This is a genomic window from Stenotrophomonas sp. (assembly GCF_031995405.1).
GTDB lineage: Bacteria > Pseudomonadota > Gammaproteobacteria > Xanthomonadales > Xanthomonadaceae > Stenotrophomonas.
The window spans coordinates 1-42,555 of sequence record NZ_DAMAGC010000027.1 but is presented as its reverse complement, the minus strand read 5'-3'; the positions used below and the strand labels follow the sequence as shown (position 1 = coordinate 42,555).

At 68.0% G+C, this 42,555-nt stretch carries 33 protein-coding genes, 4 tRNA genes and 2 pseudogenes; 21 read left to right on the top strand and 18 right to left on the bottom strand.

Annotated features, from left to right (window positions below; all coding sequences use genetic code 11):
* Positions 1–404: pseudogene (locus tag RTO53_RS07155) on the top strand (NAD(P)(+) transhydrogenase (Re/Si-specific) subunit alpha); the annotation flags it as partial.
* A 134-nt stretch (positions 405–538) separates the two neighbouring features.
* Here RTO53_RS07155 and RTO53_RS07150 read toward each other — a convergent pair.
* The 3 genes from RTO53_RS07150 to RTO53_RS07140 are packed head-to-tail and all read right to left on the bottom strand — an operon-like array spanning position 539 to position 1,844.
* A complete protein-coding gene (locus tag RTO53_RS07150) occupies positions 539–964 on the bottom strand; it encodes a DUF3106 domain-containing protein (protein ID WP_312237132.1) in 426 nt (141 codons plus the stop codon).
* Between the two features lie 2 nt (positions 965–966).
* Positions 967–1,302: a hypothetical protein gene (locus RTO53_RS07145; RefSeq protein ID WP_312237131.1), complete on the bottom strand. Its 336-nt coding sequence runs from the start codon at positions 1,300–1,302 to the stop codon at positions 967–969.
* The gene (locus RTO53_RS07140) at positions 1,299–1,844 is read right to left on the bottom strand and encodes an RNA polymerase sigma factor (protein WP_312237130.1); all 546 of its coding nucleotides are present in this window, start codon (positions 1,842–1,844) and stop codon (positions 1,299–1,301) included. Before RTO53_RS07140 ends, RTO53_RS07145 begins: the two co-directional genes overlap by 4 nt.
* A 146-nt stretch (positions 1,845–1,990) precedes the next feature.
* On the opposite strand from RTO53_RS07140, the gene RTO53_RS07135 reads away from it, so the two are divergent.
* Together RTO53_RS07135 and RTO53_RS07130 are read left to right on the top strand one after the other, a co-directional pair.
* Positions 1,991–2,299, top strand: a complete 309-nt coding sequence (locus RTO53_RS07135) for an NAD(P) transhydrogenase subunit alpha (protein WP_019182396.1) — start codon at positions 1,991–1,993, stop codon at positions 2,297–2,299.
* Positions 2,296–3,750: an NAD(P)(+) transhydrogenase (Re/Si-specific) subunit beta gene (locus RTO53_RS07130; RefSeq protein ID WP_312237129.1), complete on the top strand. Its 1,455-nt coding sequence runs from the start codon at positions 2,296–2,298 to the stop codon at positions 3,748–3,750. The genes RTO53_RS07135 and RTO53_RS07130 overlap by 4 nt, the downstream gene beginning before the upstream one ends.
* Positions 3,751–4,017: 267 nt before the next feature.
* Here RTO53_RS07130 and RTO53_RS07125 read toward each other — a convergent pair whose 3' ends face one another.
* Positions 4,018–4,437, bottom strand: coding sequence for a hypothetical protein (locus tag RTO53_RS07125; protein ID WP_312237128.1), 420 nt, complete (start codon positions 4,435–4,437; stop codon positions 4,018–4,020).
* Between the two features lie 118 nt (positions 4,438–4,555).
* On the opposite strand from RTO53_RS07125, the gene sufT reads away from it, so the two are divergent.
* From sufT to RTO53_RS07110, 3 genes are all read left to right on the top strand, one after another.
* Positions 4,556–5,107 carry a putative Fe-S cluster assembly protein SufT gene (sufT, locus tag RTO53_RS07120; RefSeq protein WP_019182393.1) on the top strand — a complete coding sequence of 184 codons (552 nt, stop codon included), beginning with the start codon at positions 4,556–4,558 and terminating at the stop codon, positions 5,105–5,107.
* Between the two features lie 60 nt (positions 5,108–5,167).
* Positions 5,168–6,265: a branched-chain amino acid aminotransferase gene (locus RTO53_RS07115; protein ID WP_312237127.1), complete on the top strand. Its 1,098-nt coding sequence runs from the start codon at positions 5,168–5,170 to the stop codon at positions 6,263–6,265.
* A gap of 536 nt (positions 6,266–6,801) precedes the next feature.
* A complete protein-coding gene (locus tag RTO53_RS07110; RefSeq protein WP_312237126.1) occupies positions 6,802–8,547 on the top strand; it encodes a S8 family peptidase in 1,746 nt (581 codons plus the stop codon).
* A 522-nt stretch (positions 8,548–9,069) separates the two neighbouring features.
* Here the strand turns inward: RTO53_RS07110 and RTO53_RS07105 are convergent.
* The 3 genes from RTO53_RS07105 to wrbA form a co-directional block, all read right to left on the bottom strand.
* Entirely contained in the window at positions 9,070–9,555 is a 486-nt protein-coding gene (locus RTO53_RS07105; RefSeq protein WP_256774991.1) for an asparaginase domain-containing protein, read from the bottom strand.
* Between the two features lie 103 nt (positions 9,556–9,658).
* Entirely contained in the window at positions 9,659–9,994 is a 336-nt protein-coding gene (locus RTO53_RS07100; protein ID WP_312237125.1) for a DUF2069 domain-containing protein, read from the bottom strand.
* Complete coding sequence (wrbA, locus tag RTO53_RS07095) at positions 9,991–10,581, bottom strand: NAD(P)H:quinone oxidoreductase (RefSeq protein ID WP_312237124.1); 591 nt, start codon at positions 10,579–10,581, stop codon at positions 9,991–9,993. Before wrbA ends, RTO53_RS07100 begins: the two co-directional genes overlap by 4 nt.
* 82 nt (positions 10,582–10,663) lie before the next feature.
* On the opposite strand from wrbA, the gene RTO53_RS07090 reads away from it, so the two are divergent.
* Positions 10,664–11,941 carry a YihY family inner membrane protein gene (locus RTO53_RS07090; protein ID WP_312237123.1) on the top strand — a complete coding sequence of 426 codons (1,278 nt, stop codon included), beginning with the start codon at positions 10,664–10,666 and terminating at the stop codon, positions 11,939–11,941.
* Complete coding sequence (locus tag RTO53_RS07085) at positions 11,938–12,513, top strand: TlpA disulfide reductase family protein (RefSeq protein ID WP_312237122.1); 576 nt, start codon at positions 11,938–11,940, stop codon at positions 12,511–12,513. The genes RTO53_RS07090 and RTO53_RS07085 overlap by 4 nt, the downstream gene beginning before the upstream one ends.
* A gap of 13 nt (positions 12,514–12,526) precedes the next feature.
* Here RTO53_RS07085 and ppk2 read toward each other — a convergent pair whose 3' ends face one another.
* From ppk2 to hemA, 4 genes are read right to left on the bottom strand one after another with little or no spacing between them, the layout of a single operon-like run.
* Positions 12,527–13,309 carry a polyphosphate kinase 2 gene (ppk2, locus tag RTO53_RS07080; RefSeq protein ID WP_312237121.1) on the bottom strand — a complete coding sequence of 261 codons (783 nt, stop codon included), beginning with the start codon at positions 13,307–13,309 and terminating at the stop codon, positions 12,527–12,529.
* Between the two features lie 50 nt (positions 13,310–13,359).
* Entirely contained in the window at positions 13,360–15,063 is a 1,704-nt protein-coding gene (locus RTO53_RS07075; RefSeq protein WP_312237120.1) for a tetratricopeptide repeat protein, read from the bottom strand.
* A gap of 2 nt (positions 15,064–15,065) precedes the next feature.
* Positions 15,066–16,151, bottom strand: coding sequence for a peptide chain release factor 1 (prfA, locus tag RTO53_RS07070; protein WP_312237119.1), 1,086 nt, complete (start codon positions 16,149–16,151; stop codon positions 15,066–15,068).
* Positions 16,129–17,412, bottom strand: a complete 1,284-nt coding sequence (hemA, locus tag RTO53_RS07065) for a glutamyl-tRNA reductase (protein WP_312237118.1) — start codon at positions 17,410–17,412, stop codon at positions 16,129–16,131. Before hemA ends, prfA begins: the two co-directional genes overlap by 23 nt.
* A gap of 64 nt (positions 17,413–17,476) precedes the next feature.
* Between hemA and RTO53_RS07060 the strand changes: the two genes are divergently transcribed.
* The 8 genes from RTO53_RS07060 (at position 17,477) to ychF (ending at position 24,406) form a co-directional block, all read left to right on the top strand.
* Complete coding sequence (locus tag RTO53_RS07060) at positions 17,477–19,174, top strand: tetratricopeptide repeat protein (RefSeq protein WP_312237117.1); 1,698 nt, start codon at positions 17,477–17,479, stop codon at positions 19,172–19,174.
* Positions 19,171–19,833 (top strand): lipoprotein insertase outer membrane protein LolB, encoded by a 663-nt coding sequence (lolB, locus tag RTO53_RS07055; RefSeq protein ID WP_312237116.1) that lies wholly within the window; start codon positions 19,171–19,173, stop codon positions 19,831–19,833. Before RTO53_RS07060 ends, lolB begins: the two co-directional genes overlap by 4 nt.
* Complete coding sequence (ispE, locus tag RTO53_RS07050; protein WP_312237115.1) at positions 19,830–20,699, top strand: 4-(cytidine 5'-diphospho)-2-C-methyl-D-erythritol kinase; 870 nt, start codon at positions 19,830–19,832, stop codon at positions 20,697–20,699. The genes lolB and ispE overlap by 4 nt, the downstream gene beginning before the upstream one ends.
* Positions 20,700–20,708: 9 nt before the next feature.
* Positions 20,709–20,785, top strand: a tRNA-Gln gene (locus RTO53_RS07045).
* A gap of 133 nt (positions 20,786–20,918) precedes the next feature.
* Positions 20,919–21,878: a ribose-phosphate diphosphokinase gene (locus RTO53_RS07040; protein ID WP_312237133.1), complete on the top strand. Its 960-nt coding sequence runs from the start codon at positions 20,919–20,921 to the stop codon at positions 21,876–21,878.
* Between the two features lie 109 nt (positions 21,879–21,987).
* Entirely contained in the window at positions 21,988–22,602 is a 615-nt protein-coding gene (locus RTO53_RS07035) for a 50S ribosomal protein L25/general stress protein Ctc (RefSeq protein WP_312237114.1), read from the top strand.
* 80 nt (positions 22,603–22,682) lie between these two features.
* Positions 22,683–23,261: an aminoacyl-tRNA hydrolase gene (pth, locus tag RTO53_RS07030; RefSeq protein WP_312237113.1), complete on the top strand. Its 579-nt coding sequence runs from the start codon at positions 22,683–22,685 to the stop codon at positions 23,259–23,261.
* A 53-nt stretch (positions 23,262–23,314) separates the two neighbouring features.
* Complete coding sequence (ychF, locus tag RTO53_RS07025) at positions 23,315–24,406, top strand: redox-regulated ATPase YchF (RefSeq protein WP_088434937.1); 1,092 nt, start codon at positions 23,315–23,317, stop codon at positions 24,404–24,406.
* A gap of 555 nt (positions 24,407–24,961) precedes the next feature.
* Here the strand turns inward: ychF and RTO53_RS07020 are convergent.
* The 7 genes and pseudogenes from RTO53_RS07020 to RTO53_RS06995 all read right to left on the bottom strand — a co-directional run bounded on the left by RTO53_RS07020 (position 24,962) and on the right by RTO53_RS06995 (position 39,693).
* On the bottom strand, positions 24,962–28,147 hold the full coding sequence (locus RTO53_RS07020; RefSeq protein ID WP_312237112.1) for an autotransporter outer membrane beta-barrel domain-containing protein: 3,186 nt from the start codon (positions 28,145–28,147) through the stop codon (positions 24,962–24,964).
* Between the two features lie 27 nt (positions 28,148–28,174).
* A pseudogene (locus RTO53_RS19975) lies at positions 28,175–28,294 on the bottom strand (ESPR-type extended signal peptide-containing protein); the annotation flags it as partial.
* Between the two features lie 379 nt (positions 28,295–28,673).
* On the bottom strand, positions 28,674–29,315 hold the full coding sequence (locus tag RTO53_RS07015; RefSeq protein ID WP_312237111.1) for a response regulator transcription factor: 642 nt from the start codon (positions 29,313–29,315) through the stop codon (positions 28,674–28,676).
* Positions 29,316–29,345: 30 nt separating this feature from the next.
* Entirely contained in the window at positions 29,346–32,567 is a 3,222-nt protein-coding gene (locus RTO53_RS07010) for an ATP-binding protein (protein WP_312237110.1), read from the bottom strand.
* A 137-nt stretch (positions 32,568–32,704) separates the two neighbouring features.
* Positions 32,705–33,943 (bottom strand): EAL domain-containing response regulator, encoded by a 1,239-nt coding sequence (locus RTO53_RS07005; protein WP_312237109.1) that lies wholly within the window; start codon positions 33,941–33,943, stop codon positions 32,705–32,707.
* Positions 33,940–36,792 carry an ATP-binding protein gene (locus tag RTO53_RS07000; RefSeq protein WP_312237108.1) on the bottom strand — a complete coding sequence of 951 codons (2,853 nt, stop codon included), beginning with the start codon at positions 36,790–36,792 and terminating at the stop codon, positions 33,940–33,942. The genes RTO53_RS07005 and RTO53_RS07000 overlap by 4 nt, the downstream gene beginning before the upstream one ends.
* Before the next feature lie 153 nt (positions 36,793–36,945).
* The gene (locus RTO53_RS06995) at positions 36,946–39,693 is read right to left on the bottom strand and encodes a TonB-dependent receptor (protein WP_312237107.1); all 2,748 of its coding nucleotides are present in this window, start codon (positions 39,691–39,693) and stop codon (positions 36,946–36,948) included.
* A gap of 168 nt (positions 39,694–39,861) precedes the next feature.
* Here RTO53_RS06995 and RTO53_RS06990 point away from each other — a divergent pair, with 168 nt between their 5' ends.
* The 5 genes from RTO53_RS06990 to RTO53_RS06970 all read left to right on the top strand — a co-directional run bounded on the left by RTO53_RS06990 (position 39,862) and on the right by RTO53_RS06970 (position 42,453).
* Positions 39,862–40,866 carry a cyanophycinase gene (locus RTO53_RS06990; protein ID WP_312237106.1) on the top strand — a complete coding sequence of 335 codons (1,005 nt, stop codon included), beginning with the start codon at positions 39,862–39,864 and terminating at the stop codon, positions 40,864–40,866.
* A gap of 124 nt (positions 40,867–40,990) precedes the next feature.
* Positions 40,991–42,004 carry an isoaspartyl peptidase/L-asparaginase gene (locus tag RTO53_RS06985; protein ID WP_312237105.1) on the top strand — a complete coding sequence of 338 codons (1,014 nt, stop codon included), beginning with the start codon at positions 40,991–40,993 and terminating at the stop codon, positions 42,002–42,004.
* A gap of 138 nt (positions 42,005–42,142) precedes the next feature.
* A tRNA-Tyr gene (locus tag RTO53_RS06980) sits at positions 42,143–42,228 on the top strand.
* 28 nt (positions 42,229–42,256) lie between these two features.
* A tRNA-Gly gene (locus RTO53_RS06975) sits at positions 42,257–42,330 on the top strand.
* Positions 42,331–42,377: 47 nt separating this feature from the next.
* Positions 42,378–42,453: transfer RNA gene (locus RTO53_RS06970), tRNA-Thr, on the top strand.
* Positions 42,454–42,555 lie beyond the last annotated feature (102 nt).

Sequence of the window (42,555 nt, the reverse complement as noted above, 5' to 3'; positions counted from 1 at the left end):
GGCCGCTGACCGAGCAGGAACGCGCCGAGCAGCAGCGTCGTCTCGGCGAGCATCTGCGGCTGGTGGATGTGGTGATCTGCACTGCGGCGGTGCCCGGGCGCCCGGCGCCGAAGATCGTCACCACCGCGATGGTGCAGGGCATGAAGCCGGGCAGCGTGATCGTCGATCTGGCCGCCGAGACCGGTGGCAACTGCGAGGCAACCCGTCCCGGTGAGGTGGTGGAATTGAACGGAGTCACCATCGACGGCCCGCTCGACCTTGCCAGCCTCGGCGCGGTGCACGCCAGCGAGATGTATGCGCGCAACCTCTACAACTTCGTCGCGCTGTTCCTCAAGGACGGGGCGATCGGCTTCGACTGGGACGACGAACTGCTGGCCAAGACCCGCTGGGTAGCCGGCGGCTGAGGGAAGAGCAGCCACGCATGGCGTGGCTCTACCCGGCCATCCGCAACCCGGTAGAGCCACCCCACGGGTGGCTGCCCGCGATGCCGGAACAAAAAAGCAGCCACGCATGGCGTGGCTCTACGGGAGGTGCGCGCTCAGCGCTTCGGCGGCGGCGTGTCCTTGACCGGGTTGGCCTTGAGCCACTCCTGGCGCTGCTCCGGGGTCATTTTCGACCAGCGCTCGCGCAGGGCATCGCGCTGGGCCGGGCTCAGCTCGCGCATCTGCGCGAACAGCGCACGCGCCTGCTCTCGCTGCTCCGGGCTCATGTTCTCGAAGCGATGACGGCCACGCCGGGCCAGCTCGCGCTGTTCCGGGGTCATGCTCTGCCAGCGCTGGCCGTGCTGCAGCATGCGCTCGCGCTGCGGCGGCGGGGCGTCGTTCCAGCGATCGCGGACCGGTGCGATCAGCGCTTCGCGCTGCTGCGGGGTCAGCCGCTCCCAGTCGGGCAGGGTCGGGCTCTGCGCCCCGGCCGCCGCGCTCGCGCACAGCAGCACCAACGCCAGGATCAGTCGCGGTTTCATGTTCACTCCATTGCCAGGTCGGTCGTGCCCAGCCACACGTACAGATCGGGATTCTCGTCGAGCACATCGCTGCTGTCATCCACCGCGGTCGCCACCTGTGGTGCGGCCGGGGTGCGCGGCGCGTTGACGGTGAAACTGTAGCCCAGCGCCAGCGCAGCCACGGCCGAGCAGGCGGTCGCCATCCACCAGCCATGCACGCGCCCACGCCGTGGCGCAGCGGCCTGGCGGTCGCGGCGCAGCCGCGCCAGCGTGGCCGGCGACAGCTGCTGCAGGGCCTGCGCATGCAGCGCGCGCAGGGCGGTGTCATCGGTTACGGGCGGGGCGACGGGGCGGCTCACAGTTCGATCTCCAGGTGCTGCTGCAGCGCCTGCCGGGCGCGCGAAAGATGGGTTTTGACCGCGCCTTCGCTGCAGCCCATGGCCTTGGCGGTGGTGGCGCCGTCAAGCTGCTGCAGGACGCGCAGGGTGAAGGCCTCGCGCTGTCGCGCCGGCAGTTCGCGCAGTGCGGCCACCAGTTGCGCATACTGCTGGCGCTGCTCGTGGGCCTGCGCCGGGCCGGGCGCGGCATCGGCCCAGTCGATGTCATGGTCGCCGCCCTCCTCGTCGCTGCTGCGCCAGAAACGCAGGCGGAAGCCACGTCGGCGCTGCAGGTCGACCACGCGACGGCGCAGGATGCTCCAGAACAGCGGCGCCCACTCGGCGGCCGGCTTGTCCTGGTAGGACAGCATGCGCAGCATCGCGTCCTGCACCGCGTCCAGCGCATCGTCGCGCTGGCGCAGGCCGGCCTCGGCAAAGCGGAACGCGCGCGGGCCGATTCCGGCCAGGAACGCATCCAGCGACACCGGCAGCGCGGCGTCGGCCTGGTCGGGCAGTGTCTGCAAGGTAGGGCTCACCAGCACAGGGTAGCGCTCGCGCAGGGGGATACGGTGAGAACGCCCCAGCGCCGGATCGGTTGACCGGCCTGCAGATCGGTTCAGCGCATGGTTATGATGGGGGGACGGGAAGACCGCCTGGGAGACAGACTGCAATGAGCGACGGGTTCGTGGCGTTGTACATCTTCATGCTGGCCGCGATTGCCGGCCACGTGATCATTTCGCGGGTGCCGGTGATCCTGCATACCCCTTTGATGTCCGGGTCCAACTTCATCCACGGCATCGTGCTGATCGGGGCGATGGTGGTGCTGGGCCATGCGCAGACGCCGCTGGAGAAGATCATCGGTTTCATCGCGGTGGTACTGGGCGCCGGCAACGCCGCCGGTGGCTATGTGGTGACCGAACGCATGCTGGACATGTTCAAGCCCAGCGCCAAGCGCGACGCCGGGGAGAAGGCGCCTTGAACGTGACCACCGCGCAACTGCTGCAGTGGCTGGTGCAGGTGAGTTACCTGGTGGCGGCCACCCTGTTCCTGCTCGGCCTGCAGCGCATGGCCTCGCCGATGACCGCGCGCAGCGGCATCCGCTGGGCCGGGCTGGGCATGCTGATCGCCACGGTGGCCACGTTCTTCCTGCCGGAACTGCACAACATCCCGCTGATCCTGGCGGCGGTGGCCATCGGCACGGGCGTGGCCTGGTGGTCGGCCAGGCGCGTGGCGATCACCGACATGCCGCAGATGGTGGCGCTGTACAACGGCATGGGCGGTGGCTCGGCCGCGGCGATCGGTGCGGTGGAATTGCTGCGCTTCTCGTTCCTGGCCAACCGCGATACCACCCATTGGAGCGAGCAGGCGCTGGCCGACCTGGCCGCGCGCCAGCCATCGGCGACGGTGCTGGCGCTGGCGGTGATCGGCTCGGCGATCGGTGCGGTGTCGCTGTCCGGCTCGATCATCGCCTGGGCCAAGCTCGACGGCCGGCTGGACCGGCGGGTGACCTTCCCGGGCCAGCAGGCGTTCAACCTGCTGGTCGCGCTGGCGATGGTGGTGCTCGGCATCTGGGCTGCGGTCACCCTCAGCCCGGTGGCGATCGTCAGCTTCTTCGTGGTCGCCCTCGCACTGGGGGTGTTGATGACACTGCCGATCGGCGGGGCCGACATGCCGGTGGTGATCTCGCTATACAACGCCTTCACCGGCCTGGCGGTGGCCTTTGAAGGCTACGTGCTCGGCAACGAGGCCCTGATCATCGCGGGCATGATGGTCGGCGCGGCCGGCATCCTGCTTACCCGCTTGATGGCCAAGGCGATGAACCGGCCGATCAGCGGGGTGCTGTTCTCCAATTTCGGCGGCGGGGGCGTGGCGCAGGAAATCAGCGGCGCACAGAAGCCGATCGAGGCCAGTGACGTGGCCGCGATGTTGGCCTTCGCCGAGCGCGTGGTGATCGTGCCGGGCTACGGCATGGCCGTGGCCCAGGCCCAGCACAAGGTGTGGGAACTGGCCCAGCGCCTGATCGATCGCGGCATCAAGGTGAAGTTCGCGATCCATCCGGTGGCCGGGCGCATGCCCGGGCACATGAACGTGCTGCTGGCCGAAGCCGGCGTGCCCTACGATCTGATCGCCGACATGGACGACATCAACCCCGAGTTCCCCAACACCGACGTGGTGCTGGTGATCGGCGCCAACGATGTGGTCAACCCGGTCGCACGCACCGATCCGGCCAGCCCGATCTACGGCATGCCGATCCTGGACGTGGTCAACGCGCGCAACGTGGTGGTGATCAAGCGCGGCAAGGGCACCGGTTTTGCCGGTATCGAAAATGCGCTGTTCTACGCCGACAACGCCCGCATGCTGTACGGCGATGGCGCCGGCGCCGCCAGCGCGCTGGTCAGTGAATTGAAAGCGCTCGACGGCGGGCACTGAGGCCGCACCAGGAACGGCCGGCCGCTGGCCGGCTCCACGCGATGCCGGCACCGCCGACCGCCGGCCGGCCCCGCGCGACCCGGTAGTGCCGGCCGCTGGCCGGCTCCACGCGATGCATCAGCGACCGGGCACCGCCGGCCGCTGGCCGGCTCCACGCGACCCACGAAGTGAGCGCGTTTCTGTCCTGAGGTCATGAAGAGCCGGCCAGCGGCCGGCACTACCGGGGTCTATCCCATCGCCTGGCGCTGTAGCACGACCGCGATGCCGCTACCGCGCCACCCACCACCCGACCACCAGCCCAACCCCCAGCCACAGCCATTCGGCCGCGCCGTTGGCCAGACCGAGCAGGGTCCAGGCCATGAACGGGCCCATCCGCAACGCTGAATCCCACGGATTGAGCCCCATCGAGCCGCCCAGGTAGGCTGAGGCGATGCCCCAGTTGGCCGCCAGCGCCACCAGCACGGTGGCCAGCACGGTCACCGCCACGCGTGCCGGGCCGGCGCCGAACGTGCCCAGGCGCAGCATGAAGGCGATATCCAACGCCGCCAGCACTGCCATCCAGCCGGACTGGCGGCCGCTGAGCAGGGCGATGAACAACCAGGCCAACGTGGCCGTGACGACACCAAGCAGCAACATCGGGGGCCAGAGCCAGTGGCGGCTCCGGACAGGCACGGACGTGGGCGACATGCAATCTTCCTGTAAGTGCCCACAGGATACCGGCTTGCGGGGTGACCGGCGCGTGGGCGGCCACTGGGCTAAAATGGTCGCCTTGCGGGAATTGGCCGCGACCCCCATATCGATCCACATGTATTCCCGTAGCAGTGAACCTGTCCACTTCGAACGCGACTGCGAGGCCGTCATGGTCCCGCAGGGCGAAACGGTCACGCTGCCTGCCGGCAGCTATGGCTACATCACCCAGGCCCTGGGTGGCAGCTATACCGTGTTTGTCGAAGGCAATCTGTTCCGCATCGCCGGCAAGGATGGCGATGCCATCGGCAAGGAGGCGCCCCCGGCGCTGGAACTGCCCGCCGATGCCTCCGACGAGGAGGTCGAAAAACTGGTGTGGCAGCAGCTGCGCACCTGTTTCGACCCGGAAATTCCGTTCAACATCGTCGACCTGGGCCTGGTCTATGAAGTGGACCTCAAGCATCTGGATGATGGCCAGCGCGAGGTCGACATCAAGATGACCCTGACCGCGCCGGGCTGCGGCATGGGCGAGATCCTGGTGGACGATGTGCGCAGCAAGCTGGAAATGATTCCGACGGTGGCCGAGGCCGACGTCGAGCTGGTGTTCGACCCGCCGTGGGGCCGTCACATGATGTCCGAGGCCGCCCGGCTCGAAACCGGCATGCTGTAACCGCCTGCCGCCGCGCCTGCGGTGGAAGGCGTTCCCCGTAACCAGAACAGGAAATATCCGGTGTCCCAGTCTTCCGTGAGCTTCAACACCACCCGTTCCGCCACCCCGCGCAGCAGCGAGGAGCGTGATCGCATCCTGGCCGCACCCGGGTTTGGTCTGCACTTCACCGACCACATGGTGGAAGTGCGCTGGGACAAGGACACCGGTTGGCACGATGCCAGCGTGCGCCCGTACGGCCCGCTGCAGCTGGACCCGGCCGCTGCGGTACTGCATTACGGCCAGGAAATCTTCGAAGGCATCAAGGCCTACCGCCATGCCGACGGCTCGATCTGGACCTTCCGCCCCGATGCCAACGGCCGTCGCCTGCAGCGCTCGGCCCAGCGCCTGGCGCTGCCGGAACTGCCGGTGGAGATCTTCGTCGAATCGCTCAAGCAGATGATCGCCGTGGACGCCAGCTGGGTGCCGTCGGCCGACGAATCCAGCCTGTACTTCCGCCCCTTCATGATCGGCGATGAAGCCTTCCTCGGCGTGCGTGGCGCGCACAAGGCCGGTTACTACGTGATCGCCAGCCCGGCTGGCCCGTACTTCGCCAAGGGCGTGGCCCCGGTGTCGATCTGGCTGTCCACCGAGTACGCGCGTGCGGCCAAGGGCGGCACCGGCGCGGCCAAGTGCGGTGGCAACTATGCCGCCTCGCTGCTGCCGCAGCAGAAGGCGCAGGCGCAGGGCTGCTCGCAGGTGCTGTTCCTGGACCCGGTGGAAGGCAAGTACCTGGAAGAACTGGGCGGCATGAACGTGTTCCTGGTCTACAAGGACGGCACCCTGGTGACCCCGGCGCTGTCGGGCAGCATCCTGGAAGGCATCACCCGCGAGAGCATCCTGCAGCTCGCCCGCGACCGCGGCATGAAGGTTGAAGAGCGCAAGGTCACCATCGACGAGTGGAAGCAGGGCGTGGCCTCCGGCGACATCGCCGAAGTGTTCGCCTGCGGTACCGCCGCCGTGGTCACCCCGATCGGCCAGCTCAAGGGCGAAGGCTTCTCGGTGGGCGACATCACCGCGCCGGCCGGCGAAGTGACGATGTCGCTGCGCAAGGAACTGACCGACATCCAGTACGGCCGCCTGCCGGACCGTCATGGCTGGCTGGTGCGCCTGGACGCGTAAGCGTCACAGCGCCGATGCGACCCCGAAAACCCGCCTGGCCACAGGCGGGTTTTTTCATGCCCGCAGCAAGACGATCCCGCGCTCCGGGTAGTGCCGGCCGCTGGCCGGCTCCTCAAGACCCGACACCGCGCGCAGCTGGCCAACGGCCGGCGCTACCCCGGGGCGGATCGGCGCGTTGTCCAGCGGTGGCATCACCGCGCAGGCCCCGCCGCGCAAGGCTTGTCCGGGAATTGACGGCAAAGACAGCTGAAATGGACAGCGATTGACGCCTTCTGACCACTTCTACACGCCGGCGTTCCTTCACTTTCACAAACCCTCGACCCGGAAAGTCTCAGATCCGACATTTCATCTTCCTGAAGTGCGGCTGAAACATTGTTGAATGCGGATCGAGCCACTAGCGTCGCGATGGGCGGTTTGATTCAGGGGAACCGATCCAACAACCGGTTTCGATCCGCGCCATCGATTTCAGCAGCCCCCGGATCGGGACTGGATCTTCAGCCGCGCTCGCGGCATCCACAGTCTGAAAGGGAAATCCGATGTCTCATGATTCGCAACCCCGTTTGCGTCAACGTGCATTGGTTGTACTGGGCGCGTCCGTCCTCTCCACCCTGCTGCTGGCGGCCCCGGCGTTCGCCGGCGATGTGCAGCTCAGCGGCCTGTCATCGGCACCGAAGCACGATCAGTTCATCGTGAAGTTCAAGGACGGTGCCAGTCTGGTCGCCACGCCGACCGCGCTGGCCAGCTCGCTGAAAGCCGCTGCCGCCGCCGTGCCGGCTGCGCAGGGCCGCGCGCTGGGCGTGCAGAAATTGCGCCAGCTGGCCATCGGCCCGACGGTGGTCAAGGCCGACCGTCCGCTGGATGCGGCCGAAGCCGAGCTGCTGATGCGCCGCCTGGCCGCCGACCCGAACGTGGAATATGTCGAAGTGGATCAGTTGATGCACGCCACGCTGGTGCCCAACGACACCCGCCTGTCCGAGCAGTGGGGTTTTGGCACCAGCAACGCGTCGATCAACGTGCGCCCGGCCTGGGACAAGGCGACCGGCACCGGCGTGGTCGTGGCGGTGATCGATACCGGCATCACCAACCACCCCGATCTCAACGCCAACATCCTGCCCGGCTACGATTTCATCAGCGACGCGGCGATGGCGCGCGATGGCGGTGGCCGCGACAACAATCCCAACGATGAGGGCGACTGGTATGCCGCCAACGAGTGCGGTTCGGGCATCCCGGCCTCCAACTCGAGCTGGCACGGTACCCACGTGGCCGGCACCATCGCGGCGGTGACCAACAACAGCACCGGCGTGGCCGGTACCGCGTTCAATGCGAAGGTGGTGCCGGTGCGCGTGCTCGGCAAATGCGGTGGCTACACCTCCGACATCGCCGATGCGATCGTGTGGGCCTCCGGCGGCACCGTCAGCGGTGTGCCGGCCAATGCCAACCCGGCCGAAGTGATCAACATGTCGCTCGGCGGCAGCGGTACCTGCTCGACGACCTACCAGAACGCGATCAACGGTGCGGTTTCGCGCGGCACCACGGTGGTGGTGGCGGCCGGCAACAGCAACGCCAACGTGTCCACGTCGGTGCCGGCCAACTGCGCCAACGTGGTCGCGGTGGCCGCGACGACCTCGGCCGGCGCCCGCGCCAGCTTCTCCAACTACGGCACCGGCATCGATATTTCGGCCCCGGGCCAGGCGATCCTGTCCACGCTCAACAGCGGCACCACGGTGCCGGGCACGGCGTCCTACGCGTCCTACAACGGTACGTCGATGGCGGCGCCGCACGTGGCCGGCGTGGTCGCGCTGGTGCAGTCGGTGGCCCCGACCGCGCTCACGCCGGCGGCGATCGAGACGTTGCTGAAGAACACCGCACGGGCGTTGCCGGGCGCATGCAGCGGCGGTTGCGGTGCAGGCATCGTGGACGCGGACGCGGCGGTCACGGCGGCGCTGGGCGGAACCAATCCGAACCCGGGCACCGGGACAGTGCTCCAGAACAATGTGCCGGTCACCGGCCTGGGTGCTGCCAGTGGTGCGTCGCTGGCCTATACGGTGACGGTGCCGTCGGGCAGTTCGCAGCTGAAGGTGAGCATCGCCGGCGGTAGTGGTGATGCGGACCTGTACGTGCGTTCGGGCAGCGCGCCGACCGATACGGTCTACAACTGCCGCCCGTACCTGAGCGGCAACAACGAAACCTGCACGATCACTTCACCGGCGGCCGGTACCTGGCACGTGCGGGTGAAGGGCTATTCGACCTTCTCCGGGGTCACCCTGACCGCGCAGTACTGAGCCCAGATCCCTCTCCAATGGGCACGCCCCGGTTTCGGCCGGGGCGTTTTTTTTGGGATTGGTTTTTTTTTAGAAGCTAAAAGCCGAAGCTGAAGCAGGATCAAGATCAACGGCCGCGAGTTCGTGCCTGGTCTGGCTTGGGCGGGTACGGGTGGGTTGGCGGGACACGCCGCAAGTACGTCCGTGTAGGCTCGCATGCGCCATCCATGGCGCATGACGGTCCCGCCAACCCACCCGTACCCACCCTTTGACAGGGTGCTGGTGCGCAATGAAAGAGCGGAAGCGGGAAGCGGAAGCGGGAAGACGAAAGCGGCGGCGCCGGCGTTGTTTTGCCCGCATTGCTTTTCCACGGCTACCAGCCAAATGTCGAGGGTGGGGGTGTGTGAGGTTGCGGGACCGTCGTGCGCCATGGATGGCGCACGCGAGCCTCCACGGATGGATTTACGGCGTGTCCCGCAATCTCACACATCCCCGCCCAGCCCAGTACGCTCGAGGAGTGCGGCTTTTAGAAACCCCAGCCGATCAAGCTTCCTCGAACCGATTGGCGGCCACGTTCTTTCGCACGTGTTCGGGATTCCAGATGCGGCCGTTCATGGCGATGTACACGCCGCTTGCCAGCGACTGCACCGCGCCGATGGCGCAACCGATGTTGAACTCCGCGTCCGAACCCCGGAAGCGCGCCGGGCTCAATGCGCCGGTCATCACGATGGTCTTGTCGGCGATGGTCTTGAGCACCTGGCCGGTCTGCACCATCGAATCGGTCCCGTGCGTCACCAGCACGTGGCGGGTCGGCTGCGCGGCGATGGTGGCGCGGATCAGTTCGCGGTCGTCATCGGTGATGTGCAGCGAATCCTTGCGCAGGATCGGAATCACGTTGAAACGGAAGGTCACGCCCAGCTCGCGCAGGATCATCCCGATCTGCGGATCGCCGATCTGGTAGTCCGACTTGTCGTCGAAGTAGATCTTGTCGATCGTGCCACCGGTGGTGATGATCAGTAGTTCTTCCATTGCGGGCATCCTGGATAGCGGTCAGAACCGCGCGGGCACCCCGCGCCGGGATGCAGATGATACGACCGCCAGCGCCGCCTCGCAGCCGGGGCGACGCGCGCGTTCAGCGCTTGCCGAAGCGGCGGCGCAGGCCCGGCGTGCTCGCCACGCCGATCACCGCCAGCGCCAGCAGCAGTTCGGCCCAGGCCCAGCCGGCGGTTTCCCGGTGGCTCCAGGCGCTCATCACCCCGTGGCTGAACCAGAACAGCGCCAGCACGCCCGCCCAGAAGGCCGCCTTGCCGCGGCGCAGCCACACGCCCAGGGCCAGCAGCAGCGGCGGCAGGGTGAACACCAGCTGCGTGGCCAGCCAGTGCTTGTCGTGGGCGAACCACAGCGCATACACCGCCGCCAGCGCCACCAGCAGCAGCGCCAGCGTCGCGTCCTGCGTGCGGCCCTTCATGCCAGCCGCCGCGCGATGTCGGCCACGCGTCGGCCCAGCGCCCGGGCCAGGATCGCCTCATCCTCGCTTGGCACCGGATTGTCGTCGGCGCCGGCCACATGGCTGGCGCCGTAGGGCGTGCCGCCGGTGGTGGTGTGGCTCAACGCGGGCTCGGTGAACGGAATGCCGACGATCAGGCAGCCGTGGTGCAGCAGCGGCACCTGCATCGACAGCAGCGTCGATTCCTGGCCGCCATGCAGCGAGGCAGTGGAGGTGAACACCGCCGCTGGCTTGCCGGCCAGGGTGCCATTGACCCATTCGGCGCCCAGCCCATCCAGGAAATGCTTGACCGGCGCCGCCATGTTGCCGAAGCGGGTGGGGCTGCCCAGGATCAGGCCGTCGCATTCGGCAAGATCGCTGATCTCCACGTATGGCGCGCCGTCGTCGGGCACCGGCGGGCGGGCGGTCTGCGTCACCGCGGCCACCTGCGGCACCGTGCGCAGCCGCGCGCTCATGCCGGGCACCTCGCCGATGCCACGCGCGATCTGGCGGGCCAGCCGGGCCACCGAACCGCCGCGGCTGTAATACAGCACCAGGATTTCCGCCATCGCGCTTCACTCATCGGGACCAGCGGCCAGTATGGCGATGCGATGCAGTCCCGCACACCCCTCTTCGGGTACCCTTGCGCCGATGGAACCCCTCGATACCGTCAATCTCTGGATGGAGCGCCTGCGCGATCGCGCGCGTGCCGCCAGCTTCGGTCGCTTCCTGTGGCGACGCTTCCTGGATGACCGCCTGTTCCAGGCGGCCGCCTCGCTGGCCTACACCACGGTGTTCGCGCTGGTGCCGCTGGCCATCGTGGTGTTCGGCGTGCTCTCCGCCTTCCCGGTGTTCGACCGCTGGAGCGACCAGCTCAGCGACTACGTGTTCTCCAACTTCGTGCCCAACGCCGCCCGCGCCGCCGAAGGCTACCTGCGCCAGTTCTCGGCGAGTGCCGGGCAGCTCACCGCCGCCGGTTTCATCGCCCTGGTGGTGTCGCTGCTGATCACCCTCAACAGCGTCGAGCAGACCTTCAACCAGATCTGGCGGGTCAATTCCGGGCGTCCCAAGCTGACCCGCTTCCTGGTCTACTGGACCGTGCTGACCCTGGGCGCGATGCTCGCCGCCGCCTCGCTGGCGGTCTCGGCGCGGGTGTTCGCGCTGCCGTTGTTCGGCACCAGCGAAGGCCGCTGGCTGGCCAATTTCTCGCTGACCGTGGCGCCGTTCCTGATCGAGTTCGTGTGCATCATGCTGGTCTACCGGGTGGTGCCGCACCATGTGGTGAAGTGGCGCCATGCCATCCCCGGCGCGATCCTGGCCGCGGTCATGCTCGAGCTGGTGAAGTGGGGCATGGGCGCCTACCTGGGCAGCTTCCAGTCCTACCAGAAGCTCTATGGCACGGTCGCGTTCGTGCCGATCCTGCTGCTGTGGATCTACCTGTGCTGGGTCTCGGTGCTGCTGGGTGCGTCGCTGGCCTCCTCGATCGCCGCGTTCCGCTACCAGCCGGCCGACCTGCGCCTGCCCACCGGCTATGAGATCTACGGCCTGCTGCGGTTGATCGGGCGCTTCCAGCAGGCGCGTCGCGACGGCCGCAGCCTGGATGATGACGAGATCCTGCGGATGGAGCCGATGCTCACCGATTCGCTGCTGCAGACCATGCTCTGCGACCTGGAGGCAATCCGGGTGGTGCGCCGCGACGAACGCGGCGAATGGCTGCTGGCGCGCGACCTGGACAAGCTGACCCTGGCCGACCTGTACGAAACCACGCAGATGCGCATCCCGATCCGCGAGGCCTACCTGCCGTATCGCGACGACAGCCTGGGCCAGGCCTCGGTGCTGGCGCTGGACGCGCTGCGGCTGCCGCTGCGCGAACTGCTCAAGCGTCGCGTCAGCGACATCTATTCCATTCCCGGAGACACGTCCCCATGACCGTCAAGCCCCTGCTGCTGGCCATGAGCCTGCTGGCGCTGGCCGCCTGCAACAAGCCCACCGCGCAGCCCGATGCCGCCGCGCCCGCGCCCGCAACGCCGCCGGCGCCCGTCACCGCGCCAGCCGCACCGGCGACTGCCGAAACCGCCCCGACCGACCGCAAGACCGTCGAGCGTCCCACCCTGAAACTGCCGGCGCTCGATGGCAGCACCTACGACCTGGCCGCGCACCGCGGCAAGTGGGTGGTGGTGAACTTCTGGGCGACCTGGTGCGCGCCGTGCCGCAAGGAGATGCCGGAGTTGTCGGCCCTGCATGCGATGCGCAGCGAGATCGAAGTGGTCGGCCTGGCCTTCGAGGACATCGAGCCGGCGGAAATGAAGGCGTTTCTGGACAAGCGTCCGGTGACCTATCCCATCGTGATCGTGGATACGTACAACCCGCCGGAAGATTTCGCCATCCCGCGCGGGTTGCCGCTGACCTACCTGATCGCACCGGACGGCAAGGTCGCCAAGGAATTCCTCGGCCCGGTCACCGCGCACGACATCGAAACCCGGATCGCGCAGGGCAGCTGACGCCGCCCCGGCATCAATCGGCCAGCGGATACGGCTCGATCGGCTTCAACGCGTCGAAGTGTTCCTTGTGCAGCTTGCCCTTCAACGGCGGCAGGGCGAGCTCGGGTTCGTCCACGCGGGTGTCGGGCAGGCGGTCGAGCAGGTTGCGGATCAGCCCCAACCGGCCACGTTTCTGGTCATTGAAATCCACCAGCGTCCACGGCGCTTCCTCGCGATGGGTGGCGCGCAGCATCGCCTCGCGCGCTTCGGTGTACGCGCTGTACTTGCTGCGCGATTTCAGGTCCACCGGTGACAGCTTCCAGCCTTTGAGCGGGTCGACGTGGCGCTCGGCGAAGCGCTTTTCCTGCTGTGCCTGGTCCACGCTGAGCCAGTATTTGAACAGCAGGATGCCGTCGTCGATCAGCAGTTTCTCGAACACCGGCGTCTGCGCCAGGAAGGCGTGGTATTCGGGCTCGCTGCAGTAGCCCATCACGTGCTCGACGCCGGCGCGGTTGTACCAGCTGCGGTCCATGAGCACGATCTCGCCGCCGGCCGGCAGGTGCGACACATAGCGCTGGAAGTACCACTGCGTGCTCTCGCGGTCGGTGGGTTTGGGCAATGCCACCACCCGGCACTGGCGGGGATTGAGATGTTCGGCGATGGTCTGGATGGCGCCACCCTTGCCGGCGGTATCGCGGCCTTCGAACAGCACCAGCACGCGTTGGCCGGTGTGCTGGACCCAGCGCGCCATGGCGATGAGTTCCAGCTGCATCGGTTCCAGCAGGGCCTGGTAGTCCTTGCGTTTGAGCTTGCCCATCGCGTGCCTCGGTCGTTCACAGGAAAGCCCGAGCCTAGCGCAGCGGTGGGTCAGGGCGTGTGTGCGCCCTGCCAGCCACGTTCGCGCGCCATCGTCTCGACCGCGGCGCTGAAGTCGCTGGCGAAGCCGGCCATGTCGAACAGGCTGCCGTCGACGCGGCGCTGCGCCAGTTCCGTGCGCAGTGCCCGCAAGGCCGCCGGGTCGTTGCCGAGTGCGATGGCGGCGGCGACGAAGGCGCGGTCGTCGGCGACGTTCATGCGCTCCAGCCCCAGGTGGTGGTTGAGGCTGCCGGCCACGCGTGCGGCGAAGGTGGCACCGGGGCAGGTCAGCACCGGGCAGCCGGCCCACAGCGCGTCGGAGGCGGTGGTGTGGGCGTTGTAGGGGTGGGTGTCCAGGAACAGGTCGGCCAGCGCATAGCGGGCCAGGTACTCCGGATGCGGCAGCTTGGGCATGAACACCAGTCGCGCCGGATCCAGCTGCGCCTGGCGCGCGGCGCTGCGCAGGCGCGCATCGGCATTGCCGGGACCGGACAGCAGCCACAGCACGCTGCCGGGTACGCCGTGCAGCACCGCGAACAAACGCTGCACGCTGCGCGGATTGAGTTTGTAGCTGTTGTTGAAGCAGCACAGCACCACGCCGTGGGCCGGCAGCCCGCAGGCCTCGCGCGAGGGCGCCGGCTGCAGCACGCGGGTGTTGTCCGAGGGCTGGAACGCGCGCGGCAGGCGTCGCACGTTCTCGCTGAAGCCGGCATCCAGTGCGGGCGGCAGCACGAACGCATCGGCCAGCACGTGGTCCATCCAGGCTGCGCCGGAGGTACCGGGGTAGGCCAGCCAGTTCACCTGCACCGGTGCCGGACGCATCGCCAGCACCTGCGGGGTGCCGCCGCCGCCCCAGCCGCGCAGGTCGAACAGCACGTCGATGCCGGCTGCGCGGATGCGCTCGGCGATGCGCTGGTGCGGCAGTGCGCCGACCGCATGCAGCTGCGTGGCCGCAGCCTGCAGGCGCGCGCGGATGCGGCTGCCATCGTCGCCATTGAGCGCGAACAGGTGCAGCTCCAGCGTGCCCAGCGCGCGCAGCTGCTCGAACAGGGCGACGGTCAACAACCCGGTCGGATGCGCGCCGAAGCCGTTGGACAGGAAGCCCACGCGCAGGCGGCCGTGCGGGCGCACCGTGGCGGCGGGCAGCGGACGCACGCCGACGGCGAGGGCCGCGGCACGGTGCCGCGCGCAGGCCAGTTGTTCGGCCGCGCTGCCGTCTTCGCTGAGGAAGGCGAACGGCTCCACCGCCGCCTGGCCCTGCGCGACCGCGTGGCGGACCTGCGCCGACAGCCGCTCGATATCGCGCCAGTCGCACAGGCGGCGCTGCCAGTTGAGCAGTTGGGCGGTGATATAGGGTTCGCCGGGCAGCAGCGTGTGCGCATGGCGATACGCATCGGCGGCCGCTTCGGGCTGGCCGGCGTCTTCCAGCGCGTGGCCCAGCCACAACGCGATGCCCGGGTGCTGGGGCGCCAGGTCCGAGGCCTGGCGCAGCAGCGCGGCGGCTTCGGGGTGGCGGCCCTGCATCCAGCGCGCGCGGCCCAGCCGGGCCAGGGCTTCGGGATGCTCGCCGCGCAACTGCAGCGCACGCGTGGCGGCGTGTTCGCCGGCGGCGATATCGCCAGCCTCCAGTTCGGCATCGGCCAGCATCACCCAGGCGATGAAGTCGGTCGGCTGGCGTTGCACCGCCAGGCGCAGCTGCTGCCGATCCGGCGCCATGCTCAGGTGCCTGCCGCCAGCTGCGCCAGTTCGTCGGCCTGGTGTTCGTGGATCAGGCGCTCGACCAGCGTGTCCATTTCACCGGCGATGATGTTGGGCAGGTCGTACAGGGTCAGGCCTTCCACGCGGTGGTCGGTGATCCGGCCCTGCGGGAAACTGTAGGTGCGGATGCGCTGGCTGCGGTCGCCGCTGCCCACCTGCAGCCGACGGCTCTCGGCGGTGGCCGCGGCCTGCTTGCTGCGCTCGGCATCCAGCAGCTGCGCCTTGAGCCGCTTCATCGCCTTGTCGCGGTTGGCGTGCTGGCTGCGCTCGGTCTGGCATTCCACCACCACGCCAGATGGCACGTGGGTGATGCGGATCGCCGACTCGGTCTTGTTGACGTGCTGGCCACCGGCACCGGACGAGCGGAACGTATCCACTTTCAGGTCGGCCGGGTTGATCACGATCTCGTCGACCTCGTCGGCCTCGGGGATGATCGCCACGGTCGCGGCCGACGTATGGATGCGGCCCTGCGATTCGGTGGCCGGCACGCGCTGCACGCGGTGCGTGCCCGACTCGAACTTCAGCTTGGAATACGCGCCACGTCCGACCACGCGGGCCACCACTTCCTTGTAGCCGCCGTGTTCGCCGGGGCTGTCCGATTCGATCTCGACCTTCCAGCCCTGGCGTTCGGCATAGCGGGCATACATGCGGAACAGGTCACCGGCGAAGATCGCCGCTTCGTCGCCACCGGTACCGGCGCGCACTTCCAGGAACAGGTTGCCGTCGTCGCGCGGATCGCGCGGCACCAGCAGCAGCGCCAGGTCCCGGTCCAGCTGTTCCAGCTGTTGCTGGGCGGCGCTGATTTCTTCTTCGGCCAGTTCGCGCAGGTCCGGGTCGTTGCGCATCGCTTCGGCGGCGGCCAGGTCGGACAGGGCACGGGCCTCGTCGGCCAGCGCGGTGGCGATCGGCTGCAGCTGCGCGAATTCGCGCGAGAACGCGCGGAAGCGGTCGTTGTCGCTGACCACGGTCGGGTCGGCAAGCAGGCGTTCGAGTTCTTCGCGGCGTTCGGCCAGCGCTTCCAGCTTACGGCGCAGGGTCGGCGTCATCGGTCTTCACAGGAGGGTGTTGATAACCCGGCTTGGCCGGGAACAGGCGCTCGGCGGCGCGGGTCAACTCAGTATCGCCGGTCAGCGCGGCCGCGCGCAGCGCCGCCGTGGGCGGATGCAGCAGGCGGTTGGTCAGGCCGTGGGCCAGCAGTTCCAGCACTTCTTCCGGCGATTTGCCGTGGGCGAGCTGCTGGCGCGCCTTGTCCAGCATTTCCACGCGGGTCGCTTCGCCATAGGCGCGCAATTGCCGCAGGGGAGCTTGGTGGGCGTTGGCCTGCTGGGTCTCCACGAAGCGGGCGACCTGCAGTTCGATGATCGCCTCGGCTTCGGCGGCCGCTTCGCGGCGGCTGCGCCGGTTGTCCTCGACCGCGCGCTCCAGGTCGTCCACGGTGTACAGGAACGCATCCTGCAGGTCGCCCACGCCGGCCTCGATGTCACGCGGCACGGCCAGGTCGAACAGCAGCATCGGTTTGTGCTTGCGGGTCTTGAGCGCAGCGGCGACGTGCGCGCGTGCGATCACCGGCTCGCGCGCGGCGGTGGCCGAGAACACCACGTCGGCCTCGCCGAGGTGGCGCTCCAGTTCGCTCAGCGGCAGCGCCACGCCGCCGTGCCGGCTGGCCAGGTCCTGCGCATGGGCCAGCGTGCGGTTGGCCACCAGCAGGCGCCGCACCTTGCCTTCGCTGAGGTGGCGCGCGGCCAGTTCGATGGTTTCCCCGGCACCGACCAGCAGCACGGTGGAATCCTCCAGCCGCGCGAACGAGTTCTGCGCCAGGCGCACGGCGGTGGAGGCCACCGAGACCGGATTGGCGCCAACGCGTGTATCGGTGCGGGCACGCTTGGCCACCGAGAAGGTCTGCTGGAACAGCCGGTCCAGGCGCTGGCCGAGCAGGCCGTGGTCGCGCGCGGTCGCCCACGCGTCCTTGACCTGGCCCAGGATCTGCGGCTCGCCCAGCACCATCGAATCCAGCCCGGTGGCCACCCGGAACAGGTGGCGCACCGCATCGGCATCGGCGTGCTGGTAGAGGTAGCCGTGCAGCGCGCCGGCGTGGGATTCCAGCCAGTGCGCCAGCGCCTCGCCCGATTCGGCCACTGCGTACAACTCGGTGCGGTTGCAGGTGGACAGCAGCACGGCCTCGGCCACCTGCGGGGTATCGCGCAGCGACGCCAATGCCTGGGGCAGGGCGTCGCCGCCAAAGGACGCGCGTTCGCGCAGTTCCACCGGCGCGGTCTGGTGATTCAGTCCGAGCACCCACAGGGTCATTGTTCAGTTGCTTGCGATAAGCTGCTGGCCATTCAAGTCGTCATTTTAAGGCCAGAAGCCCCCGATGCCCGCATTGATTCGCATCTCCAGCGTTCTGCTGCTGTCCTTGTCCGCTGCCAGCGCCCTGGCGGCCCCGGCGGCGGCCCCCGCCACACCCCCGTCCGCCAAGGCCAGGGTGGCCGAAACCGCGCCGCTCACCCCGGTGATGGCCGGTGAGTTCGCGCTGCAGGCCGGCAAGCTCGCCGACGCCGCGCGCTGGTACCTGGAGGCGGCCGAGGCCGGCAGCGACGATGCCGGGCTGGCCGAGCGTGCCACCCGCATCGCCATGCTTGCCGACGACGACAAGCGCGCCGCCCGCGCGCTGACGTTGTGGGAAGCCCGTGCGCCGCGCTCGTTGTCCATGCGCAGCGCCGCCGCCGCGCTGGACATGCGCCAGAACGACGTGAAGGCCGCGCGCACCGAGCTCGGTGCGCTGCTCAAGGACCCGGACCCGCGTGGCTGGAAGTTCGCCATCGCCGCCCTGATCGGCGGCGGTCGCGATCCGGCCGTGCCGGCGCAGGTGCTGGGCGGCCTGGTCGATGACAACGCGATTCCCGACCAGCTCGAGGTCTGGCAGGAGCTGGGGCGGCTGGCGATGCGCATGGAGCGCCCGGACCTGGCCAAGCGCATGGTCGATGAGGTGGTCAAGCGCTTCCCCAATGAACCGCGCGTGGCGCTGTTGAACGCCAGCCAGCTGGCCCAGGCCGGCAAGCAGGACGAAGCGCTGGCGCTGCTGCACGGGGTGGAACCCCGGAGCCGCCAGGACCCGGAGCTGCGCAACGCGCTGGCCATCGCCTACGACAGCATGGGCGACGCCCGTTCGGCCGCGCGCGTGCTGGCCGTGGGCCCGCAGGATGTGCAGACCTGGGGCATGCGTGCCTCGCTGCTGGCCAAGCAGAAGGACGATGCCGCCCTGCTGGCCCTGTATACCGATCTGTCCAGGCAGGCGGCCAAGCCCGATCCGGCGCAGCGCCTGCTGCTGGGCAAGATCGCCGAGTATCTGAAGCGTCCGGCCGAGGCGGTGGACTGGTACCACAGCGTGCCCGGCGGCGATGCGCTGGACGAGGCGCGTCTGCGCGCGGCCAACGCCCAGTATGAAGCCGGTCGCCCGGAGAAGGCGTTCGCCGAGGTCCACGCGATCCAGTCCGATGCCAGCGTCGATGACGAAGCACGCCGTGATGCCTACCTGCTGGAGGCCGAGCTGCGCCAGCGTGGCGACGACCTGCCCGGCGAACTGGACGCGTTGGCCCGTGGGTTGGCTGCCTATCCGGACGAGGGCGCGCTGCTGTACGCGCGCGCCCTGGCCTGGGAGCGCCGCGACGACGTGCCACGCGCCGAAGCCGACCTGCGCAAGGTGCTGGTGACCGACCCGGAAAACGTGGCCGCGCTCAATGCACTCGGTTACACCCTTGCCGACCGCACCCCGCGCTACCAGGAGGCGCTGGAGCTGATCGACCGCGCCCGCGTGGCCGAGCCGGACAATGCGGCCATCGTCGACAGCTACGGCTGGGTGCTGTATCGCCTGGGCCGCAACGAAGAAGCCTTGGTGCAGCTGCGCCGGGCCTGGACCCTGGCCAAGGACCCGGAGATCGCCGCGCATGTGGGCGAAGTGCTGTGGGTGCTGGGGCGCAAGGATGAAGCGCGGCGTTTCTTCGATGAGGCGCGCAAGCTGGACCCTGACAACCGCGCCCTGCAGCGCGTGATCGAGAAGTACGGCGTATGAACCTGCAGTTGCTCAAGGCTGGCGCCGCGCTGGCACTGGTGGTGGCATTGTCCGGCTGCGTGTCGCTGGACGAGCGCAAGGCGCCGTCCGCGCCAGCGGTGGTGACCACCGTATCGGCGCAGGCACAGCAGGCCGAAGCCACCCGCGTGGCGGCGCTGCGGGCAAAGCCGCAGTGGTCGTTCCAGGGCCGGGTGGCGATCAACAAGGGGCGCAATGGCGGCAACGGCCGCATCGACTGGCAGCAGCAGGATCGCCGGTACGTGGTCGAGCTGAGTGCGCCGGTGACCCGCCAGAGCTGGAAGCTGACCGGTGACAGCCACCACGAAGGTGGCCGCCTGGAAGGTCTGGACGGCGGCCCGCGTGAAGGCGAGGACGCCCAGCAGGTGCTGCTGGAGGCGACCGGCTGGGACATCCCGGTCAATCAACTGCCGGACTGGGTGCGTGGCCTGGTGGCCGATGACACCGGCCCGGCCGAGCAGGTCGAGCGCGACGGCGATGGCCGTCCACGCCGCGTCGTGCAGATGGGCTGGCAGATCCAGTACCTGGACTGGTACCCGGCCGAAGGCGATCGCCCGGTGCTGCCGCGTCGGATCGAAGCGGTCAACGGCGACGCCAAAGTGCGCCTGGTGGTCGACGGCTGGGTGCTCGGCAGCCCATGAGCGGCCCGGACCTGAACGCGGGCTGGTCGCAGTGGCCAGCCCCAGCCAAGCTCAATCTGTTCCTGCACATCACCGGCCGCCGCGCCGACGGCTACCACCAGCTGCAGACGGTGTTCCGGCTGCTTGATTGGGGCGACCGGATCCGGCTGCGGGTACGGGAGGACGGCCGGGTCCGGCGGGATGGCGCGTCGGTGGCGGGGGTGGCCGAGGCCGATGACCTGGCCGTCCGCGCCGCGCTTCTTCTCAAGAATGCTGCCAATGTCGGCCAAGGTGCCGATATCGGTGTCGAAAAGCACATACCGGCCGGTGGCGGTTTCGGTGGCGGGTCGTCCGATGCCGCGACCGTGCTGGTGGCGTTGAACCGGCTCTGGAACGCCGGGCTGGAGGTGGATGCGCTGGCCGCGCTGGGTCTGCAGCTGGGGGCGGATGTGCCGGTCTTCGTGCGCGGGCACAACGCCTGGGCCGAGGGGGTGGGCGAGCAGCTCACGGCCATCACGCTGCCCCCGGCCTGGTTCGTGCTCGCCGATCCGGGGGTGCACGTGCCCACGCCCCGACTTTTCGCGGATCCGGATTTGACGCGGGACGCCCCAGTGGCGAAAATAGCGGACTTCGCTTCCGGGTCTTTGCTCGGGAATGCGTTCGAGCCGGTACTGCGCCGCCGCGAGCCCGCCGTAGAGGCAGTGCTGGCGACGTTGAGCAGGATCGGCCGGGCACGACTCACCGGGTCGGGAAGCGGTTGTTTCGTCGAGTTCGCCACGCGCGCTGCTGCAGAGCAGGGCCTGGCGCGGTTGCCGAAGGAACTGCGGGCATGGGTGGCTGCGGGCGTGGAGCGTTCGCCGTTGCTTGATGTACTCGAGCGTTATTGATTTTGATGCAGGGGCGTCGCCAAGAGGCCCAAGGCACCAGGTTTTGATCCTGGCATTCGGAGGTTCGAATCCTCCCGCCCCTGCCACTAGCGGATGTCAGCCGCGTTCCCATGCGCATGCCTGCGCGGGCACGGCCGATGTCTCGCGGTGTTGTCACCGCAGACACTCCAGGGTGCCGGCGGCCGAGTTCTCCAATCGCTCCCGCCCGAGACCGTCATGATGCAAGATCACCCCAACCTGCTGGTATTTTCCGGCAACGCCAACAAGCGCCTTGCGCAGAGCATCTGCAAGGAACTGGGGGTGCGACCGGGCAAGGCGTTGGTGTCGCGCTTCTCCGATGGTGAAGTGCAGGTCGAGATCGAAGAGAACGTCCGCAAGCAGGACGTGTTCGTGATCCAGCCGACCTGCGCGCCCAGCGCGGAAAACCTGATGGAGCTGCTGGTGCTGATCGATGCGCTCAAGCGCGCCTCGGTCAACAGCGTCACCGCGGTGGTGCCGTACTTCGGCTACTCGCGCCAGGATCGCCGCATGCGTTCCTCGCGCGTGCCGATCACCGCCAAGGTCGCCGCCAAGATGTTCAGCGCCGTCGGCGCCGACCGGGTACTGACGGTGGATCTGCATGCCGACCAGATCCAGGGCTTCTTCGACATGCCGGTGGACAACGTATATGCCTCGCCGCTGCTGCTCGCCGATATCTGGCGCGCCTACGGCACCGAAAACCTGATCGTGGTGTCCCCGGACGTGGGTGGCGTGGTGCGTGCCCGCGCCGTCGCCAAGCGCCTGGACGATGCCGACCTGGCGATCATCGACAAGCGCCGGCCGCGCGCCAACGTCTCCACCGTGATGAACATCATCGGTGACGTCGAAGGCAAGACCTGCGTGATGGTCGATGACATCGTCGACACCGCCGGCACCCTGTGTGCGGCTGCCGCAGCGCTGAAGGCGCGCGGCGCCCTCAAGGTGGCCGCGTACTGCACCCATGCCGTGCTCTCGGGCGCGGCGGTGGACAACATCAACAACTCCCAGCTCGATGAGCTGGTGGTGACCGACACCATCCCGCTGCGTGAAGAGGCGCGGGTGTGCAGCAAGATCCGCCAGCTCAGCGTGGCGGAAATGCTGGCCGAGACGATGCGCCGCATCGCCTTCGGCGAATCGGTCAGCTCGCTGTACGTGGATTGATTTTTTTTCCGGCCACCGGCAACGGTGGTCGGGTCCCGGGTACGTCTGGTCGCGGACGTGCCCTCAATCGCCAAGCCCTCGGGCAAGGCACCAACTGGTAGTCAATACAATGTCCAAGACCCATGAAATCAAGGTCACCGCTCGTGACGTGCAGGGCAAGGGTGCGAGCCGCCGCCTGCGTCACGCCGGCGTGATCCCGGCCGTCGTGTACGGCGGCGAAGCCTCGCCGATCAACATCAACCTGGACCACAACCAGATCTGGCTGGCCCAGCAGAACGAGTGGTTCTACTCGTCCATCCTGGACCTGAACCTGGACGGCCAGGTCACCAAGGTGCTGCTGCGTGACATGCAGCGCCACCCGTTCAAGCAGCTGATCATCCACCTGGATTTCCTGCGCGTGAACGAGAACGAGACCCTGACCGCCAACGTGCCGCTGCACTTCGTCAACGAAGACACCTCGCCGGCTGGCAAGGCTGCCGACGTCGTGGTCACCCACGAACTGAAGGAAGTGACCGTCACCTGCCTGCCGAAGGACCTGCCGGAGTCGATCGACGTCGACCTGGGCGAGCTGAAGGCTGGCGACGTGATCTACCTGTCGGACATCAAGCTGCCGAAGGGCGTTGAGATCCCGGCCCTGGCCCAGGGCAAGGACCATGACGATGCGATCGTCACCGCCAAGCACGGCAAGGAAGACGCTGCCGACGAAGCGCCGGCCGCCGAGTAAGTTGTTGCGGCGCCTGTCCTGCGGGGCAGGCGCCGTTTCTGTATGTGCCGACACAGGGCCGGTACCGACGAAGAAGAGTGATGACAGGATTGCGATTGATCGTTGGTCTGGGCAATCCCGGACCCGAGCACGCCCAGACCCGGCACAATGCCGGGTTTCGTTTCATTGATGCCCTGGTCGCACAGGCCGGCGCGCGCTGGAGCGTGGACAGCAAGCTGTTCGGCGAGACCGCCAAGGTCGACATCGCCGGGCAGGCGGTGTGGCTGCTCAAGCCTGCCACCTTCATGAATCTCAGTGGCAAGTCGGTCACGGCCGCGCAGCGTTTCTGGAAGATCGAGCCGGAAGAAACATTGCTGGCGCACGACGAACTGGACCTGCCGCCCGGCGTGGCACGGCTCAAGTTCGACGGCGGCCATGGCGGCCAGAACGGCCTGCGCGACACCATCCGCCTGCTGGGTCATGGCAGGTTTCACCGCCTGCGCATCGGCATCGGCCATCCCGGTCACAAGGACCGCGTGGTGCCGTGGGTGCTGGGACGCGCAAGCAAAGATGACGATGTGCTGATCGGCCACGCCATCGACGACGCGATCGACGTGTTGCCATTGGCAGTGCAGGGCGATTTCAGCGAAGCGATGAAGCGCCTGCACACCCCGAAATAACCACGGTGTACCGACCCACGGTCGGTACCTACCACCCCCAGAGGCTGTCAAAGATGGGTATCAAATGCGGCATCGTCGGTCTGCCCAACGTCGGCAAATCGACCCTGTTCAACGCGCTGACCAAGGCGGGCATCGCCGCGGCCAACTTCCCGTTCTGCACGATCGAACCGAACGTCGGCATCGTGCCGGTGCCGGATCCGCGCCTGAACGAGCTGGCCGCGATCATCAACCCGCAGAAGGTCATCCCGACCGCGGTGGAATTCGTGGACATCGCCGGCCTGGTTGCTGGTGCCGCCAGCGGTGAAGGCCTGGGCAACAAGTTCCTGGCCCACATCCGTGAAGTGGATGCGATCACCCACGTGGTGCGCTGCTTCGAGAACGCCGACGTCATCCACGTCAACAACAAGGTCGACCCGCTGTCGGACATCGATACCATCGATACCGAGCTGGCCCTGGCCGACCTGGACAGCGTCGAAAAGGCGCTGAACCGCGCCGAGCGCGCCGCCAAGGGCGGCGACAAGGAAGCGGCCGCGCGCAAGCCGGTGCTGGCCAAGCTGCAGGCTGCGCTGGCCGATGGCAAGGCCGGGCGTACCGCCGGCCTGGACGAGGAAGAAAAGGCCCTGGTCCGCGACCTGTTCCTGCTGACCCTCAAGCCGGTGATGTACATCGCCAACGTGCTTGAAGACGGCTTCGAGAACAACCCGCACCTGGACGCCGTGCGCGCCCGTGCCGCCGAGGAAGGCGCGCAGGTGGTGCCGGTTTCGGCCGCGATCGAAGAAGAGCTGTCGCAGCTGGACGACGAAGACCGCGACACCTTCCTGGCCGACCTGGGCCTGTCCGAGCCGGGCTTGAACCGCGTGATCTACGCCGCCTACCAGCTGCTGGGCCTGCAGACCTACTTCACCGCTGGCGTGAAGGAAGTCCGTGCGTGGACCGTGCGCAAGGGCGCCACCGCGCCGCAGGCCGCCGCGGTGATCCACACCGACTTCGAGAAGGGCTTCATCCGCGCTGAAACCATCGCTTACGACGACTTCATCAAGTACAAGGGCGAAGCCGGCGCCAAGGAAGCCGGTCGCCTGCGCCTGGAAGGCAAGGAATACCGCGTCCAGGAAGGCGACATCCTGCACTTCCGCTTCAACGTCTGATCGCATCGACGTGTGATGTCCGCAACGCCCCGCCTTGAGCGGGGCGTTTGCGTTGGTGCCGCGCGATCGCCCGCGCTGGATAAAAAATCACCACTGCGAAAAAAGCCCGGAATATGGGGCTCTGCAGCACTTGTCCACAACAAACACCCATCGCTCTCCACGGCCCATGTGGAAAACCCGGCCCGGCAGTGCCGCCCGTTGGCCGGCAACCACGCAATCCTCCACCGCAGGCGTAGTGGACAATTTTTGACCACGCGTGGAAAGCCTTGCCACGTACCGCTCACGCAGGGTTGTCCACAGCAAACCCCCATCGCTTTGCACGCGCGCTGTGGAAAACCGCGCCGAGCCCTGGACAAAAAAACGCCACGCCCCGAAAACGTTGGCGTGGCTGGCTTGCACCGACTTGTCCACATCAAACCCCCACGCCTTTCCCCGTCGGATGTGGAAAACCGGTGCGTGCGTCCGCTGTTGCGTGGCGCAGGCCAGCGGCCGCCATGGGCGTTGCCGTGTTGTGGCGCCCGCTTCCGGCCATACGACCGGAAGCAGGCGCGCCTTTTACCAGCTGTAGGAAACACCCAGCTGCGCGCTGGTATCGCGATAGCCCTGGCTGCCGGTCTGGTGGCCGAGCTGGCCCCAGCCGCGCCAGCCACCGGGCAGGTTCACCTGCACGCCAGCCTTGGCCTCGTAGATGTCATCGGGCAGGTCGCGGCGGAGCGACACGCCGTCAACCGCGATCGCCGACGCGTTGCCACCGGACCACCAGTTCACCGCGACGAAGGGATGTACATCGCCCTGCTTCGGGGTCAGTGCGCGGGTGTACAGGCGAGCACCCAGGCGCGTGCTGGTGCCACCGGCGCGCCGGCTCTCCACCGCGGTGCCATTGGCTTCGACCACGTCGTCGGCGTCGTAGCGGTTGTGGACCACCTGCAGCTGCGGTTCCAGGTACAGGCCGCGGTCGGCGGTGCGCTGCAGCGGCAGCACATAGCCCGCTTCCACCGAGCCACTCCAGTTGCGCGAACGGTAGCGTTCCTCGGCCAGCCCCTCGCCCTGCACGCGGTTGCGGAAGCGGCTGTACTGCACCCAGCTGTCCACATATGCGCCGCGTTGCATGTCCGCATCCTGCAACCAGGTGCCGTACACGCCCAGGCTGGTGCCGGTGACCACGCCGCGCGCGGCGTAGCTGGTCACCCGGGACATGGCATCACTGCTTGCCCGGCCATGACCACCCATCAGTCCGAGCTGCAGCTGGCCGCCCGCGTTGGCGGCCAGCTCATGTCCAATACCGACCATGACGCTGTCCACGCGGCTATCCACGCGGACCTGCTCGCCGGCGGCGTGCCGGTCCACGTTGCTGCTGCGCACGTTCGCCCAGGCCAGCGCGCCGGTGGCATCCGCGGCGTGGACACGGGTGCCCGGATCGCCGGCACGGTCGTGCAGGGTGTGCTGGAACATGCGCAGGGCGGCCGACTGGTTGGCCAGGTAGATGGCCGGCTCGGGGCGTTCGACCTGCGGACCGGGCTCCACCGGGTCGACCGGAAGGCCAGGATCCGGCGTGGCAGGGTCGACCGGATCGACCGGATCGACCGGATCGACCGGATCGACCGGATCCACAGGATCCACCGGGTCGACAGGATCAATCGGGTCGACAGGATCAACCGGCGCCACATATTCCGAGCGCAGGTACCAGTTGCCGTCATCCGGCGTACTCACCCCGCCCTTGTACAGGAAGTAGTCGTACGCACCGGCCACGGCACGCCCCTGCAGCGCGAACTGCGCATCGGACTGACCGGCAACGCTGATCAGGCGAATGCCCTCATCGGTCAGCGCCCCGGCGCCACCGGCATTGTCCACCCGCACGCTCGCGGTGCCGCTGCTGTTGCCCTGGATCACCAGCGCATCGCCCGCCGAGCCGTCATCGCCAAGCTGGCGATGCATCACCCACGTGCCGCCATTGCCGACGTAGTCGCCGGTGATGGTCAGGGTCTTGAAGTCACCCTGCGTGGGTGCAACGAACGCAATGGTGCCCGCGTGCTGCAGCGTACCCACGGTGGAGTCGCCGCGCAGGTTCCAGCGGCTGCTGTCATCCAGCGACAGCGACGCCACGTGGAAACCGCTGTCGCCGCGCAACGCGCCGGTCAGCACGCTGGCGTTGGCCAGCGTCATCTGCACGTTGGCCGTGGCGCTGTCCACCACCACATCGCCGGTCAGCTGGCTGTAGTCGGCATTGAACCGGACGTCCGAGGTGGCCACCGAGCTGCCATCGGTGAACACGGTATCGCTGACCCGCAGCAGGTGGCCCCCGTCCACGCTGCCGGCCTGGCGCGCGACCACTACGGCATTGCTGAAGCTGACATCGTGATTGCTGCCCTGCAGCCACACCGCCGGGCCGTCTTCGGTCTGCAGGCGGCTGCTGTTGAACCACAGCCGGTTCCAGTACGGACCGAACACGGTGAGATAAGCGCGGTATGCGCCGCTGTTGGCCCCCTCGGCGTGGATGTCCATGCTCTCGAAGGAGAGCTGGGCGGTGTTCATCTGCACGATGCCGAAGGACGCATCGCCAAGCACGCGTATGTTGCCGCCTTCGAGCTGCGCGCTCACCGTGCTGCCGCCCAGGAACACGCCGCCACCGCCGTTGCCGTAGGTGGTGATGTCCAGGTCGTTGGCGCGGATGCGCGAATAGGCCGTGGCCGGATTGCTGCCGGTGGCGCGCAGGCCGTACACGTTGTCGCCATGGGTATCGATGCTGCCACCGCGCAGGGTGGCGGTGCCGCCCTGGACTTCGATGCCATGCCCGTAGCCATTGGTGCCATAGGTGCTGATCGAGGTGTCGGTCAGGTCCACCTGCGACTCGACGCTGGTCAGCCACATGCCCGAATACCCATCGCGCACGGTGAAGTGCGCGCCGTTGGCGGTCAGTCTGCCCCAGTCGTTGACGTTGACGCCGTAGCCGCCGGTGGTGTCGAAGGTGCCACCGGTCACTTCAGCCGACGCATGGATGCCGGTGGTCCGGTTGCCGAGCAGGCGGATGCTGCCGCCGTTGGTGATGGCGCTGCCGCCAGTGATGCGCAGCAGACCGCCGTCGCTGATGTCGAAATAGCCGTTGACCACGTCCACATCGGTCAGCGACAGCACGCTGCCGGTACCGCTGGACGAGAGCCGCCCGCTGATGCCGCCGGTGCCCGGTCCGAAAGTGAGCTGCAGCGCTTCCATCGCCAGCAGCGCGCCGCCTGCCGCATACGCGGTGCTGTTGCCGCCGCTGTTGATCTCCGTACCGACCAGGTGCAGTTCGCTGCCGGCGCCGGTGGCGTACACCGCGTTGCCGCCGCTGTTGACGCGCCCACCGGTCATCCACACCTTGCCGCCGTCGCCGGCGGTAACCGTGCCGTAGCCGGAGCCGTTGCGATACGCGTCGATCACCAGATTGTTGGCGCGGATCACACTGCCCGCGCCACTGGCGTTCAGCGCATGGCCGACGCTGGCGGTGCCATCGCCGAGCTGGATGTGGCCGCCCTCGATCTGCACGCTGCCGCCGGCCAGGGCACCGATGCCGCTGCCATTGCCGGTGACCTGCAGGTCCAGGTCGGCGGCGTTCAACGTGGTGTCCGTGCCTCGCACGGTGACCGCGTAACCACTGCCGGTGTGCAGCACGCTGTCGCCGCTGGCCAGCTCGAAGGTTTCGCCGGCGTCGAGGACGATCGGACCCGTGTAGACCGCAGCACCCGCCGGCAGGGCTGCCAGCAATGCCGCGCCAAGGGCAATCCGCGTTGGCAGACCGGCGCGTGCTGCGCCGTGCGCGCCGGATGCAGTTCCCCGTCGCCGGGCAAGCTCGGACGCCACCCTGCAGCGTCCATTCACGGGATCCCGCACCAACCGGTAGATTCTGTTCATCCTGGTTCTTCTCGTCGCAAGGCAGCCGTCCGGCGTACGCCAGACGGATCTGCAGACCATGTCGATCGCCATCCGGCGACCACCGTTGCGGCGTCACCGGCACGGGCCGGCAACGCCGCATGGCGACAAGGCGCGGGGGAGGGGGGGCGATGACAGCGCCATCGCCACGACACGCCGAAGGCGTGCATGAGGAGCGTCCTTGAAGCCGTACCGGCGCGACCACTGCGCCGCCGGTACGCACAGACTAGGCAGTGGTCGCTGCCGGTGACATCAGGCGATCCTTAAACTGCGCCGGGCGCAGCAGCGCGGTTGAGCCGGCGGTCAGCCATGGCGCGGTGCCGGCGCGGGGCCTCCCGTGCCGGAGCGCCCGCGCGCGTGCTCAGTTGAACAGGTCCGAGGTCAGGCAGAAGGTGATCAGTTCCTGGTCGGTCTTGGCGCCCAGCTTGCGCATCGCGCTGACCTTCTGGGTGCTGACCGTCTTGCTGCTGCGGTTCAGGCGTCTGGCGATGTCGCCCACGCTCTGGCCGTTGGCGAACAACCGGATCACCTCGAACTCGCGCGGCGACAGCAGCGATGCCGACGACGCGTCACCGGCTTCGGGCAGGGCTTCCTCGCGCGGCAGGTCCGGGGAGCGGTACACGCGCTGGGCCAGCAACGCCGACAGGGCGACGTTGAGTTCCTTCAGGTCCCCGCTCTTGCGCACCACGCCGTTGGCACCGGCCCGGTACATCTCGGCGATGATCGACGGGTTGGAGACCATGGTCAGGATCAGCACCTGGGTATCGGGGAAGTTGCGCAGCAGGTAGGAGATCAACTTGATGCCATCGCCGAGGGTGTCGTCGCCGGGCATGTTGTAGTCGGAGATCACGATGTCCGGGGCCAGCGTCTGCATCAGCTCGACCAGCGCAGCAGGGCTTTGTGCCTGGCCGACCAGCTCCAGGCGCGGATCGCGGTCGATGACATCGCGGATGCCGGCCAGCACGATCGGGTGGTCATCGGCAATGACGATCTTGGTCTTCATGCGTGTTCTCGGCACCGGCAGGAGCAAAACTCAGGGGACATCGGTGGACTCCGGCGGCGAGCGCTCCAGCCGCACCAGCGCGCGTTCCAGCTCGATCAGGAAAGCCTCCGCTGCCGTGCTCCACGCCGCCACCGTCGCGCCGGCGGCGATTCTATCTTCGATCACCTGGGCGACGTCGACCAGGCGCTGCGCCGACACCATCACCAGGGCCCCGCGGAGGCGATGCAGCATCTGCCGCACCTCGTTGGCGTGGCCGCTTTCCATCGCCGCCGACAGGCCCTGCAGGTCGCTGCGCATGGTGGTCAGAAAAAGTTCACGCAGGTGGCCGGAGACGACAATCGTATCGACCGGCACATCGCCGACCGGTGAAAGGTCCGCTGGGGTCGCGGCCACCGGTTCGGTCACTCCGCTGAGCTGGCGGTATAGCGCCTGCAGCGAAATCGGCTTGACCAGGCAGCTGTCCATGCCGGCGATGCGGCAGCGCTCGCGCTCTTCCGGCGCGGCGTTGGCGGTGGCGCCGATGATCGGTACGCGTACACCGTCCGCGCGCAGCCGACGGGTGAGGGCATAGCCATCGATATGCGGCATGTTGACGTCGGTCAGCACCGCATCGAAGCGACGTTGTGCCCAGTAGCCCAGCGCTTCGTCGCCATCGCCGGCCACCACGGCATGGCAGCCGAGCTGTTCCAGCTGTTCGCGCAGGATCATCTGGTTGATCGGGTTGTCCTCGGCGACCAGCACGTGCAGACCGAGGCGACGGAACTGCGGCGCTGCCGCCGGCACCTGCCGGGGTGCATCCCCACCGGTGGCCATCAGCAGCGCATCCACCATCGCATCCAGGTTGTGCATGGACACCACCCAGCGCCCGTCGATCCGCTCCGGATGGTCGCCACCATCGGTCCTGGCCACCACGTGCGGCCCGGCCCAGCCGGGGTCCGGCTCGTCCAGCAGCACGTCCAGCAAGGGCGTGTGCGCGCTGAAGTTCTGCGCCGATTCGTTGTGGTAGACCTGTGCGGCCGCGCCGCGCTGGCGCAGGCGCTCGCACAGGTTGTCGGCCAGTTCGCGCGATGGCGAGCGCACGTAGACCGCCTCGTGCGCGCCGAAGCCCGGACGCTGTTCGGCAAGGTCGGGACTTTCGTCCAGCGGCAGGTCGAAGCTGAAACTGCTGCCCAGCCCGCTGTCGCTGACCACCCGCAGTTCGCCGCCCATCAACTGCACCAGGTGGGCGCTGATCGCCAGGCCCAGGCCGGTACCGCGCATCGCATCGGTACCGGGGTTGGCCTGGTAGAACGGCTCGAACAGCCGCGCCTGGTGCTCCTGCTGGATGCCGATGCCGGTGTCGGCCACCTGCCAGCTCAGCCGCGGCACTGCGCCTGCCGCGTCCACCGTACGCAGGCGCACGACGATACGGCCGGCGTCGGTGAACTTGATCGCGTTGCTGATCAGGTTGTTGAGCACCTGGCGGATGCGCGCGGCATCGCCGATCACCAGCGCCGGGACGTTGGCGTCGATGCATGCATACAGCTGCAGCCGCCTGCGCGTGGCCGAACCCGCATACGAGCGCAGCACCTCCTCGGTCAAGCCGGCCGGGCAGAACGCCACCGGCTCCAGTACCAACTGCCCGGCCTCGGCCTTGGACACGTCCAGGATGTCGCTGATCAACTGCATCAGCGTGGAGGAAGAGCGCTGGATGGTGCCCACGTATTCCTGCTGCCGGCTGTCCAGCGGGGTCAGTCCGAGCAGCTCCAGCGTACCCAGCACGCCGTACAGCGGCGTGCGGATCTCATGGCTCATCGTGGCCAGGAACAGGCTCTTGGCCCGGTTGGCCTGGTCGGCGGCCACGCGTGCCTGCTGCAGCACCAGTTCGGCTTCATGCTGGGCGGTGAGGTCGATGAACAGGCACAGCATCACCGGCTCGCCGCGGTAGCGCGCGGCGGTGACGGTTACCAGCAGATGGCGTCCGTCGGGCGTGGTGTAGGGCCGCGTGGCGGGGCGCTGGGTCTCCGCGTCGGTCCACGCATCGTCGCGCCACCCGCCATGCCAGCCGGGTGCGTCGGGATGCTCTCCCAGCCAGTTGCGTGCCAGGGCGTTCTCCAGGATCACCTGGCCGTCGCGCTGGCGCAGCAGACACAGACCGATGGGGGCCGCGTCCAGCACGGTGCGGCTGAACGCCTCGCTTTCCAGCAGGCGCTCATGGTTGGCGCGCAGCGGCACCAGCACCGCGCGCCGGTAGCCGCGCAGCACCAGTACGCCACCCAGCGCCAGCAGCAGCGCGGCGATCACGCTGCCGATCAGCGGCCCGCGGGGATGGCTGAGCACGCGCGCCCAGCGCACCTGGTAGATCGCCTGCCAGCCGTCACCGGTACGCATGCGGTAGACCAGGCCGTCGCCGGTGAAGCGTCGCTGCGCGCCCCGTTCGCCGTCCACCCGAGGTCCGTGGACCCGCCGTCCGTTCGGATCGATGAGCGTGAGCTGGTCGTAGATGGCCTCGCCGAGGATCTGGCGATGGTCGTCCAGCCGCGACACGTCCAGCAGGCATGCGATCGCCGGCATGGCACCGCCGTCCGCTTCGCCCCACGCGTTGATGTCCTGCGGAGCCTGCGCAATCGACAACACACGGGTGTTGCCATCGTCCATGCGGCGCTCGAACCAGCGCACGTCGCCGCGCTGCAGCGACACACTGGCCGCCACCTGGTGGATGTACTGCAGCACCGCCTGCAGCGACGCCGTCGATGGCCGCACCGGATCGATGTCGTCCACCGTGAGCGGCACCAGCAGGCCGGCCGTGCCGTCGCCGCTCACCAGCAGGCAGCGCGGCGAGGGATAGCGGGATTCGGCCCAGAATGCGCCATAGAAACCGGAGAAGCGCATGCCCAGCGTCGAGGCAGAGGCCGGCGGCGCAGCGCCATCGTGCAGCACCGAGAAGGGGATGTAAGCCTGCTCGGGAACAGCCGCGTCGGTGGCAGAGGCCGGCAGCGGGCGGCGCACCGTTCCCGGCGGACCGCCCGGCAGCGCCACCCGCTCGTGATCCTGGGCGCGCCAGCGGCGCATGAAACGCTCCTGTTCCTGCAACGCGCCGCTCAGGCGGCGGAAGTGGAACTCGATCTTGTCCTGTTCCTCGCGCAGCAGCTGCAGCGTGGTCGACAGCACCAGCCCCGCCTGGATCGTGGCCAGGATGATCACGCCGATCAACAGCGCATGCACGCGCAGCGAACGGCGGGCGAGCTGGCGGATGGGTGCAGCGTCGGGCATGGCCTTCCCTTGTGATGGTGGCGGCGAAGCGCTGGGTGCCGCGATGCCGCGTGCCTGCGATCGTCAACCGTTGTGACCCGATGCACAAGGGTGCGGGGCCGCACGGGATGGCGTAGTGAATGCAGGCGTGCAACGGCTCAGCGCGCGGCGAGGGTGCCTGGGTGGCCCAGTTCTGTGTGACGGTGCGCGGCCTTTTCCTGGTCCAGCAGTGCACCGAAGGTTTCGGCGGGAATCGCGCGCGAGATCAGGAAGCCCTGTACCTGGTTGCAGCCCAGCTTGCGCAGGGTGGCCAGCTCGGCGTCGGTCTCCACGCCTTCGGCGACGATGTTCAGGCCGAGCTTGCTGCCCAGCGCGATCACCGTGGCCAGTGCGCTGTGCAGCGCAGGATCGCGCGCGCAGCCGCGCACCAGTGCCCGGTCGATCTTGACCTCGGTGAAGGGCGTGCTGACCAGGTTGTGCACCGAACTGAGGCCCTGGCCGAAATCGTCCTGGGCCAGCCCGAAGCCCTTCATCCGCAATCGGCAGGCCCCGGCGTAGTAGTCGCTGACATGGTGGGTGGTGCTGCTCTCCATCAGCTCGAAGCACAGGTCTGCCGGGATCCCGCCATGCCTGAGGGTGAGGTCCAGCAGTTCGTCGGGCAGGCTGCTGCGCTCCAGCAGGTGCGGCGGCAGGTTGATCGAGACCGGGATGCGGAAGCCCTGTTCGCGCCAGCGCGCCTGCGCCTGCACGCTGGCCTTGAGGACATGCCGCAGCAGCGCCGGCTCCATCCCGTGCTGTTCGATCAGCGGCAGGAAACGACCGGCCTGCAGCGTGCCATGTTCGGGATGACGCCAGCGCACCAGTGCCTCGGCGGCAACCACCAGCCCCGAATCCAGCGATTTCTTCGGCTGGAACCAGGCGGTGATCTGGCCGTTGCCGATCGCCTCGCACAGGCGTTCGCGGCTGGCCACGATCGGCGCCTCGGTCGGCGCGCTTGCCGGGGCGGCCTCGGCACTGGCGTGTTCAAGCTGCGCCAGCAGTTCGCCGACATCGGCCGCGGACACCGGCTTGGGCAGGATGCCGAGTACGGTGATGCCCAGCGATTCGGCCATCAAGCGTGCCGAGGCCATCATCCGTTGCGAGGCCGAACTGACCAGCGCCAGCATTGGGCGGTGCTCCTGCGCGGCCAGGGCCTGGATGAACTGGATGCCGTCCACGCCCGGCATCATCAGGTCGGTCACGACCAGGTCGTAGCGGCGCCAGTTGCACATCTCCACCGCGTGGGCCGCATCGCCGCAGGTGTCGGTGGCGATGCCGGGCGCGGCATTGAACATGTTGGCCAGGAAGCCGCGCTGGAACGGCTGGTCTTCCAGGATCAGTACACGGTGGTCGCTCATGTCGGGGCTCCTGCGGTCAGTCCGCCCAGCGCGTGGCGGAGGGTGCCGATGTCGATCGGTTTCACCAGGTAGTCGGTCATGCCGCCGGCCAGGCAGCGACCGCGTTCTTCCGGCGTGGCATTGGCGGTGGCGCCGATCACCGGCATCGCGTGGCCCTGCTGGCGCAGGCGGCGTGCCAGCGCGTGGCCGCCAAGGCCGGGCATGTTGATGTCGGTGAGTACCACGTCGAACACCTCGGCCGTGCAGCAGGCCAGGGCCTCGTGTCCGTCGCAGGCGGTGACCACGCTGCAGCCCAGGGTTTCCAGCTGCTCCTTGAGGATCAGCCGATTGATCGGGTTGTCCTCGGCCACCAACACGTGCAGGCCGAGTGCGGCGCGCTGGACACGCGTTGTCGAAGCCACCGGTGCAGGGTTGCCGTGCTGGAGGCGGAACACCGCATCGGCGATCGCCCGGATGCTGAGCATGGTGACCGTCAGGTGCTCCGGTCGCGTCGGATCCTCGCAGACCGGATCGCCGGCATCGGCCAGGGCGACCACGCGCGGACCAGGCCATTCGATCGGCGTTGCATCGCGCGGATCGCTGTCCACCAGGATCGCACCCGGTTCCCGCGGCAGCGGCAGGTCCGCGCTGTAGCGGCGCGCGCTGGCCCCCCAGCGCTGCAGCCACTGGCACGCACTGTCGGCAAGTTCGGCCAGCGCGGCGCGCACATACACCGGCGGATGCGGCAGCAGCCGTGGACCCTCTCCAACCGTCCCTGCCTCGGTGCAGGCATCGGCGTCCACGCCCAGCGGCAGGATCACGGTGAAGCTGCTGCCCAGGCCGGGCTCGCTGACCAGGCGCATTTCACCGTTCATGAGCCGCACCAGGTGGTCGCTGATCGACAGCCCCAGCCCGGTGCCGTCGGCACGCCCGTGGCCGCTGGCCTGGCGGAACGGCTCGAACAGCCGTGCATGTTCGGCCGCGGCGATGCCGATGCCGGTGTCGGTGACCTGCCAGCTGACGGTCGCGGTGCCACCCTCGCACGCGAGCAGCTTGACGCGCAGCACGATGCGGCCACTGTCGGTGAACTTGATCGCGTTGCTGAGCAGATTGCCCAGCACCTGGCGGATGCGGTCGGCATCGCCGGTCACCTGCGCGGGCAGGCGTGGATCGGTGCAGACCACGATCTGCAGCTGCTTGCGCGCGGCGGCGGCCGCGTAGGCGCCCAGCGTGGTCTCGGCCAGTTCCAGCGGTGAGAACGTGGAACTGGCCAGGGTGAGCTGGCCCGACTCGATCTTGGAGACGTCCAGGATGTCGCTGATCAGCTGCAGCAGGACCGACGAGGAGTGCTGGATGGTTTTCAGGTACTGGGCCTGGCGCGGATCCAGCGTGGTGTTGCCGAGCAGTTCGAGCGTGCCCAGCACGCCATACAGCGGCGTGCGGATCTCGTGACTCATGGTCGCCACGAAGGCGCTCTTGGCCTGGCTGGCCTCGTCGGCCGCCTGCTTGGCCGCCGACAGCGCCGCCTGGATCTGACGGTGCCGGCTGATGTCGTTGAACACGCACAGCAGCACGTCGTCGCCGTGGTAACGCGTGGATGCGTACAGCACCTGCAGCTGACGTCCGTCGACCGTGGTGAAGTCGACCGCGCGCCGGCTGCGTCCGGGTTGCGGGTCAAGGTTGCCCGCGCGGCGCCACGCCCCGGTCCAGTCGCCTGCACCGGTGTCGCTGCCCAGCCAGTCGCGCGCCAGCTGGTTTTCCAGCATCACCCGCGCGTCCTGGCAGCGCAGCACGCACATGCCGACCGGCGCCATTTCGATCACGGTACTGCCGAAATCAACGCTCTCCAGCAACTGCAGGTGCTGGCGGTGGGCCGGCTGGATGAGCTGGCGGTCGATGCGCCGGATGAGCAGCCGCAGTGCCGCGATCGCGGCAAGGCATACCAGCAGCGACACCGCGATGTGCACGGCAAGGTCGCGCAGCAACAACGTCGTGGGCAGGTGATAGACCAGCCGCCAGCCGTCCTGGCCGATGCTCTTGACCAGGGCCAGCCCCCGCGGCAGCCCGCGCGCCCACACCGGGGCGAAGGCATCGACGCGCTGGTCGCGCAGCCATGCCGCGGGCGGATCGGTGGCCGACGGACTCGACACGATGGGCTCGCCACGCTGGTCGAGCAGCAGGAATTCGCCGATGCCACGGCCGTTGACCTTGCCCGCCACTGCCGTCGCATCCAGTGCCAACACCAGCCAATGAGCTGGATCGGGTCCGTCCTCGGCGGCGCGATACAAATAGATGGCGGTCCCCGGCCGATTCGAGGCCAGCCAGTACACCTCGGTCCCGGGCGTGGCGCGGGCCGCATGCGCGCGCAGCACCGTCGCGGTCAGCTCGGCCGGCGGCGGGGCCGCCGGCGTGCGCACGCCCTGCAGCCACTGGCGCGGTACCTGCGGATCGCTGCTTACGTGGATCAGGCGGGCGCCGAAGTCGGCCAGCGTGTGCTCGGCACGCGCCGACAGCAGCAGGCTGAGCGGGCGGCCATCGCGGCCTGGTCCCAGCGGCAGCCGCTGCACCTCGCTTTCCTCGGCCTCGTCCGGCCGCGCCGGGGTGGAGGCGGGCAGCGGCGATTCCACCACCGAGTCCACCAGGTAGTTCAACAGGGCTTCGCGATGGTCGAAATACACCTGCGCACGGTAAGCGGCAGCGTTCATGTCACGGCGATGCACCGACACGTCCTCGCCGAGCTGCGCCAGCAGGTAGAACCCGGCCGTGCCCAGCAGGCAGAACAGCACGCACAGTGACAACCAGCGCAGCAGCACGTTGGCCGCCACGACCGGGGCGTCGAGGGTGGAGCGTCGGGGCAGGAGACGATGCATGCGCGCATGCTAGGAAGCGCCGACGCCCGGGCACATCAGTCGATCCCTAAAACCGGGCGTGCGCGTCCCGCGTCATGGGTGCCGTTCAGCTGGATGAAAACAGACGGGCCCGCACACTGGCGGGCCCGTCCGGTACCGCGTGCAGCGCGCCGCTTACAGCGCGGTGCCGCCGAACTTGTGCGTGTACTGCAGGTTGAGCGTGCGGCCCACCGTATCGAACCAGGACACGTCGTAGTACGGATAGGGCGTGTAGGTCACGTCCCTGGGCGGCATCTTGTTGGCCACGTTGACCACCGTCAGCGACAGTCGCGAATGGTCGTCGAAGCGGTACTGCAGCGACACGTTGTAGCGGTAGGTGGCGCCGATCCACGGGCTGTCGCCGCTGTCCGGGTCGAAGCTCTGGTCGTAGCTGTCGTAGGTCGGCAACCGTCCCAGGCGCGAGCCGTACACGGTGGCCGACCAGGCATCCTTCTCCCAGGTGATGCTGGCGCTGGTCTTGGTGCGCGGGATGTCGAAGCCGCTGTTGACCGCGAACTGGTCTTCGACCACATCGCCCTCGAACTGCTGGAAGTCGTGCGTCTTCACCCAGGTGTGGTTGCCGCTCAGGATGAAGTCGCCCAGCCCGGTGCTCAGCCGGTAGCGCAGGCCCACGTCGATGCCACGCGTGGTTTCGCGGGCGATGTTGATCGGGTTGACGTGCACGCCGTACAGGCGGCCGTCGCTGGTGCGGGTGACCCGGCTGATCGCGTCCACGCAGGTCGGCGAATCGGCATCGGCGTTGCCCAGCCGGCACGCCGCTTCATCGCGCAGGATGGTACCCACGTCCATGTCCTGCACCTGGTTGCGCATGTCGATGTCGAACCAGTCCACCGACAGGTCCAGGCCGATCGCCGGCGACCAGACGAAGCCGGCGCTCCAGGACGTGCTGGTTTCCGGATCGAGCTTGCGGTTGCCCTCGCGGGTGCGGATCAGGTTTTCCTCGTACTCCGAGCAGTCCTCGGCCTGGTCCAGCTGGCAAGTGTAGTAGTCGTTGTTGCTGGTCTCGTCGTTGCCCGGGCCGGCATACACGTAGTGCAGGTCCGGCGCGCGGAACGCGGTGCCGTAGGAGCCGCGCACCAGCAGGGTGTCGATCGGGCGCCATTCGATGCCGCCGCTCCAGGTCGCCTTGCCGATGCTGTTGCCGGAATAGCGGTACTGGTCGTAGCGACCGGCCACGCTCACGTTGAGGGTGTCGTGCAGCGGCAGCCGCAGCTCGGCGGCGGTGGCCCAGCGGTTGCGGCTGCCGTGTCCGTCCGAATCCTTCCAGCTGTAGTAGTAATACCCGGTCGCCAGCGGATCGGGATTGAGCGCGTAGGACTGGTTGCCGAACTCGGCGGTGGCGGCGAAACCGGCCTTGCCGCCCGGCAGTTCGAACAGCGCGCCGTTGGTCAGGGTCAGCGCGGCGGTATCGGTGCGCGACTTGGGCGTGTAGGTCGTCTTCGCGGCGATCGAATCGTACTCGCTGCGGCTCAGCGGCCGGTACAGACGCGCCGGGTCGGCATTGAACACCGGGAACACGTTGTCATCGTCATCGGTGTACTCGCCCAGCTGCTCGCCCAGGAACAGCGTGTTGGCCTTGGCGGCGATGATCTGCGGCCAGCGGATCGAGGACTGGTACTGCGAATGGCTCAGCGACGCCTCGTAATCCCAGTTCGCGTCCAGGCTGCCCTTGAAGCCGGTGGTGACGCTGAAGGTCTTCTGGGTGCTGCGGATCATGCCGTTGCGCAGCCCGCCCATTTCCTCCGGCGAGAACTGCCGCTGCCAGAACTCGACCTGGTCGGTGGCCTGGTTGTAGAAGTAGCCGTCTTCGTTGCCGTCGGCGGCCATCCGGCCCCACTGGGTGACATCGCGCATCAGCGCGATGTCGTGGTAGCCCATCTGCACGTCGGCAAACCAGCTGGCGCCGTTGTCGAAGGCGTAGTTGAGCGAGGCATAGCCGTTGACGCCACGGCGCTTGCTCAGGATGGTGCCGTAACCGATCGAGGCGTCACTGCCGCAGTAGAAACCGTAGCGATCGCGCTCGGCGTACCGGGTGCTGCCGCGGTTCTGCCCGGCCAGCGCATCGCAGGTGGCCTGGCCCGGGTCCAGGTAATCATCGTTGTAGTCGGTGCGCAGGTAGGCACGGCGCGCGGCACGCGCACCCTCGGTCGGCGCATCCTGGGTGGAATCCTGCCGGCTGCGCTGATAGGCCCACAGCGGCGTCTGCGACTGCAGTTCCAGGCTGTACACCGCGCTGAAGCGGCCGGCATCGAAGCCGCTGGCCAGGCTGATGTCGAACGACTCGCCACCGCCTTCGGTAGTGGTGCCCATGCGTATGTCCACGGTGGTGCCATCCACGCGCTTCTTCAGGATGAAATTGACCACCCCGGCGATCGCATCCGAACCGTAGATCGCCGAGGCGCTACCGGTCAGCACTTCGATCCGCTCGATCATCCCGATCGGGATGTTGGAGACGTCGGTGAAATTGCTGCGGCCCTGGAAGGGCATCGGGAAGTCGGCGATGCGGCGGCCGTTGACCAGCACCAGCGTATGGTTCGGGCCCAGCCCGCGCAGGTCGACCTGCTGCGCACCCGGCGAGAAGTCGGCGCCGCTGGAGGACTGCTGGCTCTGGGTCTCACCGCCGTTCTGGGTCATCGAGCGCAGCACGTCGGGCACGCTGGTGAAGCCGCTGGCCTGGATCTGCTCGGCGGTGATCACCGTCACCGGTGCCGGGCCTTCCACCTGCGCACGCGGAATGCGCGAACCGGTGACCTGCACCGTATCCAGTTGCTGCACCCCGGGGGCGGGTGTCTGGGCACCCGCGGTCGCGGCCACACCCATCAACGCCAGCTGGATCGACCACGCCATCGCCTGTTTACGCATGAGAATTCTCGAGAAGAAAGTGTCGGCCTCGAGGGAGGCCTGTCCCCCATTCACATTTCGCGAATGGACGGCGCGCATTTAACGCCTTTTTTACGGGGTTGACCACTGCCATGTTCTCTGGCAAACAGTGGAAGCGCTTACACCCTCGATTTGTTCAGGGAGATCAACGTGCACAAGGCTCTCCGCCCCTTCGCACCCCTGCTCTGGCTGCTGTCGCTCGGCCTGGCTGCGCCGCTCCACGCGCAGTCCCTGCAGGACCCCGGCTACCGGTATTACGAGGTGGGCGACCTGGATGCGGCACCGGCCGTGCATACCGAGCCGGCCATGATGCTGATGGGCGGGGGAGAGTGGGTGCCCGAGGCGTTCCAGTGGTGGTTGCGGCGGGCCGGGCACGGCCGCGTGGTGATCCTGCGCGCCTCCGGGGCCGATGAGCTGCAGGAGCGGCTGTACCGCGATATCGGCGGGGCTGCCTCGGTGCAGACCCTGGCGTTCGACAGTCGCCGCGCCGCAGATGACCCGGCGGTGCTGCGGGTGGTCGCGGCTGCCGATGCGATCTTCATCGCCGGCGGCGACCAGTCGCGCTACATCCGCTTCTGGAAAGGCACCGCGCTCAATGCCGCACTCAACGCACATGTCCGTGCCGGGCGTCCGATCGCCGGCACCAGCGCCGGGCTGGCCATCCTCGGCGGCTACAGCTACGGCGCCCTGGACGGCGGCAGCGTCACCTCCGAACGCGCGCTGCACGACCCGATGGGCAGTGCGGTCACCCTGGACAACGACTTCCTGTCCCTGCCGTACCTGTCCAACGTCGTCACCGACACCCATTTCGGCAAGCGCGACCGGCTCGGCCGGCTGATCGTGTTCGTCGCCAGGGCCGCGCAGCAGGCCGGTCGCGACGACATGGTGGGCATCGGCGTGGATGAGGACACCGCGCTGTGCGTGGAGGCCGATGGGCGGGGGCGCGTGCTCAGCAATGACGATGGCTACGCCTGGCTGGTGATGCCCCGGCATACCGCCGAACGCCTGCGCGATGGCGAGCCACTGGATTTCCACGCGATCCCGGTCACCGGCGTGGGCAGCGGCAGCCTGCTGCACCTGGATCGCTTCGACGTGGATGACCCCGCCTTCCACCTCACCGCCGACATCCGCGACGGCGACCTGCTGCTGCGGTAGCGCATGCCGGTCGGTCGTGCGGCTGGGCCGGATCAGGCGCCTCCACCGGTCTGGCGCGGAACGGGTCTACCGGCACCGCGCATCTGCGGCGATGATGGCGCTTCCCAACCTGCCGGTGCCGCCGATGTCCCGTCCAACCGCGTTGCTGTTGTCGCTGTGCCTGTCGCTGCCGCTGGCGGCCATCGCCGCCGAGCCGGTGCTGGTTCTCCATGGCGGTGCCGGCGTGGAGCGCAAGGATCTGTCCCCGGCCGAGGAAAAAGCCGCGCGCGCAGCGCTCCGGCGGGCATTGCTGGAAGGCCACGCCGCGCTGGCTGCGGGCAAGCCGGCACTGGATGCGGTCACCGCGGCCATCACCGTGCTCGAGAACGATCCCACCTTCAATGCCGGCAAGGGCGCGGTGTTCACCCACGACGGCCGCAATGAACTGGACGCGTCGCTGATGGACGGCGCCACGCTCAAGGCCGGTGCGGTGGCCGGCGTGCAGCGGGTGCGCAATCCGATCCTGCTGGCCGAGGCGGTGATGCAGCATTCCCCGCACGTGATGATGGTCGGGCAGGGCGCCGAAACCTTCGCCGCCAGCCAGGGCATCGCCCTGGTCGATCCGTCCTACTTCCGCACCGAAAAGCGCTGGCAGCAGCTGCAGAAGGCACTCAGGGAGGAGGCCAGCGGCCAGGCCCATGCCGACGTCGAGACTGCGCGCCACTTCGGAACGGTCGGTGCGGTCGCGCTCGACGCACAGGGGCACCTGGCCGCAGGCACCTCTACCGGTGGCATGACCAACAAGCGCTATGGCCGTGTCGGCGACTCGCCGATCATCGGCGCCGGCACCTATGCCAACGAGACCTGCGCGGTGTCGGGGACCGGCTGGGGCGAGTTCTACATCCGCACCGTCGCTGCCTACGACATCTGCGCACGCATGCAGTACCTAAAGCAGAGCCCGGCCGAGGCCGGTCGCGCGGTGATCAACGCGCGCATTCCCGCGCTGGGCGGCGACGGCGGGGCGATCGTGTTGTCCGCCGACGGTCGCGTGGCCGCGCCGTTCAACACCCAGGGCATGTATCGCGGCTGGATCGGCGGCGACGGCGTGCCGCACGTGGCCATCTTTGCCGATGAAGCACTGCCGCTCCCCGGGCAATAGCCCGTCGTTGCAGGGCAATTTGCGATTGGTGTGAAAAAGTTCAAAAAGAGTGTTGACAGAACCCGTCTTCACCCCCAAAATTCACGGCTCTTCCACCCCACACCGAAAACGCTTCGGCGCCACGGGACAGGGTGGTAAGGAGGGATACCCAAGCGGCCAACGGGGGCAGACTGTAAATCTGCTGGCTTACGCCTTCGGTGGTTCGAATCCACCTCCCTCCACCAGTTTCATGTTGTGGCAAGAGCTTCCGATGCGGGAGTAGTTCAATGGTAGAACCTCAGCCTTCCAAGCTGATGGTGCGGGTTCGATCCCCGTCTCCCGCTCCATTGAATGAGTTTGAATATATTCAAATTCGTGCCATAATACAAAACTCGCTCACGTAGCTCAGTCGGTAGAGCACCTCCTTGGTAAGGAGGAGGTCGAAGGTTCGATTCCTTTCGTGAGCACCATCTAAGTGCTACCAATTCAGACGATTTCGAGATAAGCAGCCATGGCCAAGGGTAAGTTCGAGCGCACCAAGCCGCACGTCAACGTCGGCACCATCGGTCACG

Excerpts from the sequence above, each read along its gene's own strand:
- RTO53_RS07150 (WP_312237132.1), bottom strand. The coding sequence starts at position 964 with ATGAAACCGCGACTGATCCTGGCGTTGGTGCTGCTGTGCGCGAGCGCG.
- RTO53_RS07135 (WP_019182396.1), top strand. The coding sequence starts at position 1,991 with ATGAGCGACGGGTTCGTGGCGTTGTACATCTTCATGCTGGCCGCGATT.
- RTO53_RS07125 (WP_312237128.1), bottom strand. The coding sequence starts at position 4,437 with ATGTCGCCCACGTCCGTGCCTGTCCGGAGCCGCCACTGGCTCTGGCCC.
- sufT (WP_019182393.1), top strand. The coding sequence starts at position 4,556 with ATGTATTCCCGTAGCAGTGAACCTGTCCACTTCGAACGCGACTGCGAG.
- RTO53_RS07110 (WP_312237126.1), top strand. The coding sequence starts at position 6,802 with ATGTCTCATGATTCGCAACCCCGTTTGCGTCAACGTGCATTGGTTGTA.
- RTO53_RS07105 (WP_256774991.1), bottom strand. The coding sequence starts at position 9,555 with ATGGAAGAACTACTGATCATCACCACCGGTGGCACGATCGACAAGATC.
- RTO53_RS07100 (WP_312237125.1), bottom strand. The coding sequence starts at position 9,994 with ATGAAGGGCCGCACGCAGGACGCGACGCTGGCGCTGCTGCTGGTGGCG.
- wrbA (WP_312237124.1), bottom strand. The coding sequence starts at position 10,581 with ATGGCGGAAATCCTGGTGCTGTATTACAGCCGCGGCGGTTCGGTGGCC.
- RTO53_RS07090 (WP_312237123.1), top strand. The coding sequence starts at position 10,664 with ATGGAACCCCTCGATACCGTCAATCTCTGGATGGAGCGCCTGCGCGAT.
- RTO53_RS07085 (WP_312237122.1), top strand. The coding sequence starts at position 11,938 with ATGACCGTCAAGCCCCTGCTGCTGGCCATGAGCCTGCTGGCGCTGGCC.
- ppk2 (WP_312237121.1), bottom strand. The coding sequence starts at position 13,309 with ATGGGCAAGCTCAAACGCAAGGACTACCAGGCCCTGCTGGAACCGATG.
- RTO53_RS07075 (WP_312237120.1), bottom strand. The coding sequence starts at position 15,063 with ATGGCGCCGGATCGGCAGCAGCTGCGCCTGGCGGTGCAACGCCAGCCG.
- prfA (WP_312237119.1), bottom strand. The coding sequence starts at position 16,151 with ATGACGCCGACCCTGCGCCGTAAGCTGGAAGCGCTGGCCGAACGCCGC.
- hemA (WP_312237118.1), bottom strand. The coding sequence starts at position 17,412 with ATGACCCTGTGGGTGCTCGGACTGAATCACCAGACCGCGCCGGTGGAA.
- RTO53_RS07060 (WP_312237117.1), top strand. The coding sequence starts at position 17,477 with ATGCCCGCATTGATTCGCATCTCCAGCGTTCTGCTGCTGTCCTTGTCC.
- lolB (WP_312237116.1), top strand. The coding sequence starts at position 19,171 with ATGAACCTGCAGTTGCTCAAGGCTGGCGCCGCGCTGGCACTGGTGGTG.
- ispE (WP_312237115.1), top strand. The coding sequence starts at position 19,830 with ATGAGCGGCCCGGACCTGAACGCGGGCTGGTCGCAGTGGCCAGCCCCA.
- RTO53_RS07040 (WP_312237133.1), top strand. The coding sequence starts at position 20,919 with ATGCAAGATCACCCCAACCTGCTGGTATTTTCCGGCAACGCCAACAAG.
- RTO53_RS07035 (WP_312237114.1), top strand. The coding sequence starts at position 21,988 with ATGTCCAAGACCCATGAAATCAAGGTCACCGCTCGTGACGTGCAGGGC.
- pth (WP_312237113.1), top strand. The coding sequence starts at position 22,683 with ATGACAGGATTGCGATTGATCGTTGGTCTGGGCAATCCCGGACCCGAG.
- ychF (WP_088434937.1), top strand. The coding sequence starts at position 23,315 with ATGGGTATCAAATGCGGCATCGTCGGTCTGCCCAACGTCGGCAAATCG.
- RTO53_RS07015 (WP_312237111.1), bottom strand. The coding sequence starts at position 29,315 with ATGAAGACCAAGATCGTCATTGCCGATGACCACCCGATCGTGCTGGCC.
- RTO53_RS07010 (WP_312237110.1), bottom strand. The coding sequence starts at position 32,567 with ATGCCCGACGCTGCACCCATCCGCCAGCTCGCCCGCCGTTCGCTGCGC.
- RTO53_RS07005 (WP_312237109.1), bottom strand. The coding sequence starts at position 33,943 with ATGAGCGACCACCGTGTACTGATCCTGGAAGACCAGCCGTTCCAGCGC.
- RTO53_RS07000 (WP_312237108.1), bottom strand. The coding sequence starts at position 36,792 with ATGCATCGTCTCCTGCCCCGACGCTCCACCCTCGACGCCCCGGTCGTG.
- RTO53_RS06995 (WP_312237107.1), bottom strand. The coding sequence starts at position 39,693 with ATGCGTAAACAGGCGATGGCGTGGTCGATCCAGCTGGCGTTGATGGGT.
- RTO53_RS06985 (WP_312237105.1), top strand. The coding sequence starts at position 40,991 with ATGTCCCGTCCAACCGCGTTGCTGTTGTCGCTGTGCCTGTCGCTGCCG.